This is a genomic window from Alkalihalobacterium sp. TH-98 (assembly GCF_057473385.1).
In genome coordinates this window covers 1-50938 of the sequence record NZ_JBYCKM010000042.1, presented here as the reverse complement: position 1 = coordinate 50938, position 50938 = coordinate 1, and the positions used below count along the sequence as shown (strand labels likewise).

33 protein-coding genes and 1 pseudogene are annotated in these 50938 nt (G+C 36.2%); 7 read left to right on the top strand and 27 right to left on the bottom strand.

What is annotated here, in order from left to right:
* Positions 1-739 precede the first annotated feature (739 nt).
* From AC2VNP_RS14660 to AC2VNP_RS14635, 6 genes are all read right to left on the bottom strand, one after another.
* Positions 740-1714, bottom strand: a complete 975-nt coding sequence (locus AC2VNP_RS14660; RefSeq protein WP_486918039.1) for an NAD(P)H-dependent flavin oxidoreductase — start codon at positions 1712-1714, stop codon at positions 740-742.
* A 612-nt stretch (positions 1715-2326) separates the two neighbouring features.
* The gene (locus tag AC2VNP_RS14655) at positions 2327-3106 is read right to left on the bottom strand and encodes a hypothetical protein (protein ID WP_486918038.1); all 780 of its coding nucleotides are present in this window, start codon (positions 3104-3106) and stop codon (positions 2327-2329) included.
* 65 nt (positions 3107-3171) lie between these two features.
* Positions 3172-3768 carry a hypothetical protein gene (locus AC2VNP_RS14650; protein ID WP_486918037.1) on the bottom strand — a complete coding sequence of 199 codons (597 nt, stop codon included), beginning with the start codon at positions 3766-3768 and terminating at the stop codon, positions 3172-3174.
* Positions 3769-4078: 310 nt separating this feature from the next.
* Complete coding sequence (locus tag AC2VNP_RS14645; protein WP_486918036.1) at positions 4079-5125, bottom strand: DUF4145 domain-containing protein; 1047 nt, start codon at positions 5123-5125, stop codon at positions 4079-4081.
* A 570-nt stretch (positions 5126-5695) separates the two neighbouring features.
* Positions 5696-10330, bottom strand: a complete 4635-nt coding sequence (locus AC2VNP_RS14640) for an AAA domain-containing protein (RefSeq protein WP_486918035.1) — start codon at positions 10328-10330, stop codon at positions 5696-5698.
* A gap of 368 nt (positions 10331-10698) precedes the next feature.
* On the bottom strand, positions 10699-11196 hold the full coding sequence (locus AC2VNP_RS14635) for a cupredoxin domain-containing protein (protein ID WP_418201045.1): 498 nt from the start codon (positions 11194-11196) through the stop codon (positions 10699-10701).
* A gap of 319 nt (positions 11197-11515) precedes the next feature.
* On the opposite strand from AC2VNP_RS14635, the pseudogene AC2VNP_RS14630 reads away from it, so the two are divergent.
* From AC2VNP_RS14630 to AC2VNP_RS14615, 4 genes and pseudogenes are all read left to right on the top strand, one after another.
* Positions 11516-11620 (top strand): annotated as a pseudogene (locus AC2VNP_RS14630) (XRE family transcriptional regulator); the annotation flags it as partial.
* Between the two features lie 303 nt (positions 11621-11923).
* Complete coding sequence (locus AC2VNP_RS14625; protein ID WP_418201091.1) at positions 11924-12136, top strand: helix-turn-helix domain-containing protein; 213 nt, start codon at positions 11924-11926, stop codon at positions 12134-12136.
* Between the two features lie 162 nt (positions 12137-12298).
* Positions 12299-12781: a competence protein ComK gene (locus AC2VNP_RS14620; RefSeq protein ID WP_486918034.1), complete on the top strand. Its 483-nt coding sequence runs from the start codon at positions 12299-12301 to the stop codon at positions 12779-12781.
* A 346-nt stretch (positions 12782-13127) separates the two neighbouring features.
* On the top strand, positions 13128-13982 hold the full coding sequence (locus AC2VNP_RS14615; RefSeq protein WP_486918033.1) for a hypothetical protein: 855 nt from the start codon (positions 13128-13130) through the stop codon (positions 13980-13982).
* 1158 nt (positions 13983-15140) lie between these two features.
* Here AC2VNP_RS14615 and AC2VNP_RS14610 read toward each other — a convergent pair.
* The 3 genes from AC2VNP_RS14610 to AC2VNP_RS14600 form a co-directional block, all read right to left on the bottom strand.
* On the bottom strand, positions 15141-16439 hold the full coding sequence (locus tag AC2VNP_RS14610; RefSeq protein ID WP_486918032.1) for a PIN-like domain-containing protein: 1299 nt from the start codon (positions 16437-16439) through the stop codon (positions 15141-15143).
* Positions 16440-16795: 356 nt separating this feature from the next.
* A complete protein-coding gene (locus tag AC2VNP_RS14605) occupies positions 16796-18118 on the bottom strand; it encodes an LlaJI family restriction endonuclease (protein ID WP_486918031.1) in 1323 nt (440 codons plus the stop codon).
* 29 nt (positions 18119-18147) lie between these two features.
* Positions 18148-19785, bottom strand: coding sequence for an AAA family ATPase (locus AC2VNP_RS14600; RefSeq protein ID WP_486918030.1), 1638 nt, complete (start codon positions 19783-19785; stop codon positions 18148-18150).
* Between the two features lie 181 nt (positions 19786-19966).
* Between AC2VNP_RS14600 and AC2VNP_RS14595 the strand changes: the two genes are divergently transcribed.
* The gene (locus AC2VNP_RS14595; protein ID WP_418201054.1) at positions 19967-21136 is read left to right on the top strand and encodes a DNA cytosine methyltransferase; all 1170 of its coding nucleotides are present in this window, start codon (positions 19967-19969) and stop codon (positions 21134-21136) included.
* Between the two features lie 49 nt (positions 21137-21185).
* Here the strand turns inward: AC2VNP_RS14595 and AC2VNP_RS14590 are convergent, their stop codons facing one another.
* The 14 genes from AC2VNP_RS14590 to AC2VNP_RS14525 all read right to left on the bottom strand — a co-directional run bounded on the left by AC2VNP_RS14590 (position 21186) and on the right by AC2VNP_RS14525 (position 45343).
* Positions 21186-23936, bottom strand: a complete 2751-nt coding sequence (locus AC2VNP_RS14590; RefSeq protein ID WP_486918029.1) for a sigma-70 family RNA polymerase sigma factor — start codon at positions 23934-23936, stop codon at positions 21186-21188.
* Positions 23937-23954: 18 nt separating this feature from the next.
* The gene (drmB, locus tag AC2VNP_RS14585; protein WP_486918028.1) at positions 23955-25652 is read right to left on the bottom strand and encodes a DrmB family protein; all 1698 of its coding nucleotides are present in this window, start codon (positions 25650-25652) and stop codon (positions 23955-23957) included.
* On the bottom strand, positions 25649-29173 hold the full coding sequence (gene drmA, locus AC2VNP_RS14580; protein ID WP_486918027.1) for a DISARM system helicase DrmA: 3525 nt from the start codon (positions 29171-29173) through the stop codon (positions 25649-25651). The genes drmB and drmA overlap by 4 nt, the downstream gene beginning before the upstream one ends.
* 456 nt (positions 29174-29629) lie before the next feature.
* Complete coding sequence (locus AC2VNP_RS14575; protein ID WP_486918026.1) at positions 29630-30904, bottom strand: McrC family protein; 1275 nt, start codon at positions 30902-30904, stop codon at positions 29630-29632.
* A 1-nt stretch (position 30905) separates the two neighbouring features.
* The gene (locus AC2VNP_RS14570; RefSeq protein WP_486918025.1) at positions 30906-33188 is read right to left on the bottom strand and encodes an AAA family ATPase; all 2283 of its coding nucleotides are present in this window, start codon (positions 33186-33188) and stop codon (positions 30906-30908) included.
* A 150-nt stretch (positions 33189-33338) separates the two neighbouring features.
* The gene (locus AC2VNP_RS14565; protein WP_486918024.1) at positions 33339-35705 is read right to left on the bottom strand and encodes an HNH endonuclease; all 2367 of its coding nucleotides are present in this window, start codon (positions 35703-35705) and stop codon (positions 33339-33341) included.
* 285 nt (positions 35706-35990) lie between these two features.
* Entirely contained in the window at positions 35991-36755 is a 765-nt protein-coding gene (locus AC2VNP_RS14560) for a DUF6339 family protein (protein WP_486918023.1), read from the bottom strand.
* Between the two features lie 2 nt (positions 36756-36757).
* Positions 36758-37603 carry a hypothetical protein gene (locus tag AC2VNP_RS14555; RefSeq protein ID WP_486918022.1) on the bottom strand — a complete coding sequence of 282 codons (846 nt, stop codon included), beginning with the start codon at positions 37601-37603 and terminating at the stop codon, positions 36758-36760.
* A complete protein-coding gene (locus tag AC2VNP_RS14550) occupies positions 37593-39536 on the bottom strand; it encodes a hypothetical protein (RefSeq protein WP_486918021.1) in 1944 nt (647 codons plus the stop codon). Before AC2VNP_RS14550 ends, AC2VNP_RS14555 begins: the two co-directional genes overlap by 11 nt.
* 175 nt (positions 39537-39711) lie before the next feature.
* Positions 39712-41376, bottom strand: coding sequence for a DUF262 domain-containing protein (locus AC2VNP_RS14545; protein WP_418201064.1), 1665 nt, complete (start codon positions 41374-41376; stop codon positions 39712-39714).
* Positions 41377-41502: 126 nt separating this feature from the next.
* Positions 41503-43929, bottom strand: a complete 2427-nt coding sequence (locus tag AC2VNP_RS14540) for a DEAD/DEAH box helicase family protein (protein WP_486918042.1) — start codon at positions 43927-43929, stop codon at positions 41503-41505.
* Positions 43922-44248 (bottom strand): nucleoside triphosphate pyrophosphohydrolase, encoded by a 327-nt coding sequence (locus tag AC2VNP_RS14535; protein WP_486918020.1) that lies wholly within the window; start codon positions 44246-44248, stop codon positions 43922-43924. The genes AC2VNP_RS14540 and AC2VNP_RS14535 overlap by 8 nt, the downstream gene beginning before the upstream one ends.
* Positions 44249-44747: 499 nt before the next feature.
* Positions 44748-44900 (bottom strand): TetR-like C-terminal domain-containing protein, encoded by a 153-nt coding sequence (locus AC2VNP_RS14530; protein ID WP_486918019.1) that lies wholly within the window; start codon positions 44898-44900, stop codon positions 44748-44750.
* A 38-nt stretch (positions 44901-44938) separates the two neighbouring features.
* Positions 44939-45343 carry a TetR/AcrR family transcriptional regulator gene (locus AC2VNP_RS14525; protein ID WP_486918018.1) on the bottom strand — a complete coding sequence of 135 codons (405 nt, stop codon included), beginning with the start codon at positions 45341-45343 and terminating at the stop codon, positions 44939-44941.
* Between the two features lie 45 nt (positions 45344-45388).
* Between AC2VNP_RS14525 and AC2VNP_RS14520 the strand changes: the two genes are divergently transcribed.
* The gene (locus tag AC2VNP_RS14520; RefSeq protein ID WP_486918017.1) at positions 45389-45736 is read left to right on the top strand and encodes an SDR family NAD(P)-dependent oxidoreductase; all 348 of its coding nucleotides are present in this window, start codon (positions 45389-45391) and stop codon (positions 45734-45736) included.
* 266 nt (positions 45737-46002) lie between these two features.
* Positions 46003-46353 carry a DUF2200 domain-containing protein gene (locus AC2VNP_RS14515; RefSeq protein WP_486918041.1) on the top strand — a complete coding sequence of 117 codons (351 nt, stop codon included), beginning with the start codon at positions 46003-46005 and terminating at the stop codon, positions 46351-46353.
* 66 nt (positions 46354-46419) lie between these two features.
* Here the strand turns inward: AC2VNP_RS14515 and AC2VNP_RS14510 are convergent, their stop codons facing one another.
* The 4 genes from AC2VNP_RS14510 to AC2VNP_RS14495 all read right to left on the bottom strand — a co-directional run bounded on the left by AC2VNP_RS14510 (position 46420) and on the right by AC2VNP_RS14495 (position 50294).
* Entirely contained in the window at positions 46420-46587 is a 168-nt protein-coding gene (locus AC2VNP_RS14510; protein ID WP_486918016.1) for a hypothetical protein, read from the bottom strand.
* Between the two features lie 360 nt (positions 46588-46947).
* Positions 46948-47586, bottom strand: coding sequence for a TVP38/TMEM64 family protein (locus AC2VNP_RS14505; protein ID WP_486918015.1), 639 nt, complete (start codon positions 47584-47586; stop codon positions 46948-46950).
* Positions 47587-47720: 134 nt separating this feature from the next.
* Positions 47721-48626 carry a F510_1955 family glycosylhydrolase gene (locus AC2VNP_RS14500; protein ID WP_486918040.1) on the bottom strand — a complete coding sequence of 302 codons (906 nt, stop codon included), beginning with the start codon at positions 48624-48626 and terminating at the stop codon, positions 47721-47723.
* 111 nt (positions 48627-48737) lie between these two features.
* A complete protein-coding gene (locus AC2VNP_RS14495) occupies positions 48738-50294 on the bottom strand; it encodes a multicopper oxidase family protein (protein WP_486918014.1) in 1557 nt (518 codons plus the stop codon).
* Positions 50295-50938 lie beyond the last annotated feature (644 nt).

Sequence of the window (50938 nt, the reverse complement as noted above, 5' to 3'; positions counted from 1 at the left end):
TCTATGCTTTTAAAAAGTGAAGAAGGGTCTACTGTTTCCATATTACGAAAAACTAAAATCCGTTATTTAGGTGTCCACTTTCTTGACATAGGTCCAGAGAGGCCTCTATTTGTGATAAAATTGAGAAATTCATGATCATAACGGACTGAGAGGCTCTTATCTAGCAAAATTGCGTTGGTTTTCACGTGATTCATAGGAAATAAGGGCTTTTGAGTCCGCAAACACCTCAAGAATGGCATTTTCATCGAAATAAGGGCCTCAGAGTCCGCAAAAAGCGCAGTTCACATTGCCACAAAAAAACTTGAAAGGCTAGATTATAAGCCAATCAAAGTTATCTTTTAAATTATTATTATTTTGTTTTCACTCCTTCTCTCATTTGCTCTACTAAATGATTTAGCCGCTGTAAATACTGATTTCTGGTTTCTGTTTATAATGATGGATCTAAAAAATTTACAAAAAGAGGAAACGGAAAGTTCTAATTTCACAGTTTCCTCTTATTTTATGAAAAGTACCTCGAATATATCTAAGTTAATGTAAGGCGTGCAAAAGCAATGCATATATCGCTTCATCAGCTTCGTTCAGATTTGGGTTAGGTCCTGTAGAAGGGGAATGATTACTCCATACTTAGGATGGAACCTCCCTTTTGGTTGTCTATTCTACTATATCCACTAAAACAATTATGCCTTTCTAATAATACAAATACACTTTACAAGTTTTGAAGTGTCACTGTAACCGTAAATCACCCTACAGGCGCTGGACTATTACTCTCATGAAACTCTTCCATAAGATGCCCAATAATCTCTTTCACTGGCAGGATGCTTTTAATCTCATGCACCCTTGCTCCAGAAAAGACTAATCCGTCCTCAACATCACCGTTCATCGATCGATATAGAGAATCTAGCGTACAAAAATGATAGGAGCAATTCTTCAAACAATCGTGACATTTATCTATTTTTATTCGATTTCCCTGACTGATTTGACTTGAGAATCGGTTTTTGATCGCTCTTCCTTGTAAACCAACCGTCGTTTTTACCAAATGCGTATCACCTTCTTTGGCATCGACATATTTTTGTTTAAAAGCGATTGGTGCATCGCATTCTTCACTGGCAACAAATCGGGTACCTAGTTGAACACCTGATGCCCCTAGACTTTTGGCCTTCGCTAGATCCTTCCCTGTTAAAATTCCTCCTGCTGCGATGACAGGAATCTTTACGACCGCAGTCACTTCAGGAAGGATCTCAAATAATGGACGGTCAGTTCCAAGGTGTCCCCCCGCTTCACTTCCTTCTACAACAACTGCTGCCGCACCTAATCGTTCAGACAATCTCGCCAATTTCGCTGATGAAACGATCGAGATGACAGGGACCCCATACTCTCTTCCCCAGGCATACATATCACGAGAGATACCCGCACCTGAAACAATAAAATCCACTTTCTCCTCCATCGCGGCCTTCATCTTCTCAGCAAAATCATTCATCGCAAATAACACATTGACCCCAATATAGCCCGTGTGATTTGTTAATTCCCTTGCTTTTCGGATGTGGTATCTTAATTCTTCCACAGAAATCCCGGTCCCAGAGATCGTCCCGATACCACCCGCATTTGCAACAGCTGCTGCAAGCTTACTCAACGAAATGCCTACACCCATTCCCCCCTGCAAGATTGGTACCTTTGGTTTCATATCGCCAATTTGTAATGTGAATGCTCTCAACATAACTACCCCATTTCTAAAATGTAATAAAACTATGTAACAGAACTTCAGATTTTCCATAATATACTAACCACTGACACTATGCTTCATATGATATACCGACCACCCATTTTGAAAAAGACATAGATGTCATTGATCTTTTATGACAGTTGTAATTTTTACTATTATCACTGTTGAAAAGTTTGTGAGGTAGAAGGTACAGGGAGAGTTCTTCGTTTCCTTTGTTTGGCGTAAAAAAATAGCAAGAGGTCCGTCCCCTTGCTTCCTGATGATAAAAAGCGCCAACTTCTATTAAATAGAAACTAGCACTTCGTTTATTCGGTATACGTTTAGCGTGACGCTTTTGGTGGTTGGCATACATGACATTTACGTTGGGTATTATTATTTTTAGTGAATGTTTTTTCAAAGTGCTAACACTCACACATCAATTATGAGCAAAAGTCGTAATTATCCTAAGCTTCTTATTATAACCATGAGCTAGCACACAATTAAACAGACCCTTAATTACTTATTGGTCTAGAAAAAAGCGGGGCTGTCCCCCACGCTGCGTAGGGCATTCAGTTACACGCTATAATTCCAAAATGGCTTTATGAAAAGTCCTGCTGATTATGATCATTAAATTAACCTTAACAATTTTTCTATTCTATTAATAGAATCCAAGAAATCATTAAAATCATCATATACATATTCTTGAGAATGAGCTGTATTGTTTCTTAACTCCTCAATTGAGCTAAAGAAACGATCCACCTCTTTTTTTGATTGAAATTCCAGTTGATTTAACAGTTGTGGTGTTTTTCGGATAATTGTTCCTTTATCAGATAGCTGAATACATTCAATTAGGCCAAGCCCCTCATTTTTTTGCTTTCTTTTTTCGTATACTTCTAATGCTTTTTCGATTCTTCCGTCACTTAAACACTGTGTCCAACCATCATTTGGGTAACTTTTTTTAATTAAGTCTAATAAATTCATTTCTAATAGAGAAATTAGGCCAAATACTAACATACGAATCGGTTGTTTTTGTAAATCAGCTAATGTTAGTAGTTTCTTTACTTGATTTTTTTCAAGTACAAACACTGGATTTTTATCTTTAAATATTTGCAACAGTTCGATAAGTGACGTTGATTCTGAAATAAGATCTTCCATCTCGAAAGGATGAACATAATTTGAAATCATACCATCTTTCAGTTCAGACCTGACAATATAGCCAATAATCTTCCCGTTATTTTCAACTCCATAATAGTCAAAGTCTGCTTCCTCCATGTTCTGTTTAACTTCTAGTGCATCACCGTCCAAAGGACAAGCAAACAATTCTTCTGCAATTAATGGCACAGATAGATTGTCTGAATATATTTCCCTTAGTGTTTCGAGACTTTTCTTAAAGTGTACAATTGCCATAATAAACGTCCCCTAACCATGAATGATCTTGAAATAAATATAGTAAAGCATAAGAAGCGTCGCCTCTATCCAAAGTACATAAACCAATAACCGACTTCATCTTGTTTACAATTTGCTTCCCTTACTTGCTCTTTGCCATCTGGACTGAAATGATAACACCTTACTCTCTCAACATCTATATCACTATCATAGAAACGATAAATCATTAGAACGTTGGATTGTTGAGCTTTGTTCTTCGTAACAACTAAGGAATTAAGAGTTTCAATCCTATTTTCTGATTTTATATTCTGTATTCCAATTACATTATGCGGAATGTAATCTGGCTCTGTTTCAGCAAACAGCTTTTCTATCGTCTCCTCATCTTTATCCCATTGATTTTCCCTTTCTAAATGCAGTGCCAGATAAATATAATTTTCTTTATCTATTCGCTCGTCCCACTTCCACCATGAAAGGTCCATCGGTCTTGACCTACCTAAAGCTTTATCAAACTTAGAGTCTTCAATAAAAGCATCAAAACCGAGCATTTCTCCTAAATTAGCAAAATAATCAATTTCTCTTTTTGTAAACATTGAACGATTATGAGCAACTGATAAGTTCATTCTCCGATAATTTCGTACGTACCCTTCGAAGAATTGCATTAAATCAAGGTATTGTTTTTTCAAGTGAACACCAGCTTTCGAAACTAATAAGAAACTTAGATTTTTAACTTAAAAACTACACTATGAATAAATGGTTGACACTTGAATTCATAATCTTAAAGATGCTAGGATGTGCTAGCAAGCAGATATCAAACTGCTACTCTGCAAGATTATCAATATCTTTTCTTACCGCTGCGGTAATACTTCACTCTAGTGGGGCTCAGAATAGAAACTCTCGAGACTGAGCCTTAACTATTTTTCGGCAATGTTCGGGTTGTCACAGTGACATATACAAAAAGAAACGTCCCCTTGCTTCCTTTACCATAGTATTCCACTAGATCTTATTAGCTCGAAGATTTCTAGATTTCAAGACTTCTACTACTCGTAGTAGCAACTCTTCTAGTTCTCTTTTTGTTTGGAACGTATACATATATCCATAATTAGACTTAAGTTTTCCGTCTTCTTCCATCTTAGGGAAGCGTCTTAACGCCGTGCTTTTTCTTTGCTTGCTTGGCACTTCCATCAGCATTTTCTTTTGCTCGACTATTGAAGGATGAATAGCAATGGATGGGGATGCATTATCTAGAAGATAGACGAAAAAATCTTTATACTCTTCATGTTCAAATTCAGCAGCTTTTTTTGTAAGATTGGTTCTCTTAAAATTCACTTTTTTAAATGTTGATCCGAATTGTTCTAAAGGGACACTGCGTTCAGATGATTTAACCGGTTTAAGGGCAATAGGAACTCTAGATCTCTCCTGTTCATTAACCAAATCTTCTTGCTGTTTTTTTTCCTGTTTTAGTTGTTCTAGATGTGCTTCTATTTCCGTCAACCGCTTTGTTGTTTCTTGTATATATTCATCCATCCATTGTTTCATATCATGATGGTCTTGATTAGGCTTAGAAGGTAACTCATAAGTTGGGGCACTAAACGTATAACTAACATAAACTTCTGCATACCATACACTAATATCGAATAGTGCCTGATGCACTTGCTTTGCTACTTCTTGACACATCTCTAAAACTTGATGAGACGCAATATTTCCGTTTTTTCTTATGTACTCCAATTTTTTATAAATATCGTCTTGAATAATATCGTGTTTATACAATCTATTTATTTTTTCCACCTGTTTCAATGGATACACTTCATTCATGTTTTCTTGCTCAAAGATCATGGACACTAACATTTCTCCAAACAAGCGTGACTGGGTAATAGCTGCTTGTGGTTGATCCCATAAGAGTGCTTCTACACGTAATGCTAACTCTTCTAAAGTACTAGAAAACTCCCCAATAAAATTAAATATACTAGACTTCATTCCCGCTCCACTTCCTTTTAATAAAATACTATCTATTAGTTTATCATTTAACGACGACAATCCCATATAATTTGGAAATTATATTTTTAAATAAAATAAAGTTCACCTTCAAAAAGTGTATCTACAATATATATTGAACACCTACATGATACACAAGAACGGCTCTTGTGCTTCGGTCGTTTAGCAAAATAAAAGAAGCGAGTGAAGGTGTTCCCTTTGCTAGAATTGGCATAATATTGATCGCCGCTGGCTAAGCGGACTGAGAGGCCTCTATTTGTGAAAAATCGAAAATTTTACGATCGTAACGGACTGAGAAGCCCTTATCTAGCAAAATTGCGTTCGTTTTCACGTGTTTCATAGGAAATAAGGGCTTTTGAGTCCGCAAACACCTCTAGAATAGCGATTTTCATCGAAATAAGGGCCTCAGAGTCCCCTTACGTTACAGACCTAAGAAGAATAACAAAAAATGGTTACACGAAAAATTGCGAAAAGCGGGGCCTGTCCCCCGCTGCTCATAAATACTTTACTCTAGTGGGGGCAGACCTCGTATCCTACGAAACCCCATATACTATCTTTCTTAAAGAAACGTCCAAAAGAAAAACGATTCCACCTTAAACAGATGGAATCGTTTTTTAACTAAAACAAAGTTTGACTTTTTGATGCTAGATACCATGACGGTTTATGGCTCGTTGTTTTACTACCGGTTTCGGTATACTTAAACTCCAGCCCTTCATTCTTTAACTCATTAAATAAGTCGGTCAATTCTAGACCACCTTTGACCCAAAGTTTCCCACCCTTTTCACGCATATCAAGGATGTCTAGCCCTTTTTCCATTAGATAGTTGTTGATCCACGGTAGTTCTTCTTTTGTTTTTTCTACTTTAAGCTTCGGTATGACATACTCAACCTTATTGGATGTTGTTTCAGTAGAATTAAGTACTGGTGCCTGGTTAGAGGTGATCCCCATTTCATCTAACTTCTGCCACAGACTTTCCATCGCTTTTTCACGGTTAAAATAGAATTCTCTACCTCGTACTCGCCAAAACTTCCAACCTGAGCGTTCAAGAGATTCTTGTCGTTGCATATCTTCCTCAAACTTTTCAGGGCCATGCCACCTCTCACCGTCACACTCTACAGCGAGACGATCACGAATTCCTTCGATGACAAAATCGATTCGATATCTTCCTACCACTACTTGAGGAGTTACTTTGTAGCCTCGAGCTAGGATCATTCGCAATACGTCTTTTTCAAATGGCGAATCGCATTTATCTTCAAGGTCTTCAAACTGTTCACTCGTACGATTTGGATTTTTACAGTAACTTAATAGTCTGTATCTCAAATCATCTGGATTTAAATCTTCCAAATCTAGCGAGTGATACAATCTCATTTGATTTTTTGCGCGGCTAGCTGCGACATTAAATCGTTGTTTATCACTTGTTTTTGTCAGTGCCATGAAACGTCGTCCAGGAGCAACGATCATCGATAAAAAGATAATGTCGCGTTCATCTCCTTGAAGAGTATATGAGTTACCACAAATCATTTTACGATCGACATACTCTTTTTCACCAAGGGCTTCTCGTATTCTAGACTCCAGCAGTTTCGCTTGTTTTTGGCCTTGAAGGGCAATAACCCCAAATGTTTGCCCTTTATACTTAGGATCTTTAACCATCTCTTTCATGTCTGCAACTATAGCGTCTATTTCTGGAACGTTAATATCCTTATCTTTTTCATCATTGTAGCCATCATTCACTTTAATGGCTGTAACTGGTGGATCGATCTTTTCTTCTTCTAACGGAAGGCGAAGCGGGATCATTTCACCACCATAACTCAGATCATTTGAGAATTGAATGATCTCAGGGACACACCGGAAATGTTCTCTCAACATGAGCTTTCCTTCTTTAGGGAAAGTTTGTTCAGCAATTTCATAAAGTGAAATATTGCCGTCAAATAGATTTCCGTTTGGAATCCCATTAAGATACCTTCTGACCAATTCATGGACATCATCTAACTTTGTCCCGATATCTGTAGGACTGATTTGTTCATCATCCCCTACAACAATTACTTTTTTACCGCGCATCAAAACGTTAATCGAAAATAGATCACATTGACTGCTTTCATCAAAGATGATGATATCAAATTTGTCATTGGTGACAGGGAAGTTTTCTAACACTTGGTTAACAGGCATGATCCAAACAGGAATAGCCGATTGGGCTGTTTTCATCTCATTGCGCGCATCTTTTAGATGTTGATGAGCGTATTTCCCTGTTCCTTTTCCAAATCGTTTAATATATGTTTTCCAAGCTGAAAGTGAACGTTTCTCACTTTCTGTTATTCGTTCAATTTGGTTTTTCCAAGTCGATTGACTTACTATGTCTTGAATCAGTCTCTTCTGTTCTTTATGTTCTTCTTCGATTTGATTTTTAATTAGGCCGACATTCATGTCTTTCGTTTCATCCAACCAAGTATGAAGTTTCTTCAATTCAAAAGCTTCTTCGTAATCATCAGGAAAAGGAATGGTTTGCCCTACTGACATTTCAATCGATTGTCCTGTTAAAGGTAATGGACTTGCTAGGACATGTAAAATCTCATAGAACCGTTTGACATCCATTTGCAGTATTTCTAAATGGCCAAGTTTTTCTAATCGTTCTTTCCAAAAGACATCATCCTTTGTCTTATACGCCGTAATAAAATCCTTCCATATCGGATGAGCATCTTCTTGATTTTCTGCCTTTGTAAGCTGTGCTACTTCTTCATTTAACTGCTTTAGCCACTTCTCATATTCTACATATTGTAAAACGACTTCTAACTCACCAACTAACTGCTTATACGTTTCAACTGAGAATACATCAAGTTGAGACATTGTATATGGTTTGATTTCCTCTTTAAAGGATTCTATAGCATCTACTACTTTTAGTAAGACATCTAACTGTTGAATTTTTTGATCTAGGGCGTGCGGGAATCTTTCATCTTCAAGGTTAATCGTCTCCATTTGAACGTCCGTCATATTTCCATTAAAAACTCTTGCTGCCTCATCTCGTTTTTGTTGGTAACTTAAAAACTGTTCCAGCCGTTCAATGTCCTCAACCGTACGGATCGACTCACCATTAAGAATACTCGTTTCAAATAAATATTTGGTACGCTTTCCTTTGAACATAAAAAAGAGTGCATTTGGTTTCTTCCCTGACTGTAATCGCTCTTTTGCAATTGTAAAATCTTCTGCCAGTTCTTGTCGTCCTTTATTAGGAAGATTTATTCTATGGGTAACGAGTGAATGATAGAGCTCAAACAACTCTTCATTTATCGCCTTTAACTCAGAAAGTAATGTTCTCCAGCGTTCCTCTCTTTTACCACCGGCCATGCAATCATCTAAAATTAATTTGTACTCGCTATTGGAGAGAATACCAGCATTTTGATAGACTCCTTGAACATGGGTTAGTAAGCTTTTAATGACTTCTTCTTCAAGAGGAACGTTGTATTTCTGTTGAATTTGTTTTGTTTGTTCAACCGATTTCTCAAGCTCTTTTCCTGTTCTAATTAAATCTGTGAAAGAAGTAGCGTTGCGAATATCCTTTTCCATTTTTGGTAGATTTTCTTTAACTAAGGCTAAGTCCTCTTTTTGCAGTTTTCCTTTTAAGTCCCATAACTCTTTAAATTCAGGACATGAAATGGGGAAACTCAAATTCATTTCTACCTCATCGTGTAACCACGCATAACTAATCGGCGATTCAGCCAAGCGCTTTGCTACATCATATTTGAAAAGTTTCTCACCTTTATATTCTAGAGGTGTTCCTTCTTTCTCGGCGTAGGTCTGCAAGTCATTTTTCAAACGAGCTTCATTTCGCTTACTTTGGTCAAGCAGGTCTTTATTTCTAGTCATTTCAGCCTCTAGCTTATGAACATCTAGTTCTCCTAACTTTTCACTTAAAGAGCGTATCGATTGCTCAATTTCTTGAAGTGATTCTCGACCCCCACCTAAAACAGGCACACATAAGTCCCTAATATCTTTTGGAATTTTTGATTTTAGGACTTTTAATGGACTCTCTTTCTGGCTCGTAATTAAGATCTTTTTACCTTGAGCAAGAAAATGCGACACTAAATTAGCGATCGTATGGGTTTTCCCCGTTCCTGGTGGTCCCTGGACCGATACCCCATAATTGTGCTCAATTCGATTGACAATTTCCTTTTGCTGCTCATTAGACTCCAGCGGAAAATACAGATCATTTGCTGAGAATTCTAGCCTGTCATTCTTTACTTCAGAAGGTTCCTCCTCCTCTGCTTCCGACTGTTCACCGACAATGGCTTGGAGCGCTGGAGTCACCTCAAGGTCACCCTCTACAATTCCATTAATGATTTTTTCTAAATCATCCCGTAAAACTCGAACACTTTTTCTTCTTAATGAGAAGAAGCTTTCATCGTAAATTGCGGGATGTTCATTTACTTCTATTTTAGAGTGATCCTCAATAAATTTTCCGTTCGGGTCAAACAAGTGTATGTACTGAGTAAAAAAAGTATCAAGTTTATCCAAAATCGAGGTGGTTTGAATACTTTCATTTAACTCATTTATTTTTTCTATGTTATTGATCCGGACACCAGAGAACATTTCACGTTCAACATTGGTAGCGACTTGTACTTGTTTAATAGAAATAATTCCTTTTTCTGCATCCAGCTCTAACTCCAATTTTGTTGTTAGTAAAGGGTATCGGATCGTTCCCACCTTTTCATCTGGATGCTGCCAACAAAAGAGCCCCCTAGCGAAGATAAATTCTAACGTTTCGCCTTCTTTTTCTAATTGCTGAATGAGATCAAAGTACTGAACATAGAGATCATTCACTTTTTTCTTTTCCCGTAATCGTTCGGCCCAACTATTCCATTCATTTTCCCAACTTTCAAAAGCCGTGACCCTTTTTGGGTCTTCGGAAAAATCGATCGTGATTTCATTCTCATCGTCATCCAGTACCGTTTTCTCATTTAACCGAGTTACACTTCTCCGTTCATTACGAACATCAAAGTCGATCCAGCCGCTAAATATCGGATCCGGCTGTGGAGGCGTTTCGTCATCTCGCGTAATTTCAGGACGATGAATTTCAAGAAACGTATCCTCATCCTGGCATTGATCAAATAAATAACAACCAGGCAGACTTTTAAATTCAGCCGTTAGCCAATTCTTTTCAAACTCTCTATAGTCCCTTGTTACTTTTCCTACTAAACTATTTAACGCCAGTAAGTATTCAAAGAAGTTCTTTGCTTTCTGTTCCGTTCCTTTTTGTGTCACATTCAAGCACCTCACAGTTACATCTATTACTCCATTTTACAACTTTATCCTTATGTTGGGAACTTTATGCTTTTTAAGGGTAAGAGTAGTATAAAATGTATCCAAACATTAATTAGTTTTAATTCAGTTATCGTGGAGTGTACTTAATGTAACTGGCAGTATTGTGGCAAAGAAAAACACTCATTATTTACTGCGAAGTAGACCGATACTGCGCAACTAATAAAAGTGAGATTTGGAAGAGTTTTTAGTTGGATATTTATGTTAAAATATAATTGAAATTTGTAAAATGTTAGTTGAATATCAAAACTTAGAGAAAAAATCCACATACTATTTAGAATAAATAATACGTGGATTTTTTATGTCCAATTTTACGGTTTTGGTAGTACTAGAAGTTGCGTCTGCATTGATGGAAGATGATCATGACATATAATATCAAAAATACCAGGTTTATCTGCTTCAAATTCAACTATTGTAAGCTCTCCTCGATTTACAACAAAATCAATATCATAGCCTGTAAGAGTAGAATGATGATGGTTTCCGTTTACACCAAAGATATGAAGTTCCACCTGCTCTCCTTCATAAGCAACAACTAACCCTGGTTCCCAGCGATATGTAGCAGCTTCCCAACGTCCATCTTCATCAGGCTCCTTTAAAATATAGCCTCCACCTTCTGGGAGCGGTGTGTCAGGGAAGGGAATGCTATTTGTTCCCCCTTTTGGCTCAATAGCAGTCATATGAATAATTCTTGTTTCTTTCTTTCCTTCCATTTTCGTAGTAGGTTCACTGCCACACCCAATTAAAGCTACAGATAATAATCCAAGAATAAATAAGAAACATAGCCTTTTCAAACGAATTACATTAAACATGAATAGTTCATCCTTTCCTCCACCTAATTATTTTTCCTTAATGCAACTTTATTGTACAAAGGAAAATATTAATAGTCAACTTATTTTTTCGAAGAACAGAAAGCAGATAGATTTTTTGAGTAACATTTAGATACAAACGGGAAGCTTGAACGAAAGAGTCGGAGCTGTGATAACGGCGGCTTCTTTTCCTTATTGCGCTATTGTTTGATATGAAAAAAATTGGTAGACAGATTGCTCAACATAGAAAGTCAAAGAAAGTTACACAGATGGGGTTAGCAGATCAGTTAGGCGTTAGTTATCAGGCTATTGGGAGCGAGGTGAAACGATGCCGGATATTTCAAAACTACCTGATCTAGCTAGAATATTTGAGGTAAGCATTGATGAGATTCTTAATAATTCGGGGGCTTGTCCCCCACTAGAGTAAAGTATTACGTAGCGGGGGACAGGCCCCGCTTCTAGCTTGTAATACATCATTCACATATTTTCGTAAAATTTACAATTTCTTAACCAAACATGAACGATCGTTCATTCCATTCCAAACAGCATCGTTGCATAATAATAAAAGAAAATAAATTCGATACTTTTGATCTAATTTTGAATTTTTTACATTTTCTTCCTCTACATGCACTATCGTTCATTCCGCTCCATTTAAACAAATTCAATAATTTGTTTAAAAAGGAGCTTTCACTTGAATAAAAATCCTATTCTGTATAACACGTTTGGAAAAGTGATTAAATTAATAAGAGAAACAAACAGGATGACACAACAGAAATTAGCTGAAGAGGCCGGCCTTTCGATACGATACATCATTGATATTGAAGGCGGTAAAAGAAACGTAACTATAGATGTACTCTATAATCTAGCAAGAGCACTCAATACTTCACCTAGTGCTATTCTCAATGAAGTAGATATAAGAATAAGAGAAGATTTGAAAAAATGAACCATGTGGAGTAGCGAGGATCTCCTACTCCCTCTCTTTTGTATAATTCATTTTTCTATAAAAGAATACTTTTTCTATAATTCAACATGCCGTTCATCGCAAACTGATTTTTACAAGTCAATATCCCCTTAAACAAAACCCCGAAAAAGGAGCCATCCAAAAATGACTAACATTATCCTCAATCATTACAAAATTAACAAAAACACCTCTGCCCTCCTCCCTGCCTATCACACCGACTATCACACCACCGTCTGGGAAAACAACGGACAACGCTTTCATGTCAAAAAGACACCGCTTCAACTGATGAAAGCCGCTTGTTTAGAAGGCGGTGCCGATTTTGATGGAAGGCGAGCTGCGGTTACGCATAAAACAGGTATTACTTCAAAAGCTCCCATTCCAGTAGTCCCACAGGAGCAAGTGTACGCCTTCCCGACGCACTCACCGAAACTTCACGAATGCCACTGGCTCTTCTATCATCACATTCAAGCCATCCGTCGTCATCCCGAAATCCCAACTCATACATATATCATCTTCAAGGACGAGAGAGAACTGCTCCTGCAAGTGTCCTACCACACGATGGAACGGCAGCTGCAACGCACATCCTACTGCATCACCCGCTTCACTCCGTACCCGATCCACAACTAGAGTAACCGACTAGCCCCAGTACGACCCATCTCATCCTTAACACCTATCACCTATCTATCAAACTAATTACTAACTACTATCTACTAACTACTATCCCCAAAACAATAAGGAGGCCTCCCCGTGAAATCCAGCCACAACGACACAATTACTATCAGCCAGTCTTTTCATTCGATCCAGCCCATGAATAAAAAAATCAAGTTAATTAGAACGCAAACCTTTCCGAAAAAGAAAACCAACCAAACCTCAGAACCAAACTTTACAAAAAATTTACAAACTGACTCACCATTTTCCCCTCCTTCTCTGTATATACGTATTGACGGAACGATACGACGAGGGGGATTTTAAAATGAAGTCAGGTCGAATTGAGCAATACAGATCATATAGTCAGTTTTCAACACTAGAGGAATTTAACGAATCTAACAAAATGGCACTGGACATCCACGGACACCATTTGACGAAAGGTGAACGAATTGCCTTTGATGTTCTCACTCGTTTTAGTGTAAAAGTACTGGGAGTTTGTAACGCACGTATTTGTAAATTGGTACAAGCGTGTCAAGATATTAAGGGTGGTATTTCTCGCTCTACGTTTGAACGAATGCTTAGAAAAGCCAAAACTTTGGGCATCATCTCGATCCTCCATACCGTACGCGAAACGGGCGGCTATTCACACAACGTCTATATTTTTAACCGCTTTGACACGCCCAACCACGAACAATTGACGTCGCGTAAAAACGACAAAAAACCACAAACACCAACGGCTGATGAGCACAAAATTCAGCCGGAAACTCATTTAGTTGAAACAAAAACATTAAAAGATAAAGATCTTCGTCAGGAACAGGTCAAAACGATCGATCAAATCAACATAAGCGATTTGGACTATTCGTTCGTTCCTGATCATATTCCTGCACCATTTGTCAAAGCGATCAAACCATTCTTTAATCGAGCTAAGGACATTTGCGGTCTATGGGATCGAGCCCAAATCGCCTACAGATCGGCTAATTTCCCAACGACCACGTCAATCGATTCGATGCTGCCAACCATTGTCCATGCCTTCAAACAAACCGTTTATCGGTATAAGCAAAAGCGGATTCAAACAGGTTTTGTGCCTTATTTCTATGGGACGGTGGCGAATTTGCTTACGGTGGAGAAGAGGAGGGTGGTTGCTGAGGATACAAAGTGGGGGTTGTGGTTGGAGGGATAGCGTATTGGAGATGAGTACATTATCTTTCAAGCATTTCTTAAAGGTTTAGAACCGTCCTTTCTCTTCTAAAAGGGGATTTTTTCCTTTGAGATAATGCAATTATCTCTTTTCGATCACTTAGATTTATTAAAACGAGTACAAACTTACTCCTGATGGACATTAAAAATTAGGGAGATAAAAGTAAGTAAGTAAATATATGCAAATTTACAACAAAACTAGTTTATCGGTGAAGTAAAAGGTGGAAAGAACTACCTCCATCGATGCTTGATATAATCTCGTCTTTTGGTTTAATTGAAAAATTTAGAGTGCCTTTCGATAATAAGGCACTCTGAGTTACTATTCTATATTGGTGGTCGGCATAGAGACAGCCTTTAAAATCCTTATTTAATAAGGGTTTATCGAAGCTATGTGTAAAATTTGTGTAGTGAATTTTTTTGTGATTAAGCGGTCAATTTTACCTACTTCTTGTGTCTGTACTCCACCTGACTGGAATAAGTAATATTGACACCTTAAAAGATGAACGGTGTTCGCCTACACAAATTGTTTTGATGTTAAAGTTTTCTCTACTATTGGAGATAAACTTAAATCATGCCCCCCATTACGTTCTAATTTGTAATATCTTTAACATCTATTTACAAAATGGCGATAGTAGTGGGTCTTTAATTAATTTAATGTAACATCTTTACCTACTTTTTACGGCTTTTTATCGGATTGCGTTAAATTTATGTTAAATTTAACATTGTGGTAACTTCCAATATCTATCCTTGAATTGAAGTGTTAATTCACAACCCTATTCAATACATTTCAGTTCGAACTTGATTAATTTCGCGTAAAACAGCTTATAATGATTTATAAAAAATAACTTATATTAAGGTTCAACTGTTTATTTAACAATAATTTTAAATACACAATAAATTCATTTCGGCATCAAATCGGCACGAAAGTTAATGTTATAAACCACGCGTTGCGAGTTGACGTACTACTTACGTTCTTAGAAACATATATTAGACATGAAAAAACTGGTGATTTATATGTAAAAAACCTTATTAAATAGGGCTTTAAGAAAAAGCATCGTTTTAGTCTGTTGTTTAAAGTGCATGCGATAATGTACCAAATTGGTACATAACAGTCCCGCCAATATACATGTAGTTACCTTTATCAGTAACCCATATCAGCACTTAAATCCAAAGCGAAACTTCTTAAGTTTTCTAGAATTTCTGTAGTTTCAGTATCAGTTAATATTAAATTGTATTTATTTAGTTTTTCTATTACCCAACTCCTCTGTACTGGTGGCAAACCACTTAGTATACCTCCTAGTTGCCCCGAAATAAACTCCTTTTGCTCTCTAGTCCTTTTTACATTGGAGCTTATACAGGACTTTGCATATTCATTTGCTCTTTTTTGCATTGCTTTTGCTTTGTATAAATCCGGTTCTTCCTCGGACTTACTAACCATATCATCAAATGTCATATACTCTTCATCAGTTAGATACTCGATATTTAATTTATCAACATCTAGTTGTTTCTTTTTGCTTAGCTGAGATTCACCTACATCTTTTACTTCCTTAATAGCTTTCTCATTAACCTTATTATTTAAAAAGGTTTCAGCATATTCCATAAACTTATATGTTTTATACATATAAAACTGTTGTCCATTAGTGTCGTTCTTAAATTCGTTAATCAACTCTATTCGAGGACCAATTGTTATTCTCTTTTTTACTATGTTCCACCAATCTTCCTTTTCATCATCCGTAATAAATATTATTGGCTTTTTATCAGAAGATGATTTATCTATCATTTCTCGCCAAATCACAAGATCACCATATTCATCATGAAATACTAAATTATTAAAGAATTTTCTCTTTCCTTTCTTATCTTTTAGGTCTTCATATCCCGGTGGAATTTTACTTTTGTACCTATTATCTCCATCCTTGTATAACTCGTTTAATCTATCCTGTGTAAAGGGTGAACCTACTTTACCATTAAAGGTCTTTGTAATCTCACTCAAAATTACATCTTCCGTTTGGTAATCCGGGTGTTCTTTCTTCGCTTCATTAATTCCCTCAATAATGTCATCAATGTTTTTTTCAAATTCTTCTATCATTTTACTTATGTTAATTTTAGGGTGTCTTTTTTTATACTCCTTTAATTCCTCATTTAACTCCTTAGAAAGATTACTTTTTTTGTCTTCTAATTTATTCTTAATCGAATTATAGGAATCTACCTGGTCTTGAATTACTGTCAAACGATTAAAGTGATATTCAAGACCTACTTGATATGGGATCCATACTCTACTTTCTAACTTATTTATAATTTTTAAGAGTACATCACGGGTTTCATCAGTATAACGATATAAATTTAATAATACATTTGCATCAAAAACAAAAATACAATCTTCCCATAACTTCTTAAAGTCATTATCCTCTAAACTATAAAATTCCTTAAACATCCCTTTCATCCCATCACCCTATTCCTTCCATTTTTGAGCTATATAAATAACCTATCTCAATTCCACTTCTATTGCTAATAAGGAATTGATCAGCATTTTAACAATTATTTTCCTATCAAATTTAAAACATGTATAAGCATACTCACTCACTTGGTCCTCAATCCAATTAACAAAAACTCTTTCTATATCTTTAGTGCTCTCTAGAACTAGTATTCTGTCATATAACCGGCTTCCAAACTCCGGGAGTTTCTTTGAACGGGGTCTCGGAGAAGGTACACGGTCGGATCACTTTCTTCGTCCCCTAGCTTCCTGTTTAGTGAATTAAAAAGACCAGCATTCCGACACTACTGGTCGTGAAACAAAATTTAACTTAACGTAACATTTTCTTCTCTATAATCAAGATCATCAATAAGTGTCTTAACAAAATTATATTCTACTTTACGAATATAACATTTCATTGCCAATAATGTATTAATTTTATACGCCTTTATACTATCAAACTCATCGTTATTCTCAATATTTACTTTCCCTGTATATTTTATAGCCACTTCATCACTTGTCGGAAATAAAAAGGCATTTTCTACCTTTTTAATACACTTCGTTTGTTTCTTTATTATGGGGTCGTTTGGCTTGAAATTTTCTGATTTAATATGATTAAAAATTGTTGAAGCATAAAACAATTGTTTTACAACATCGTGCCATCCAGGTAAATTCATATCAGTATTATAATACTTAGCATCCAAGACATACATTTTCTGTTTATTTAAAAACATTATATCTGGCCGTTGCGGTTTCACAGCAGCATTACTTTTAATTTCCCATTTAAGTCTTGGAATTGTCTGTCTTAACTTCTTATACTGATTTTTAAATATTTGACTACAAATAGCTTCCCAAACTAAATAAAAATATGGTGTAGCCAGTACTTCAAGTTTTGCTTCATTGTTTATAAGCTCAATCCCTGATAAAAAGTCTTTAATCAATTGAATAACAATTAGCTCTCTCTCTACAAAAGTACTATTTAACTCCATTTGTAGAAAGTTCAGAGCATATCTAATATCACAAGGCATCTCAATTTTTGCTAATTCTAAGGGTATTCCAAGTAACCAACCATACTTCTCAACACTTTTATAGACACAATACTCGTGTAGTTTAATTAGTAAATTCTGCCGATCCCTAACCGTCTTTCTTGAAACAGTCTCTGTATAAATAACAGACTTTCCAGTAAAGAGTGGATTTTTCTTGTTAATTGTTGCTGACCAATTTGTATTTCCATTATATTTTTCAGAAATTATTCTCATTTCCTTCATGAGTAAACCGTTATTTATATAATCATTGATTAGACTGTAAGCTGTAATAATACTCTCAGTATTACCTCCATTATTTCCACCTAATAAGTTTACTTCCTCTAGAGATAAATGGGCACTATTTTTGTACTTGATTAACACCGATAACAGTATTTGAATGTTTTCTTTTAGATCTTCCTCCACCTTGGGAATTTTATAACTTTTAGGAAAAATAATAATAAATGTATTGTTATAAATTAATAGTCCCGTTACTTTAAACTTAATCTTATTTCCTACTAAACTACATATCTCTCTATTTAACATCTGATTGACAAATTCACTTGGAAAAATATTTTTATACTCTTTAAATTCAACGAAGGTATTCAATACTGGTTTTAGTTCCATTAACTCATCCCACCATGGTTACCGATTTTTCATTCTTCACCTATATCTTCCTGTATTAATTCTACTTCTTCCTCTAGTGCTTCCACTTCTTGTTCTAATAATTCTTCTAAATCACTCATAATATCTAATACATCTAAATTATTATAATAAGCTGAAACTAGTTCTGAGTAAGTTCTAATACCTTCACTAAATAATTCTGTTCTCTTATACCTTGCAACATCGTCCCAAAGATATATCAACAGCTTTGAAGCAAAACTACTAGTATCTCCAATCTCTTCTGGGCTAATAAAGTATGGTCCTATAAGACGGTCTTCATTTACATCTAAGTTTTTAAGCTTGTTGTTTATAGCAGTTAATAATATTCTCCATTTATAATCCACACCAGCATATCTCACTAAACTATTTTCATGGGAAAAGCCACTTTCCTTTATTGCCATGTATTTAAACTTCCAACGCCTTTTAAAAGCTGAATCAAGTACGTACACACCTTGATCAGCACTATTCATTGTTGCAACAATATTCATATTTCGGGGGATAAATAACCCTTCTTCAAAAATAGACCTAACGTTTTGAATAGAACTTAAATAATTTTTTAGATCCTCATTTGGGCTTATCTTATATTGACTTCTTCCATCGCTTTTCCGATCTAACAATTGAAATATATCTCCAAAAACACTTGGTGCATTCGCCCTATTAACTTCTTCAATAAGTAAAGTGTACTTACTTTCTGGATTTAGAACTGCTTTTATTAATACATTTATAAATGGACCAGCAACATATTGATAGTCAATGACCGGCTCTCCTCGTTGAAATTCATCTCCATTTATTCTATAAAGTTGCATAGGTTCAGCAACTCCCATGTTTAAGGAGATCGGTTTGTACAATGGGACTGGTTTATAACTGCCTACAAAGTCAAAATAAGAATACTCTGAATGGAACACTACTCGTGTTGTATTAGAAAAATTATCTTCCAAGTATCTACTTTTTCCAGTTCCAGGTGCTCCATACACAATTAGATTTTCACCAGCAGTATTTGTGTTATGACGAAACTCTTGTTCTTGTAAACTTAACGCACTTTCTAATAATTGATCATTAGATGCCATATAAAACACAATGTTAGCGACATAGGATTGACTCACATTTACAAGACCTAGGAGGTGAAGTATAGGTGATACATGAAAGTCTGTTCTATCGACTGTTTTGCTACCGTACCACCACTCATAATCTGTAATAAATCTACATAGATATTCTGCACTTTGTTTTTCTTCTTCGAAAAAATTATAAATTACCTCTTTAATTTCAGGGAATTGTTGATCAATATCTTTACCTTTAAGGGACTTAATTTTATCCCAGAATCCTGTTATTGAATAATTATCTATCTGTGAAATATGCTCTAATTTTTCCTTATATTTAATAAGCTCCATAGTATAATCAACTACAAATGTTGAAATGTAAAACCATTGATTAGGACAAAAGATTTTATTTCCAGAACTAATACTAATCTCTGCCGAATGATCTAAATACCGTATTTCTGCATTTCTACTTTCTAAAACACTAGCAAATAATTCTTTAAAATCTCTAGTAAGCTTAAAATCCTCATTTATAAATTGAGTTCGATAATTCTCTTTTGAGCTATTCGCTAATTCATTTAAGTCTCTAAGAATCATAATAACCTCCAGAACATATATAGTTATATTTACATATATAGTAGACAGATTAAACTACTAATATACTATTCCTTCCATTATATCTATATATTAGCATGATTGACAGACGAATAGATGTTTGGTATTGTTGTGTCAATAAGAGGACAATCAAACCTCAAAAATACACATATGGGGTGCTAGAATGAAAATATCTTTACAAATAAAATCAAAGCGAGAAAGATTAAATATGACTCAAAAGGAATTTGCTGATGCACTAGGCATGGGTAAAAACGGTGATCGTACAATACGTAGGTGGGAAAATGAAGAGACTGAACCTTCACCAATTGAACTTCAAGCCATTCTTAATTTCCCTGAAGAACCACCCTTCCCAGCTCCTGAAAACCCTAAATTTAAAATGATAGATCTATTCGCTGGAATTGGTGGAATAAGACTAGCATTTCAAAATCAAGGAGGTAAATCTGTTTTCGCATCTGAATGGGATAAATTTGCATGTAAAACATACCGAGCCAACTTTGGAGAAGTTCCTGAAGGAGATATTACCTTAATCGATGTAAACTCTATCCCGGAACACGATATTCTTTTAGCAGGATTTCCGTGTCAACCATTTTCCCAAGCTGGGTTAAGAAAAGGCTTTGAGGATACACGGGGCACATTATTTTTCCATATTGCAAAAATATTAGAAACTAAGCGACCGAAAGCTTTTTTACTAGAAAACGTAAAACAGTTACGCGGTCATAATAAAGGACAAACATTAGAAAAAATTAAACAAGTACTAGATGAATTAGGTTATACTCTTCATATCAAAGTGCTAAGAGCAGCAGACTTCGGTGTTCCCCAAAATCGAGAACGTATTTTCATTGTGGGATTTCATAACTCCATTAATGGGCCAGAAATTCCATTCCAATTTCCAAAACCTACTAATATACAAACGCGAGTAGGTTCAATTCTAGAAGAAAAAGTTAACGAAAAATACACTATATCAGATAGACTTTATCAAGGTCACCTTAGAAGAAAAGAAGAACACAAAAAGAAAGGTAATGGGTTTGGATTTTCACTTTTTAATGCTGATAGTCCGTATACGAATACCATTAGTGCTAGATACTATAAAGATGGCAGTGAGATCCTTATAGAACAAAAAGGAAATAACCCTAGGAAATTGACTCCTAAAGAATGCGCTAGATTACAAGGTTTTCCAAAAGAATTCATCATCCCTGTATCTGATACACAAGCATATAGACAATTTGGTAACTCTGTAACCGTTCCAGTTGTAGAGTTGATAGCAAAAAACATGGTATCGGTAATAGAACCATACCTTCAAAGTGAAAGAAATAAATTAGAAGTATTGAATTAAACAAGGGAAGGAATAAACCTTGGATCTAGGTTTATCCTTCTCTTTTATTTTAATCCTCTAAATAGGTAGCTAGATCATTTTTTATTGCTGATTTAAGTAAAATTGCTAGTGCGTTTTTTATAATTTGTCTTACTCTTTCCCGAGTAAGGTTATATTTTCTCCCTATTTCCTCAAGTGTATGTTCAATATCGTCCATAAAACCGTATTTCATCATCACCATTTCACGTTCACGATTATCCAACTGATTTAATAACTTCTCTAATTCTAATCGAAGGTCCTTTTGATCATAGCTAAACTCTAATAAACTTCCCCATAACAAATCTGAGTCTTCTTCAAAATCCAAATAAGATCGTTGATATTTCAGTTTTATATTATTATCATAATAATATTTGAATGTTTTTTCATCTATTAATTCAGCAGCATACCAAGGAATTAACAGTTGATTATCAATTTGTTCCCATTTGTTCTTCTGCTTTCTTAAGTACATTGAAAATTGTTCAAATGTCACGTAGTCTTGTCGTCTTAAAAAAGCATTAAGTTCAATACCATTACCTAACCCAGCATCCAGACATTCTTCTTTTGTAGGAAAACGTCCTTTTAGTAACAAAGTATCATTAACCAGTTTCTCCCAACCTCTAATTTTTTCAACCATATGCGCAGGCTGCCTAATAAGATTTTGCTGGTCATCAATATATCTAAGAACTTTACTAAGAACCCACCTTTTAGAATAATGTGCAAATGAATGAGAGCCATCAAATTTTTTTATCGCTTTTAGCAATCCAAAAAAACCCTCTTGAACTAAATCCATTCTATCAATGGAATATGTTGCTCTTGATTTAGCGACATTACAAAGCATTTCAGAATAAGCATTTGTAATATTTTCAATTAATTCTTCTTTATTTTTACTCTCTTCTGCTACATTTTGAAACCGTACATTTTTCTGTTCTTTTGACCATTTGTAAAAAATTGACCAAAGGCTAGGTAATTCATAATCTTCAGTATCATATTCATCAAAGTTCATTTCAATTAATTTTGATTGATCTTTTGTTGTTTCATTAGAGTTATCAGGATTTTCAGTAAAAAATTTTTTTGCATCTATAGGAACAGCTTCTTCTTCTCTTTCATTCCACTCTTCTTCGATAACTTCTACTTGTTTATCTTCCTCATCAACATAAAATCTAGATAGCTTTAGAATGTTTAATTTCCAATAACCCTTTTTATCAACGACTGGTTGGAAACATTCATTTTTACTTAAGAGGTTGTAGACAGTATTTTTGGTGGTTGTTCGTACTTTAGATACTTTGTCGACTAACATTGTCCAGTGCATTCCAGAAGGGTATGTAGATAATATTTCACAAATGAGGGTAAAAATTGACTTATTAACTTTCCTACTTTCTTCTACTAATCTCCCAATATCTAAATATCTGGCTTGCTCAGATGCATAACGTTCGTCAATTCCTACTCCATCAACTTTTACTTGGTTTTCTTTTAGCTCAATTCTTAATCTATGTCCTGGCTCAATCAAGTAATCTGAGAAAAAGTCATAAATACCATTTCCATAAAAATAAAAGCGATTATCTTTTTTTCCCCACCAACAGTCATAGGTAAAACCATCAATAATGATTTCAATTTTCCCTTTATTTGTTTCTTTAGCTTTAAAAAAATAACTGATTTCAAACGGTATTTGTAAATAGCCTTTAATTCTCTCAAAATAGGAAATGATAGAATATCCTATTAGATTATTACTCTTATCGGTTGAATTAATCGAAGTCTCTGTTTCTTTTGATGTATCAATATCTCCTACTAATATTGAAGTCCCTTGTATATAATTTTCCTGTTCACTTTGTGCCATAAGTAAATCAAGATTATTAATGGTAGGAACAGAGTTCTTTACCGAATAAGTTGGGTAAATTGTGCTTTCAATATCAAGTGCTGGTGCGGCTTGATCAAATATCCACCGTCCTTTTGCAATACAGATAAACTCATTATGTAAAGCCAAAAACTCCTCGACTGCTGCATAATAAATCTTAAATGCTGGATTATTGGCCTTAATATTAAAAATTCCAGGAATAATACCCCTCGTTCTAACTTCATCATTTGAATTTCTAATTTGTTGAAAAATTATTACACTTGATCTAGCTACTTCTTCCTTTACTTCAACTGGAATAATAATTTCAAAATTTTCCTCATTTTCTTCTTCCAGTTCGATCTGAATATGGTTCTTTTTGACAATAAATCGGGTATCAATATGTGGAGCAAAGATAGTATTATACTCATCCAGCTGATACTCTAACCGTACAACGGAGACAATCTCATTCTGATTTGCTGTCGATAGTCTTATCTTTTGCATATATTCAAAAACAAGGTCGTTTATTAATTCCCATTCCAAAAGCAGCCAGTAACTTCCTACATCAGTAAATCTAATATCACTATGTAGACCTTGAACAAGCTCATTAGCTTTGATATTATACGAGAATTTTTTAATAAAATCTTCTACTAAAAATGGTTGCTTTAATTGATGAGCAATTTGATATATTTCATCTAAACGTTGATCAATATTGTATTTAACTCCCCACAAGCCATTTTCATCTTCCTCAAAAAAAGACCTAGGTGCATTTAGTGCCATACCTACTAATTGATCAATAGGAAGAGAGTTAGAATGTCCACTTGTCCAATTATTATTAACAAAAACCAGTATTTCATGGAAGGGTAGTTTCCCTTTTGGGCTTTGGAAAAGGGCACGTTTTATTAAACTAACATTACTGTAAACAGGGCCTGATTTTTGACGGACATTCATCATTCTCACTCCTACTACTTTTTACAAATCAAAAAATCCTATTTCATTTTCTTCTGACTGGAATAAAGATAGACGATCTAACAATCGGTTAGACCACTCACATGATGTTTCAGCAACCAACTGACAAGCATGGCAAGCAGCAAGGTTTAAACTATTCTCTACTAAATTTTCACTTTCACTACATAATGGATCTGACGAACAAATTTTTGCTCGATTAATAGTTTGATGTAATAATTTATTAAACTGATCTTTTCTTCCCTGTTGGATAATTCCACCAAGTGAACCGTCAGAATCTGCAGACGCAGTATACAGTAGAATGCCACACATATCTGGACTTGCGTAAATTTTTTCTCGTATTGAATTGGATGAATATCCACTTGAAAGTGATAATTCTTGAATTAATGCATGGGACAAAGAATGTAAAAGAATAAATCGGGTTGAAAATTTATCATCCTCCTCCCAGCCTTTTTCTAGCCTCCAGTCTTGGTACCTTTTCAACAATGATTTATATCTACCATGTTCATTAACTTTTTCCTCCCATTCCTTTAATGAGTTTTCATTTAAATGAATAAAAATTCCTTCGCCTAACACTTCTACGGCTGGAAGCCAATCTTTATCAGTATTCGAGAGTTTTGAATAACCCACCTCCGATGGATCGTATGGATCAGGATAATCAATTCGCGTAAAACCTCTTAAAACCCTAACTTCTCGTAACCGGTGAGCAAGTACAATCCGTTCTACAAATTTTGAAATAGCAGAATGAACTTCTTCTTCCTCAATATGAAAATGCTTTGTTACTTTCTTGGTGTCCTGAAATGCTTTCCATTCTTCATAATGTATGTCTGTGCCTTTTTGTGACATTCGGTATTGGTCGATAATAGCTTGAAAGATTTTTTTAAGTTCTTGTTCGTTTGCCTCGGGGAATAATACATCTAAAATCAATTCAACGTTTTCTAATCCTCGCCGGTTAATGTTACTAAGAATTCTATTCCACTGACTACTTACCAACTGCTGTATATCATCAGTCCAAGGAGGAATAGATAAAGCACTAATGGTTGATGAAAAATAAACATTGGATGCCCCGCGTTGTAACCCCCTTGCTTTACGATCACATCCTCCAGATGTCCCTAACCAAGGACTATGTCCTTTACACTCAACATTAATTTTTGAAAAAGTACCTTTTTTTAATGCACCACCTAAATGATTATGGGCGCCACAACTACACCGTACAACGATGTCGTCTAATGAGGAGCTTTGTCCTCTGGTAATTAGACGGAGGCTTGGATTGGAGCACACGTCTTCCCCCTTATGACACCATTCAATCCAAGGAAAATCTTGTATATGTCCATTAGTACAAGATGATATAAAACGGGCAGGGTAAGTAACTACACCTTTTCCTTTACATGAACATACATATTGTCCTTTTTTATCTTTTTGAAAATCGGCCTTCAATGCTTTACATTCACTACATACTCTATATTTCGGAAATGAAATTGCAGGAATTCCTCCTCTATTTCCAAATGAACGTGGTTGACGAAATGATGAAACATTAAGTCGAGTTTGTAACCTCGGTTCTTGAACAATATAATAATCTTCAGGTCGATTGCTCCATTTATCTAGCCCCATAATCATGACTGAATCACTTCTAAAATCAACAATTGATCCTGGTCCAAATGTTGTAATTAATTGACTAGCTCTTACTCCTCCTGGAGACTTCATGAAAGTAATTCCTCCTCTTCATCTAAGTAATAAATATTCACTTCTGCTTCCACATCACGGAGGGAGTCCGGAACTAATATTGCACGATTAATTTCTTGGTTAATACCTTTAATCAAAACAGGTACATCACTTTTTGAATATTGATACTGAGAATACTCTAATTTTTCAGGATGTTCATCTACTCTGCCCATCCAGTATTTTATAATATTCTCAATCTCTTCTTCTATATTTCCATGATCAATTTTCTCAATATCACGACAACGTTGAACAATTACTGATTTTATTTCATCTAAATACTCATTATCTCCACTAAAAAATTCAGCATAACTATTCTTAAAAAGTGTTTCATCTAATTGCCGTAGCATACCAATTACAATAGCTGGCAAAGCCTTATCTCTAGAACGATATGAGAATGGCGTAACACTTGTCGCTTCAACATATGTGTAAATTTTTGAGTGATACGATGTAAACTGTTCAAAGTGTGAAATATCTCTTGGTCGTGACCAATTATACATAGTAAAAACTAAACCAGGATATTTACGTCCAACCCGACTCGTTGCCTGAATATATTCAGATGTCCCTTTTGGCTGTCCAGTCACGACCATTAAACCAAGACGATCAATATCAACCCCTACTGAAATCATATTTGTAGATAATAAGACATCCACCGATCGTTTATTGGTATTAGGCTGCTCTAGTTTTGTTAATATATTAGGTATTTCTGTTGCTTGAATTCTACTCGTTAATTCCTCTGTATTTAAATATTTTCGATATAACTTTTCCTCTTTATTTTTCGCTAGATATCGAATACGATCTGGGATATCATCTTCTACTAGTCGAAGCGTTCCACCTAATTCTCGTAAACTATTAAAATATCCTACTAGTGTCCAGTACGGATCAACCTCTTCCTCCTGATTTCGATATGTACTCTGTAATAATGCCGAATAAAGTCTAACAGTAGAAGATTTCCCTGAGGTCCCAGGTAAATACAGGCCAACATATTTCCTCCCCGGTTTAACGGCCGTGGAAATTTCCTTTGAGAAAAACGAATCACCTGCATCAATTCCATAAGGAGGGAATTGGCAAACTTCACGATTAAAAACACCTTGTACTTGTTGACTAGCACCGCGAATTGTCGCCGTTGAAGCAACAACTTTAGGTCTAATATTATTTTCTTCCCATTCATGCATTGACAGATAATCAATAGCTGTCTCGTAAAGACCTACCATTGAACCTAATGGACCAGAAATTAAATGAAGCTCATCTTGAATAATAAGTTCTGGAGGAAGTAATTGATCTATTGGTTTAGTCTCAGATTTTCCATATAAATCAGATGGACTATGTGACATGGCATGGTCTTCTCCAGCTCTTATAAATCCATGTCTTTGACAGTAACGATCTACCTTACCAAAAAGAGTAGCAATATTACCGTTCCAAGGAAGTCTAGCAAACTTATCAACAGTACCTATTAAAATGGAAGGGCACCGATAATAAATCGCTTCATCGACGGTATAGGTTGGGATACGATGAGCTGAGAAATAGCAACTACTATTACTACATAAAATTCTAAACACTTCGTTTTCAATTGAATAATTATCAGGTTTTAAAGCTTCACCACACCGAGGACAATGATGTAGTTGGATTGGATTCGCCTCATAAATTGATTTTCCAGATTGTAAGTCCTTTAGTGTCTCTTTTGCTTCACTCAGTGAGTTAGGTGTAGTTCCTCCACCAACCCATAAACCAATACTAAATTCTTCTGTTCCCCATTTCACTGGATTTTTACTTCTTAAGTATTCTGCTGCACAAATTAGTGATGCTGCTCTTTGAAATTGTTGTATAGTTAATAGCCGTAACGTATATCTCATTAATATAGTTGTTCCCGCATAACCTTCTATTCCTTTTTCTTTACCTCGTAATCTCCTTAAAGCTAAGACAAACGCAGCTAGTCCAAGATAAGCTTCTGTTTTACCTCCACCTGTCGGGAACCATAGTAAATCAGCCCAGTCACGTTCTTCACAAGTAGGATCAACAATGCTTTTTAGGTTTAACAATACAAATGCTAGTTGGAAAGGTCTCCATCTTCCTTCTAATTTTTCATTAATTTCTGGATCTTCAGTTCGTACACCAGTTTTACGGAAATCTTGTGCCCATAGAGAATAAGACCGTTGATAAAGCATAATCTCATTTGCAAATTTAAATGCCTCAAAGGCATCTGAATTAGTTGTTAGAATTTCAAGCCCTTCTCTCATTCTTTTTGCTGCTATTTTACAAGTTTCGATATGTATTTCTCGTTGAGCTTCGTATTCTTTTTCAATTTTTATTTCCTTAAGTCCATCAATCCAACTATCATATTTTTCAATCAGTGGAAGAAGTGAATGTTTCATTTGATGAGGATCATCAACATAAGCCAATACCTTCATTTCAAGACCTGTTAACTCTTTTATTTCCAAATGCTGAACAGCAGGTATTTCATAACTAGGTAGGAATGTTGTTGAGATTTTTTTTGCTTTTTGGAAAGTGAAGTTCTCCCATTCAACTGCACACCCATGGCCTACAGCAAATTCAGGTCGATCACGATATAATAATTTTAATGATTTAATATCATTATCATCAAGTTCTGAGTTAATCGGGGTATCTCTTCGTACAAATGGATAATTTTTCTCATTACCTTCTATTGATAGGACTGGTTGAAATACAATTTCTTCTACTGGGGTATTTGTTTTTGCTTCATATCTATTAACTAAAAAAATACTAAAAGATCGCCCTTGAGAAGTGTCTCTTATAATCCATTTTAATTGAATTTGATACTCGTCAATAAAGGTACCGTCTTGTTTGTTCTCAGTATGAATAATTAGCTGTTTCTGAACATTCGTTCGTTTGTATCCCTTTTTCTTTTCTATTTTTTCTTCATTGTAGATACCAAACGAAATATTAACTTTTACCGATTTACAGATTTCTGAAAGATGGCAGGTCAATCCAAGTGAGGATGGGTAAAAACGATTGACCTGTGTTGCTTCCTCTGCAACTTGCTCATCTTCATGACTTGTACTATCATCCTCTCTATCCATTTCATGTCCGTCCAAAATTTGAATTTCATTATTACTCGGGTATAACATCGCGCCAAGATAATACACATTTGGTCTTTCAAATAGTATTTCTTGCTCTTCACTTGGTCCAATTATATCCTTACGAACCTCTTCAATAAGGTTGTCACGTAAATCAGCTTTTCTACCGATGTGATAATTTGATAACTCTTCAATCCCAAGATGTTGTATTCCATTTTTGAGAATTTTCGATACTTTGAGAGCTTTTTTCTCCTCTTCTATGATACTGGTTAACCTCCATATATTCTCTTCGCTCTTTTGGAAGGAATTTTTATATCTATACAGTGTTCTCTCAACTTGATTTTCTACTATCGAAGGAGCTGATTTTCTTAATTCATTTGTAATTTCTTTTATAGTTAAACCTAACGGATTATTTATTAATATTACTTTAACTTTCTCACCTATTGGAGACATAACATTTACTCCTTTTAAATATATTTACTACACATATAAATACACCTAGTTAACTGTAAATTAATTTAACCTCCGAATTGCTAAAAGATTAAGTAAATAGTTCGACATCTTTTCCATTTTTCCTCCAATTCCAAACTTTTTTTTACAATCGTTTTGAAAAAGTCAGTTGAGAATTATAGAAGAAATAAAAAATTACCTATTAACCTGTAAGTATCATGGTACATTAATTAATTAGAATTTATAGTTAGTTCTATCTAATCCTTTACAAGTAATATTAGAAACAAAACACTTAAAGAGATTTTATTAAAATCAACTTATACATTTGTAAAACAAGTCATCTTCAATACAGTTAAACCATGTGTTATTTTAAACACAATCGACATCAAACATAATGCCCTCCACTTACCCCGGTTAAGTCTTCAGTAACTTACGAAAGATAAGCGAGGGCTGCATTAATTAGTCCACAAACAACACCGCCCCCATATACTCCTGCAACAATCCCCGGTTTTGATCTTGCTTCTTTAGTAAGTTGGCGAGCTTGTTCAAGTTGATCGGCTTTAAGACGACCGTTGCCATTTTGTCATTGGTCATGGGGTTGTTGATGTTGATTTTTTGTGTGGTTGCTAAGTCGTTTTGCGATGGGTAGATAATCGTCGATGACTTTTGATCTCCACTGCTTAACGCATAAATGGCCAGCTGGTATAACATATCGCGTGGGAGTGCATTCTCCCACAAGTCTTTGTATTTGGCATCCGCTAGTTTCACGACTTTGTTTTTCTTTAACAGCGCATAGTCCGGTCTTGGTGTCGGTGACTTTCTTCGTTTTGGATTATAGCCTGGTGCGTAATGGAACGTTTCGTGCAGTTTAAACTGTTCGCGTAACGAATAATAAGGCACAAAATCACGAATGAGCTTTTCGACAAAGGCTTCAAAAAAGACGTTCATATCAAAGAGAAATCCACTCAAGTGGATCGGATTATCGGCCCCTTCAATTTCTAAGCCTTGCGTTTGATAAAGCAACGTGATGATTTCCACAATCGGACGATAATGCTCAGACAAACGGTTAATACGGGTCTGTGCTTGCTGCAGTTGTTGTCTATTGAGGAGGATCGGTGAGATATATTCCTCTAATTGCGAACACAGGCGCTGCAGGCTCTTCTTTAACTGATCGTCTTGGACCATTTGAATACTAAGCTTTAATCCGGCTAACAGCACATGATTGAGAAGATGATCTTCATTGCGTTCAAAATAAATGCTCGGCAGCGTCGTTTTTTGAAGATGTTTTTCTCTCACCAATTGGTTAAAATCTAACCGCCCTTTCGGAGAGGATAAGTCGTCTTTCTTACGGACATATCCTCTGACCAGTTCCCTTCTCACTAATTGATCGGCGTAGCCATACAACTGAAAGATTAAAATATCGAAAAAAGGAAAAGTGTCGAGCTGGAAATCTGCTTGATTGACGATTTTTAAATCTTTGACAGAATAAGCATAGTTCAGTAATGTCATCAGCTCGACTCCTTTGATTTTCGGAGTGATCGTCAGCTGCAGGTCGCCGATGACGATGGTCCCGATAAAGGAGTTGGTCTGAATACTAAGTCCGTTTTTTAATTCGATAATCTCCAGCATCTTCTTTTCATTCAGCCATTGAACAGTTGCTTGTGCAGCCTCATCATTCGGTAATTCCTTCTCGGAAATAAATATCGAGTCCCACTCTTTCATTACTAATTTCATCTTAATCGACCAACTTACTTTCTACATTCTCCTCTTGTTCCTCTTCATCCAGACCTTCATCATCCGTTTCCGGTAATAAATGATTTTCCGTACTTAACTCTGGAGTCGGTTCCAATAAGGCATTGACGAGTGAAACGGTGCTGTCATCGTTGAAAATGTCTGCTTTAATCGTCTTCTGTTTGACATCGACGATTGCAGATCCTAATATTTTAGCCATCGTGGCGTAGTCCCCGTAGCAGTATTCTTCAATTAACGGGATGATGTCTTCTTCGATAATTCGTTTGAACTTTTCATAGTTGCGAATCGGCTTTTCTTTTTCTAAAAAGTACGCATGACCAATTTGTAAGTTTCTCGCATCTTGTCCCAAGTTTTCAACGATTCGTGCATTCAATGCTTTTAACCATTCGCCTAATGGCAAACTTTCAATAAGCACATCTTCTAACAGCGAATAGTCCGTCAATAATTCAATAAAACCAAAACGGCGGCGCAGTGCGACATCGAGTAAGGCAATAGACCGGTCAGCTGTGTTCATCGTCCCGATAATGTACACATTTTTCGGCACTTGAAACGGTTCATTCGATAACGGTAAAATGACTTCTTTTCCGCGCTTGTTGCTTTCGATGATCGTAATTAATTCACCAAAAATACGTGAAATGTCCCCTCGGTTGATTTCATCAATAATAAGGTAAAAGCTATGATCGGGATTATTGATAGCGTCTTGACAAATCGTTTTAAAAATACCGTCCTTCAACTGAAACACCGTTTGATCGTTAATGACTGTTGGCTTAATTCCTTCCATAAAATCCTCATAACCGTAAGAAGGATGGAACGTACACATTCTCACCGTACCTCTAGCCGTGCGGTTTCCTTTAATCACTGCTTTTTGTTCCTCTGTTAGTGTTGCAAAGTTCTTACTGTAAATTTCTCGTGCGGACAGCTCGGAGCATGTATGCTCAGCATGGTGAGTTTTCCCTGTTCCTGGTGGCCCGTATAGAATGACCTGACGTTTTCGGCTTAAAATTTTCTCGATTTTCGCAGCCATCCCTGTCAGTGGTTCGAGCTTCGTCGGAACAGGAATTGGCTCATGCTGTTCTTCAGCTAAGATCTTTTCAATCGCTAATAAGTTATCAATATCTCGTAATTGATGCGTCGTCGTTTGTAGGCCTTCGCTCGGATTCGGTAGCTTCGTATTCGGTGTTTTTAACCAATCGACTTTTACCGTATGCGGGAAGTCCTTACCTTCAACATATTGATAGCCACCGATAACTTTACCAATTCCTAATACCGTTTGTCCTTCGGCTGCGACGATCACTGTACCGCGATGCAGGCGAGTAAAGAACGTCACGATCTGCAGCGTCCATTTACCAATGACTTGAGGGGTCTGATCATAATTCTCTTCAAGAATCGCGCGAATGTGTTTTTTCATCTCAGTTATTTTCATATCCTCAAATCGGCTTAAATCCCCTAATGCCGGCCAGCCAATCGCAATGTGGCCTTCGGTATACATTTCGTTCCAATAGCTGGTTGTACCAGAAGTCGTACCAACACGAATATAATGATGCGGTCCACCGTATAGTTCATTGAGACAATGGGTGAAATGATTGATCGGACACTCAATTTGTCGTGCAATCGCCATCAGTTGACCTGCCCAAGAATAAAGACCGCCTTGTTCATTCGGCTTGACATGTAATTTGATTAACACATTTTTTTGCCAATTATCATTGTGAAAATCATCAATTCGCTCCGGAAAAATCATATGATAATATTTATGAACCCAGCCAAGTTTGCCCATATTAAACTCTAATTGGGATTCAAGCTCCAGCTGTAATTTGATGTACGCATCCTCGTCAACCGGACCTTCCTTTGAAATAAGTTGGCCGATCATCTCAGCACCTTGTACGAGGTTGTCACGAATCTTCATCGCCATGTCGATCGCTTGCTCTTGGTCAAGTTCAACTGGATCTTGGTTGTACCCCGTCACCCACACACCGTCACTGTTTCTCTTAAACATAATATATTTAAAGGCACTGCCACCTGAAATACTGCCATATATCGTCGTTCGAAATTCATCATCGTTTTTAAACTCTAACCAATAAACTAAACTATCGCGGTTGCCAAGATTAGATACTGTCTCTAATAATTCTTCTCCTTCTAGATCCTTTAGTTTTTCTGGACCAAATTTTTCTTGAAAGAGACGATAGTCTTCTTGAAGCTCCTCTTGCGTGGGTACTTTCTTTTCTAGGAGCAACTTCTTGCGCTTATCCATGATCTTTTGCAATAACATATGTAACTCTCCCCTTTGGCTGTAGTTTTTTGTTGTTATGGCGGTTCGTAAACCTATAGAATTCCATGTACTAGTATAGTGTTATAGTATAGAGGAAAAAATTGACGTACCGTTTCCTTTTTTGGGCTGGGTGGTTTGTTGATCGATGTTTTAGTCGTAAAAAATGACTTCTAATCGCTTCATAATGCCTAACACTTCTTCTATTAATTCATTTTCATTTCGGTTCGATAAAGCGAGGAATAAGTGGTCTAAACTTTGTTCCACTTCGCGCTTTAGTATCGTTTTATCTTCAGAAACAGGCTTTTTAATTTTTTTGTTTTGGTTCATCCGATAATTCGCTAAACACTTCGTAAACGCATGGCGGATATCCGCTGTTTCGATTGCAGGGTGACAGGAGCTGCACAATGTAACGAGGTTATGCTTATGATTCACTCCACCATATTTTCTCGGTATTTTATGGTGAACATGCAAACCCTTATCCGAATCGCAGACAACACAAGCCCAACCGTCACGATCTTTCACTTCTTTTTTTAGTGTCTCAGTGAACGGCTGACTCCACACATTACTAAATAAAATTTGTCCGCCCTTCTGTTCAATCCGCTCAAGCACTTCTTGATGGGGTAGAATGATCATTTCCACAATCGTTAAAACCGCTGAAGCAATCTCATCCTCATCAGCATTTTCCATTAGTTGCTCTTCTTCATCTTTTTCTTCAGGTTGATCAAAGACTATCTCTGATAAATCACAAACGTACTCTCGAAGAATAGCGAGATCTCTTCCACGGGACTTTTGCATTAGCACTTTCACTTTTTCATAAAATTCATGAACCGAGTCATTTTGCCAGCTTGGCAATTGCGTTTTAACAGAAGGTGGAATGTGTTTTCTCCAGCTCGTATCCTCTTTTATCTCGTCTTCCCAATCATCGTTGTCTTTTAACGCACCATATCTATATTTCTCAATGACTTCGAGAGGATTAATAAAGTCATTCGTCGTTTGGTCATAGCCATTTTCATACAGGTCTTCTAACGTTTGAATAATAAACTGTCGGTCTTCTTTGGAGTTCGAGTATCGTAATTCTTCATCCGTAATTTCGGTAAAATCTATGCCAAGATCCGGAAGTTCTCTCATGTTTAAAATGTTCGCTAATTCAAAAATTCTTTTAATCTCATTCGTCGTTATTTCTTGAGTTTCTAGAAAACTCAGCATGCTTTTTAAATCTTCAATGTGATAGTCAGTCAAATCATCTATCGTAACAGTCGCAAAATCAAGTTCACTGAATTCTGGAATGTGGTTAATCCCAGATTCCTCAACTATCATCAGAATGTCTTGTTTGATGCCGCGAGCTTCCTCATCCTTTTCGTCTTCCAAAAGGTCATCTTCTTCCTCTATATGCGTGGCGTTACCATACTTTTCATTCATTGCGATATGCGTCTCGATCGCATCTAAAAGGAGAATGAGCTCTGTTTTCGATTGCTTTTCTAGTTGGAATTCATTTAAGTTCGTTACCTGTTTGTTTCCTTTAATGGTCGTGAGGTTATTTTCTTCGATTAAATCCATGATTTTACGAATCAGTTCTATGTTTTCTGATTGCTGTTGTTTATCTTCTACCACTCGTTCGATATGTTCTTTTTCTTCTTTCGCACTAGAGGAATTAAATGCGTGCAACGCGTCCAAAGGATCTTCTTCAAAACCACTTTCGTAAAGTTCCTCTAATGTCTTTAAAAGCAACTGACGATCCTTGTTGGAAATCGTGTAACGGAAGTCATAGTCGGTCATTTCTGTAAAATGGATGTCTAGGCTCGGTAATTTAGTGATATTCATCATCCTCACTAAATGATGAATCATCTTGATTTCAGCGCTCACGATTTCTTGTCCTTCGAGGACGTCGAGCATGGATTCCAGCTCATCGAGTTCATAATGGGCTAAATCATCGACTGTCAGCTTTGCGAAATTGAGTTCACTAAACTCACGAATCCGATCGATTTCAAGGTCTTCAGCCAACATCAAAATCTCATATTTGATCTTGTCTATTTTTTCGTTATTCGGTTTCGACTCTGATTGTTGACCTGTCTTTAGCTGCTGGTTCAGGTGATTTTGGATAGCCGTATGTAATAAAGTAAGCTCGTCCTTGGATTGTTTGCCTAGACGATTATGAGTTAAGGTACCGAGATCTAGACTTACTCCTTCGATACGAGTCAAATTGTTTTCTTCGACTAAATCCATAATTTTATTCGTCAGCTCGGTCATTTCCGCTTGCCTTTTAATTTGTTCCAATACCGGATCGCGAGTGCTTTTCTTCCCCTTTCCGCTTCGGCTTGCCTTTTTCGCCAATAAGTAATTGACAATCATATCCCGGTCTTTTTTCGTATATGTATGCTTTAAATCATTCATGGTTATTTCAAAAAAATTGATCGATAAATGCGGAATTGACTCCACATCTAACTCATCGACTAACTCTAGGATTAACTCTACTTGTTCATTCACATCATAAACTTTGTTGTATTTTGAATTTGTCATGTTAAATCTCCTTTAGGAATGAGTCCAGTTAATCAATTATCTCACAATTTTTTCTATTTAAGGGACAGAACTAGACAAAATATTATAATTTTCAACTATTTTCAATTCGCTCAACCAACTGGGTAAAAAGAAAACGAACCATGTTCGGTTCGTTAAATTGTTGGATGAGGTGCCATAAATAGTAAGACACATCTGTGCGCAGATACAATATTGCGCTTCCTCGTTTAGTGAAACTAAAAAAACAATGAGCTGCTAACCCATTGTCATTTTTAGTGCTATCCATTATTAAACTGAAAGAATATCTGCTCCAACTCCAAAATGTTTATAAAGATGCTTGTCTACCATTTGCTCTACCTCATCAGCTGTAAGCATGTCTAGGATCATCGCTCCGCCCACTACGTTTAAATATTTGTTGGCTTGGACGAAGTGGTCTCTTTTAATTGGTATTCCTTTTTCTTTAAGTTTGACTAGAGATTTTAAAATACCTTTTGTAATATTTCGATTAGACGTAAAGTTACTAGAGAAGAAGACTACGCATCTTGCAGAAAAGTCGCTATTGCAAAAGAACTCGGTTAGCCAGTAAGGATTGTCCTTGTTTTCCTCATCATACGTCATATAACCAACCCACCATAAACGAGCTAGGATATGAACAAACAAAGAGCGTTTGTTACCATTTTTAAAGAATAAGGCTGTATTTATACGCTTGTCATTATGTTCTAGGAGTTCTTTTTTTAATCGATAGTAGGTGAACTCTCTTAACTGTAAATGAGCTAATCCAGACCAGAGCCTTTCTTGTGTCGCTTGTGAAACGGTAAGATCTTTTAACGCATTATATAGAATTTTTACGTTTTCTTGATCACTCAATAAATAGTTTTCATCCATATTTAAAGTAGGTATATCAAAAGAGATATTCGACTCTAGTATTCTACCATTCTCTTTAAAGTAGTCATTAAACCATTCATTGTTTTTGGTATAGTAATGCTCCTTGTAGGCATCATAGTTAGAACGTAAGTCCATGAGTGTCTCATCGGAAATGAATTGTAGCTTCAAAACTAATCCTCCGTCCTATTAAGCTTTTCGATTTCTTCAAAGCTAGCTCTTAAAGGTTTTCGTAATACTAATTGGGCCGCTTGAAGTGGAGAGAGACTATCCGTTCCTACGTCTTCAAGCCTATAATGATTCTCCGCAAAAATTTTGTCTAGAACTTGGTACCAAGTATATTCATCTAATTCGCCCCTGCTATCTCTTAGTTTAGAAAAAACATAAACAAGAGCTGGCACAATAACGGTTGATAGTATCGTGTTTTTTATTCGTGAATTTGCAGTTGTAGCGTATTGGTTATATTCGTATTCAGGTAAAAGAATCGTAATGTTATTAGAATGAATATCAACATCCATATACTCTTTCTTTAATGACTTTGTCACCGTTATGATGGATGGTAAATTTAGAAACTCCGTATGGTCCTCAAATAAATTCATTTCAATAGCTTCACCTATCGCAATAAAATTACCTTTTTCAAATTGAACGGGCAGCTCCTTAAACCATTTATTTAATAATTCATTGGTATAGTTTTCTACCGTTTCTTTTGCAATAATAAATGTGTGAATAAAAATTTTCCCACGCAACTCAGCAGCAGGGATGACAACATCTATTTTATTCTCGTTTGTTTCATATGCTTTACGAAAACTCGTCTGCGGGCATTCAATATGCACTAGATATACAGCTGACTTCTCCTCTATCAATCTACTTATTCCTATATTGTCTAGGTAAAAGTCCACAGAAATTCGAACTTCTCCAAAGGCTTCATTCACGTGGATAGCAGCTGTAAAACTGGAGCTAGTGTAATCATCATTATTCACATACAACACTGGATATGGATACGATGAACTAATTTTCATATAACTCTACCTCCAGTACACAATAATCTAAATAATCAATTTCTACGTTAATCATAAAACTTTTGTTTGCTTTAACAGATTGGACGTAGACCGTATTCGAACTAACCTTTTCTACAGTAACATCTTTGTCATCAGTGGATGCATTCTTAATAGGAAGATCGTAGTCACTTTGTTCGCCCATTACTTTAAAGACTAATTTCCCATTCTCTAACGATTTTTTTGGTGAGATAAAAAACTTATATTTACCCTGGCTCTTGTCAATGGGAGCATATTTCTGTTGGATTTGAACGGGGTGTTTACTTGGTTTTCGTTCTTTCTTTTTATCTTTATCCCCATTCGTTTGGGGATTCACTTCATTTTGTCCCCCTGGTTCGGTTGTGCTACCACCGGCATCTCCCCCGTCACTATCATTTGCGGCACCGCCCCCACCTTCATCACCAGTTGGAGTAATTCCATAATTCCCCTCTAACTCTTTATCTAAATCTTCATGACGATCTTGTCCTTTAGTTCTCGCTCGTTTTTTTGGATCTTCTTTTACTTCTTTTGTAATAATCGATTTAATTGTTGAATTTAACGATTCTCGTTTTTTCGTGCCACTATCAGCCAGCAAGTTTTTATTTGGTAAAAAATCATTTAACCCAACCGCATCCATCGAATCGGTGATTTTTTCTTGAAAGTAATCTTTCACTGTATTTCTAATAAAGCTCTTCAAGTCTCCGTAGATCTTTTTCGCTAATTTCGGGTCCTTTTCATACCTCTCCGCAGACCATTCATTATGAGCAGGGTTTTCCATTTGTTTAAAAACATTATTCATTTGAGCACCTGTAATCATAAGTAAACCTGTAAAAGATATGCTTCCACTTATATTCTTTTGTTCAAAGATCATCATTCCAGTTTTCCGAGTCATTAAGACACGTCTATTTAAATCCTCGCCATTTAGCAAGTATAATTCCGCTTCTCCTTCTTCAAATTGAAGCCCATTCTTATATTTTCGTGCCGGGTATTTTATTTTTATCGTCTTATCCGAGATTAATAGATTAAAATAATTTTTTAGTACTCGGTTCTCCTCACTATCATCTAACTCAGCAATAAGTTCTCCTATGTTTTCATGATTAATTTCAAAATCATTAATCTTAACGACTAACTTTTTGTTGTATACCGTTATGAAGAAGTTGACTAGAACTGATTTTGTAACCGCTGCTTCCCAATTACCCTTTGGTTGGAAACCTGCAATATAAATATCTGTACCCGTCTCCTCACGAGTAAAGTTCTGGTCAAGTGAGATGTCTCCGGGAATAGCTAACGATCTTTCATCAAAAGTAAAGTAACCATTGCCTAACGTAATTTGATCGTTATTCTTTTTGAACGACATAATATTTGCAACACCAATATAAGACTTATACCCGGAAATATCTAAAGAAGCATAAAACAGCGTTCTTAGGTTTGAATTTAAAAAGGGCGCAGATTTACCAATACCGAAGCTACCGCCCGAGCTTTCGTCTTTATTAGAAGACCCTGCTTCCTTAACTAAGGTACTCCAAGGAGAACCAATTTCCCCTTCTTTTGCTCCTTCTAACCCCTTTGTGTTAAAATCACTAATTCGTAAAAATTGTATTTGCTGTTGGTTAAATAACTTAAGCGCATTTTCAATAAAATCTTCGCTTTTTTTATTTCTCCCAAGCCATGTTTCCTTACACTGATGAAATACATCTACTAACTCTTCTTTATTTGGAAAACTCGTGCTATCAGCAGAAAAGCTTTTAAATTCAACCAAAACTGGTTTACTTTTATCTTTAACCGCATCTAATGAATTTTGGCAGATTTCTCTTGTTAGTGAGTCTAACGCATTTCCTCTAAACGTTTCTAATCCGGCATTATTTATAGAGTTGATTAAGCCACCAGTCGTAGCTGGAAAGTTCCAGTATCTATTCATTTCTATCCCTCAAATTCTTTTTCAGACTTACCTATACACATTACTAATTCTATTTCTCTATATTACTATTCTACAAAAAATCCCATCAATTTCATATCGTTTCATAGAATTTGTCAGTTCCAATTTTGAAAGAAAAAAATACACCTCTCATGAAGAAGTGTATCTATCCTATATCTTAAATAAAATTTTTCCAAACTTGCTTAGCTATTGTAAATAGTTCTTTTTGACGTTCTTCAATTCGAGTCGAGTTCCATTCTTTGTAAGAGGCCAATTTTTTAGTCATCTCAATCTTGGATTTTTCATATACTTTTTTCTTATCATTAAACAATTTATTTTTAATTGACTTGTTGTACTCATCTGCTAGAAGAGTCAGATTCCCAATTCGATTAATGTATTTGTTGTGAATGTCTTCATGTACTCTCCATTGCCCTATATTTTTAGGCATAATGTGTTCCAAATGAATTTTCATATTATTAGGGTTAACAACTAACTCTCTTTGTTGGAAATCATTTATTTTTCGTAAAATAAACTTAGCTACAGGAGCACTTTTAATTGAACATACTTGAAAATGACTTTCGAATTCTTCATCGTTTAACATTTCTTTCTTGAATTCTTCTGCGATCTCATCAAAAGTCATCGGGGTAGAAGAAATCTTCTTTGCCACCTTAGCGAACAGTACTTCATAACGATTGGCTACTTTCCCCGCAATGACACAGTTTCGAACGATAAAACTTTCAATCGCTTCAACCACTTTTTTTATTTCTGCTTCTTCATAGGATCCATTGACTAGCGCAATCACGATAGGATAGTACGTACTTGCGTTGAGAAGCTTTAAGTTTACTAGATGTTGTTCGATTTCTTTATCTCTAAAAAAGGTTTCATTTGAGGGATCAACAAGCACTTTATAAACATTTAAGCTTTTGACTAACTCCCTTGCAAAGTTTAAACATTCACCTGATGTGGTTACCATACCTTTTAGATTTTTGTAAAGTTCTTTTTCCCGTGTGAAATCGTATTTTGAATTCCATATCGTTCTAAAATACTTCGTTAGGTCAATCCCGTCAGCACTTTCTTGCATTTTCAACCATTCATTTTTTACTTCTTCAATTAGATTGTCTGATGTTTTGAATAAATGATTCTTTAGTAGATCTGAGGTTTCAAGCTCTTTACCTCTCGCGTTAAGAGTTTCAAATATGATAAATGCTTCATTCATATCATCCGTCTCTACACACATCAAACTAAATTTATTTTTAAAACCATTATAATATTCGACTAATTTATTGTATTTATCCTCGTCTTCTAGATCCTTTAACTCCTCCAATAATTGGTCATACAGATAATCATAAGCCTCTTTAATTCGAATATGTGACGGTTCCGTAATCTCACCAGACACCGGAATTCCACGTTGAATAAAGTCTCTAAAGAAGATATTATCGATCTTACCTAAATGGAACTGAAGCTCGTTCTCTTCCTCGCTCCAACGACCAATAATTTTTAGACGAATATCCTCGACCTTATTTCTCGCCCCATCTCGATTCGTTGCTGTATAAATGTCATCAAACAGCTGCCTAATTACAGACAAAAATATAATCGACGTGGAACTACGTTGTTGACCATCAATAATATATTTCTTCTTATCCTCTTGATCATCGTGGATAACGACTTGTCCAAAGAAATGATTATCACGACTGTTCTCAACTAAGTCGTACAAATCTAACCAAAAATCCTTAATCTGTTCATCTCTTTCCCATGAATATTCTCGTTGATAATCTGGAATGTAAAACTTATCACTTATTAAAAACTGTTGAACTGTGTAAAAATTAAACTTCTTAATCGTCAAATTTATCTCCTACTTTTCAATAAATTGATGATTTAATTATACATGATTTTATTTTCAGAAGGTATTCTACAAGCATTATCCAACTCTATTAATTCATAATTTCGATTAGATTAAAGGTATTCTAGGTTACTTCTCTTTCCGCTCAAAATAAGCATGCAGTCGATACTCACAAATCTCTTTCGTCCATTCATACAGTACTTCGTTGTCCTCCTCGGCCACATCAAATTCCATTTTAAATACTCCGTCTTCAAAAGAAAGCAATCCTTTTGAACTTGTACTCCATTTCATCATTGGCATATTAGCAATCAGTTTCGCCACTTTTGTTTCGTCGTAGTCCCACAGAGCTTTGCCTTGTTTATCGGATAAATCTATGCGTTTGCGGTATTCTTTTTCGGTTAAGTAGCAGTGAAAATATGGTGCTACTTCTTCAGATGTTACAGGGTTTGTCCAATAATCTTTACCTCGACTTAACATGTAGGATAAGACGACCATTTTATAGCTTTTGTTCATCCCAGTACGTTCAACTTCTTGGAGCCATGTTTCATAGGTTTTGAAAACCTCTTCTTCAAAATCAGTAAGTTCGTTTGCCCAATAGAGGAAGCCAGTAAAAGAGTTGAAGTCTTGTTTATAGTTTTTGCTGTCGGCATTCCCGTATAAGTGTAACTCTAAGTAGGTTGGACGCTTTCCTAATTCTTGTTTTAAGGCAAAATAAGCTTCTCTCAATTGTTCTTTTCGAGGCTGCCTCTTTTTGCGGAGTTCATCTAATAGTTGTATAACTTCCATTTCAAAATCAATAAAGCAGGTTTCAGGAACCTGTGGAACGCTAGATGGTGCCTTTGCTCGTTCTTCTCCCTGTCTTGTATCTAGTAAACGCAGCTTATTATCTGCGTTTCGATAATTTCCAATCAAATCGATAATCGTACAGTACTCTTTCCCTTTAAATAAACGAAGGCCTCGACCGACTTGCTGCGTAAATACCGTTAACGACTCTGTTGGACGTACGAATAAAAGGGTATCTAACGAAGGAATATCCGTACCTTCATTGAAAAGGTTTACAGTAAAAATGACCTCAAGATCACCGGTTTCAATCATTTGAATGGCTTTTGTACGTCCAAATTCACTTCCATTCGAATGGAGACTTGTGGCTTTTACTCCGTTTTCTTTAAAATAATTGGCTAGAAATGAAGCTTGTCTAATTGAAGAACAAAAGGCGAGCGTTCGCGTTTGTTTATGCGTTTTCCAAGCTTCCAATATCTTTTCTGCCATCTCTTCTCTTAATTGCGCGGCTAATAATTCTTCATCGTCATATCTGGTGCCCAGCCAGGTAATTTGTGAATAATCCGTTTCATCATACACTCCGACATAATTAAAAGGAGCTAACCACTGGCGTTGTATGGCTTCAATAAAGTCAATTTGATAGGCGACATTTCCATCACAAATCCCATAAACATCTTTTCCATCCATTCGATCAGGTGTTGCGGTAATCCCAAGTAAAAATTCAGGCTTAAAATAGTCAAGAACCCGTTGGTACGTTTTTGCCGCTGCATGGTGGAATTCATCGATAACAATGAGATCAAAGCTGTTAGGGTCGAACTTCTCTAAATGACGTTCGTTCGCTAATGTAAAAATGGACGCAAATACACAATCAGCTTCGCCTTCTTTTTCGGTTCCGCTATAAATACCAAACGTACGCTCAGGCATAATATGTTCAAACGATTTTTGAGCTTGTTTTAAGATTTCTTCACGATGAGCGACAAAGAGAATTCGCTCGTAATCTCTCGCAAAAAAGCCAGCTAAATATGTCTTACCCAGGCCAGTAGCCATCACAACCATCGCTTTGTCATAACCTTCTTCGACAACGGTTTGTAAAGACTCGAGTGCCTCAATTTGTGAATGTCTTGGTGAGATGGTGCCGTATGGCGCCGGTTCTTCAACAATGATCGCCGGTTCCTCATCATCAGCTGTTTGATTTAACATTAATTCTACTTCTTCCGTTTTCGTCCACGTACGAACTAAATTCGGATGTTCACGGTGATAATCTTCATACAACTTTTCGTATTCTTCTATCGTTTCTTTGTTCACAGGAACAGTTTGTTCATTAAGAAACAGCTTCATGAACTCCTCTAGCGCTTGTTGAAATGTATCAGGAGAAGCACCGGACTCCATCGCTACATTCCATTCGACCCCATGTGTAAGAGCGGATCGGGACATGTTCGAAGAACCAATGATTAACGTCCCTTCATTCTCCTCATACTGAAACAAGTACGCCTTCGGATGAAACGCTCGACCATTGCTCTTCCACAAGCGGATTTCAATGTTCGGATCTATTTCGTTTATTTTTCTTAACGCTTCTGGCTGCGTCACAAATAAATAGTCACCTGTACAAACCTTCACTTCCGCTCCGCGATCTAATGCTTTTTTAAGTGGTTCCTCCAGAAGTTGTACACCTGACTTCATAACAAATGAGGTTAAAATGTATATAGAAGAGGAGCGATCAATCGCCTCCACCAACTCCGAGATTAGCCGGTCCGTTACTAACTTAATGTTACTCATCATCCACATCAATCAGGAAAATCTTCTCCTGAAAACCTCCACGTTCTTCCGCTTTTTGCTTGCGGATCGCCTCGACTTCATCAAAGTTTGCTCCATGCACGTTAGCAAGGCTATGCATAATCTCTAATACATCAGCAAGCTCCTCCAACGCTTGACCATCTGTTTGTGCCTCTTGGTATTCTGCCATTTCTTCGGTCAGCTTAATTTTTAGTTCTTTTATGTACTCAACCTCATCCAATGGTCTAGTGCGGTATCCCTTTCCTGTTGCTTGGATGATTGCTGGGATTTTATCACGAACAAGTTTATTGTAAATTGGCATAAGACAACATTCCTTTTTATGTATTATTTACCAGTTTACCATAGCGCTATTATAGCGTGAAGGGAGTAGTTAAAAAGAACCATCTCCTTAATTAGGGATGGTTCTTGTCATATTTTTTATTATTAATTTAACTGCTAGTTTCTTAGAATAACTAATACCCGTTGGACTTATTAATTTTTGTAAACATTTTATACTAATCCCACCCTCCCCTAGATATTCGCCGTCCCTTTTACCAAATTGCTACCATAAGATATAGAAGTTGAACTAAGAAAGAGAGTGAACCGTATTGCATTTTCTACAAACAAGCATTCAACTTCCTCTGTTCCGGGATGACGGTTTATAACGTTTAATAAAGAGCCTGCCTTTCACCAACATCAGGAACTGGTGAGGACGAGGCTCTAAAATTTCTTCTTCCCCGTCGTTTACACTTTCCTTTTTTTGACCGGTGATCGTCACTTAGTATTAACGAATTGGGATCCTGATCTTTTTTTCTAACTACCTACCCCTTCTCCTGTTTTTTCACTGTCACTTGTTGATTGTATCGGACGATTTGTAGAAGTTGCCTTGCCATAAAGTCCGGGCTGTAGGCGTAGTCTGTGTTCACCCACTCGATGATCATTCCGACGATCGCATAAGCATGATAGCTCGCCAACAAATAAGGTTCAATGTTAGGGGTCACGTTCCTATTGATTAAGTCTTCCATCGATAAGTCTTTCGAACCGTACTTAATTTATTTTGAAAACCGAACAAGGTATCTGATTTTACAATGAGAGAATAAAATGCAGCGTGTTTTCCGACATGTTCGAAAATTTTTACGGCATTTGAGGTTAAATCCTTCACGTCTATCTTTTCTATTTTTTTATATGGGTCCCGGTAGGATGCAATTAAATCATTCGTTACGTCATTAATGATTTCTTCGAGTAAATCTTCTTTGTAGACGTAATGTTTGTAAAATGTCCCACGATTAACGTTTGCCTCTTTTACAATTTCAGTGATCGCTAAATTTTTGAAATCTTTCTGTTTCATTAAATGAAGAAGAGCTTGTTGCATCGCCGCTTTCGATTTCACAACTCTCCGATCGAGATGATGATTCATGGTCCTCCTAGCTGTTACGAAAATGAACAAATGAGCTGCCCATTGTTGAATAATGTACATTTCCATACGTATTTGCTGATTGAAGGGTTTGTTCCGGTACCTGGCCAGTCCGTGTACGGCGCATCCAAAGCTGCAGTTAAAATTTTAACAGAAGGTCTGCACTCCGAACTGCAAGGTACGAACGTGAAAGTGACCGTTGTATTCCCAGGAGGCGTCAATACGAATATTACGACGAATTCTAATGCCGAGCGCTCCCACACTACTAATGATAGTGACCAATCCTACAAGTTATTAACACCAAAAGAAGCTTCTGAAATTATTATAGACGGTATGCATCGATTCCGTGTGCTAGCTGGAAAAGACTCCAAAATGCTAGATGTGATGTACCCTTAAACCCTAGAAAAGCAGCAGACATCATCGCGAAAAAATTAAAGTAATGAAAAATAAGAGCGCCGCCGCAGACACGGACGTTGCTCTTTGCTTATATTATAACTGTTTAAAGTCTCAAAGGAATATGATGGTTTGTCCCCAGCTTTGTAACATATGATCCAATCAAATGACTAGCCCCTTAACCAAGATTACAATAAACAGTTCCTTTGTTTGAGCCACGACTATTTTTCATACTATAATAAAGAAAAACTGTTACGGGAGGATGTATGTTGGCTAAACATAAGATCTATACCATGAGTTTTGCAAGTGTCTATCCACACTATATTACGAAGGCGGAGAAAAAAGGCCGGACGAAAACAGAAGTCAATGAAATCATCCGTTGGTTGACAGGGTATAACCAGGAAGAGTTAGAAGCCCAACTAGAAAAAAAGACAGACTTTGAGACCTTCTTTGCAGAAGCTCCCCAACTAAATCCTTCGAGGGCTTTGATCAAAGGTGTCGTCTGCGGTGTCCGAGTGGAAGACATCGAGGAACCGACTATGCAGGAAATCCGCTATTTGGACAAGATGATCGATGAGCTGGCTAAGGGAAAAGCACTAGAGAAGATTTTTCGGAAATAATAATTAAGATGTAGAAACATGAGAGGTCATAAAGTGTCTACTCACAATACTCCCCCCATACAAAAATTATTTCTTAAATGATAAACCAGCTTCTTCTAATAAAGTTCTCATCGTTGGTACTATGTAGTTTTGTTTTATCGTATGAAGTGGCACGAGGTGATGGACATGAATAAAGTCTTTTCCAACATCTCCATACACTTTTTCAAAATCAAACTGACAAATTTGACACTCCACTCCGTAATGTTCTGCAAACGAGGCCTTCTATGACTTCCACTTTGTAGCGAACTTTTCGCGTCTTCCCTGAAACATACATGAATAGTAGATCACTATTTTCATACTTCAATAGCAGGTATATCATACAATTGATAGTATACTTGCTTGTATTCCCAGCTAATTAGAAGATTTTTTACTCGTTTTGTTTGTACGTGTAGATGTCCTTCAAAGAGAAATACACCACGACACCTTCCTATTCGACATATTCCCACAAGTTCCCTACCAAAGATCCCTGAACGAGAAACAAAACATAACGCCATTACTGCCCTGGCAGAAACAGATTAAAAAATAATTATAAAGCATTATTTAAATTTTTCTATTTTAATGGCTTCTGACAACCGACCGCTTCTTCAGATTTAAAACAACAAACCCTAAAATGAGTCCTGAAAGGACAAGGTATATCGCAAATTGATGTTCCAGTGAAATAACCCCTATTGAAAACAAGGATAAAATGAATACAAAAATAGTGTTACCTATAAATGTGCCTAAAATGTAGTCTTTTCCTTTTATATTACTAATACCACCAACTATATTCACAAGACTAGCTGGCATAAAAGGTAATAAGCGGCACATTAAAATAAATTTAAAACCATTCTTCTCCATTTTTTGTTTTACTTTCAAATGATTATATTTTTGCCCCCAAAACTGAAATCCATATCTTGCCAGATAGAAGATAAGAATTGAACCCAAGAAATTACCAGCTAAACTCCAAAGATAACCATATAAAAATCCAAATAACCATACATTAAACATCGTTAATAAAAGAAACGGAATTAATGAAATCACATTTTGCATTAACATAAATCCCATCGTTATCATTAAAATACTCTTCCATTCATTTCCCATCATTTCTCTTAATGTATCCCATTCACCCGCTTTGAAGTAACTTACCCATTCTTTTTGATTCATAAGGAAAATACTGATAAAAATAACGAATACTAGTAAAAGGAATAATTTCATATTTGTCCTCCTTGGTACCCAATGAAGTTTAACTATAACTGGGTATTGTGTTTTTTCTGTGAGGATTCCAATAGGAAATTTATACTTACAAATTAATCGAGCTCCCCTACATCGATTATGAAAAACATAAGTTGTTATTCAGGTTGACCTGCTCCAGCGAGTTTGATCCAACTCTTCCCCCCATCTATTGTTTGATATAGATCTTCTCTAAAAGATCCAACTGTAATCGTACTATTTTTTAATGGATGAACAGCAATATAAGTAATCGCATCATTTTCTAATTGTAAATTTAATGGCATCCAAGTTTGTCCAAAATCATCACTTTTATATAGACCAGTATTTTCACCAATAAGATAAGCAAATAGCTCACCAGTAGGTATTGAAGTTCCACTCGTCATGGATTGCCTTTGATTTGTCACTGTCCAAGATTGACCACCATCGGTTGAGAGATACGTTCCATCGTCTACACCTGCTAAAATCATTTCTGGCTGGAGAGGATTTGAAACTAACGAATTAATTTTCGAATAATCTTCTGGTAGACCGCTAGCGGTAATAGTTGTCCAGCTGTAACCTCCATCATTAGAAAGATATAAAAAATCTTCATATACATTAATTCCATAAATGATATTACTTTCTCTAGCATTTACCTCCAGTACGTGAAAATCAATGTCACCATGTAAGGAAATGGGCTCCCATGATTCCCCTTTATCATTGCTAATTACAATTCCGAGTGGGTTTTCCAGTTTAGAGTTTATGTTTGGATGACCACTCGAAATCATCGTATTCTCATCCTTAAAAGTAAAACCCATTAAATCATGTCGCTGAGTAATGCCACCAACCCAACTCCATTCATTATCCTCATTAATTTTTACTAATCCCATATGTGTACTCATAAATAACTGAGATGGATCTTCGAGATCATATGCTAATCCATGAATATGAGTAAATGATTCCACAGGTTCATCACTAACTTGAGAGCATGCTACTAATAAAAAGAAAAATAGTATGAACCAGTAAAGTCTAGTTTTTTTCAATATCATCAAAATTAGTCCTCCAATACTAATAATCTTATGTCTCTAGAAATGTAGAAGTAGGAAGAGGGAGACTCAAACCTAGGAGTCTCCCTCTTGTCTTTACTAGATTACAATCCTTTATTCAGGTTGATTTGGTACATTTGGGTCCAATTCAAAAGTTGGTTCAAAGCCTTTATAAACCACTTCGGCAACCATTCCACCATTCGCATGATGGAATTCGTGACAGTGGAACATCCAAATCCCTGGGTTTTTCGCCTCAAAGACAATTTCATACGTCTCATTTGGGCGTACATTTAACGTATCTTTTTTGATCGGAGAGCCCTTGATTGGTTCACCACCTTTAGATAATACATAGAAAAATTCTCCATGAAGATGCATTGGATGATCAACTTCCGTATCGTTTGTAATCGTAAATTTGACGACATCTCCTTCTTCTACTTCATATACCTCATGGTTCGGGAATTGTTTACCATTAATAGTAAAGGTTTCTCCACTATCCTCTGTCCCTAAAAGCATGTCATATTCTTTCGTAATCTCTCCAATTGGTATTTCTTTAGGGGAACCGTAGTTTGTAAAGTCAAAGTAATTGGAGAATGTACTTGTCTCTAGTTCGGCTTCCTCAAACCCTGAATAAACGATCGGGACTAACGCTTGTAAGTTCTGTGGATTTTCTTCTGCGAATACTTCAATCCCCCAAGCACCTGGTTGATCCATTTTAATTTCGATCTCATATCGTTCGGCAGGAGCAATTCGAAATGCGGTGTCTGTAATCCATTCTGGTTCATTCACTTCTTGTCCATCATAATGAGTTACCTTAAACGAATGACCAGGAATGGAAACCACTTGAGTGAATAAACCTGCATTTAAGAAACGTAATTTGGTGGTATCTCCCTCTTGGACTTCAATAGGAGCAATGGCTGGAGTTGCCTTCCCATTAATCACCATCGTGTCGTACATCATATTCATCATTTCTGCATGAGACATACCTTCGTGATCCATACCTCCATGCATGTCATGACCTCCATGACCTCCATGACCTCCATGTCCTCCGTGATGCATATTCCCGTGGTCCATCTCACTATGATCCATACCCATTTCTTCCATCATCGATGACCATTCATCAATTACAATCAATTCATCTACATCATATTCTGGTTGGTTCTTTGGTTCTACAATAAATACTCCGTATAATCCCATATCAACTTGAACCGCACCATTTTGGTGAGAGTGGTACCAATATGTGCCTGGCACGTCAGCTGTATATTCATAGACAAACTCTTCACCAGGCATAATTGCATTTTGCGTTACACCTGGGACCCCATCCATTTCATTAGGTACTGGAAATCCGTGAAGGTGAATAGCTGTAGGTACTGATAACGAATTCTTTACATTTAAGACGACTTCATCGCCTTCCTTAACCCGTATCTCTTGACCTGGTAAGCTACCATTATATGTCCATGCATCAAACATCAATTCATCATTTAACATCCAATGCGCTTCTGTGACTTCAATATTAAAAACCTTTTTCCCGTCTTGTTCTTCTACTGCCACTTCCTCGACAGAATCATTACGCTCTGCTTCGCCGTGGTCCATATTTGTATGATCAACAGCAATATTACTGCAGGCTGCTAGTACAACCATTAATACGGTTATAAATAAAAATTTAAGCTTCATATTTTCACCTCAATGTTTTTCTTTATTGCACACTCATTATAAAAAATAAATTTCGAGAAAATATGCATAAACATGATTTAATTCCGAACATCATTAAAAATCCCCTCAAGCAGCAAGCTTAAGGGGATTAAATTTTCTTATTGACTGGCGTTCAGTATCTTCTTCATTCGTCATAGCCACGCACCACCTGTCAGCTATACACTTTCTCCACTTACACGTGTTAAGGATAAGGACCTTCACCCATTAGCTGAGCACTGCCAAGCGTACATCATGTATTATAATGTTCGTCTATTGTTTCGCGGACTGAGAGGCTCTTATTTTTACTTAAATCATAGTTTTGATGACTTATGAGGACTGAGAGGCTCTTATTTACATAAAACCACGTGATATTAACGAAATTTTCATACAATAGGGGCCTGTGAGTCCGCTAAATCGATCAAAAGGGCATTTGGAATACAAATAAGGGCTTCTGAGTCCTCTTAATATTAAAGGAGTTCTTACTCAGCCCTTTGAAAAGAAATTTTAAAACAATGATAAACAAATGAATCTAAAAAAGCACAACCCATTTGGATTGTGCTTGGTGCCTAGCGACGTCCTACTCTCACAGGGGGAAGCCCCCAACTACCATCGGCGCTGAAGAGCTT

Coding starts and splice junctions, on each gene's coding strand:
- AC2VNP_RS14660 (WP_486918039.1), bottom strand. CDS start 1,714: ATGTTGAGAGCATTCACATTACAAATTGGCGATATGAAACCAAAGGTA.
- AC2VNP_RS14655 (WP_486918038.1), bottom strand. CDS start 3,106: ATGGCAATTGTACACTTTAAGAAAAGTCTCGAAACACTAAGGGAAATA.
- AC2VNP_RS14645 (WP_486918036.1), bottom strand. CDS start 5,125: ATGGGATTGTCGTCGTTAAATGATAAACTAATAGATAGTATTTTATTA.
- AC2VNP_RS14635 (WP_418201045.1), bottom strand. CDS start 11,196: ATGTTTAATGTAATTCGTTTGAAAAGGCTATGTTTCTTATTTATTCTT.
- AC2VNP_RS14620 (WP_486918034.1), top strand. CDS start 12,299: ATGACTAACATTATCCTCAATCATTACAAAATTAACAAAAACACCTCT.
- AC2VNP_RS14615 (WP_486918033.1), top strand. CDS start 13,128: ATGAAGTCAGGTCGAATTGAGCAATACAGATCATATAGTCAGTTTTCA.
- AC2VNP_RS14610 (WP_486918032.1), bottom strand. CDS start 16,439: ATGAAAGGGATGTTTAAGGAATTTTATAGTTTAGAGGATAATGACTTT.
- AC2VNP_RS14605 (WP_486918031.1), bottom strand. CDS start 18,118: ATGGAACTAAAACCAGTATTGAATACCTTCGTTGAATTTAAAGAGTAT.
- AC2VNP_RS14600 (WP_486918030.1), bottom strand. CDS start 19,785: ATGATTCTTAGAGACTTAAATGAATTAGCGAATAGCTCAAAAGAGAAT.
- AC2VNP_RS14595 (WP_418201054.1), top strand. CDS start 19,967: ATGAAAATATCTTTACAAATAAAATCAAAGCGAGAAAGATTAAATATG.
- AC2VNP_RS14590 (WP_486918029.1), bottom strand. CDS start 23,936: ATGATGAATGTCCGTCAAAAATCAGGCCCTGTTTACAGTAATGTTAGT.
- drmB (WP_486918028.1), bottom strand. CDS start 25,652: ATGAAGTCTCCAGGAGGAGTAAGAGCTAGTCAATTAATTACAACATTT.
- drmA (WP_486918027.1), bottom strand. CDS start 29,173: ATGTCTCCAATAGGTGAGAAAGTTAAAGTAATATTAATAAATAATCCG.
- AC2VNP_RS14575 (WP_486918026.1), bottom strand. CDS start 30,904: ATGAAATTAGTAATGAAAGAGTGGGACTCGATATTTATTTCCGAGAAG.
- AC2VNP_RS14570 (WP_486918025.1), bottom strand. CDS start 33,188: ATGTTATTGCAAAAGATCATGGATAAGCGCAAGAAGTTGCTCCTAGAA.
- AC2VNP_RS14565 (WP_486918024.1), bottom strand. CDS start 35,705: ATGACAAATTCAAAATACAACAAAGTTTATGATGTGAATGAACAAGTA.
- AC2VNP_RS14555 (WP_486918022.1), bottom strand. CDS start 37,603: ATGAAAATTAGTTCATCGTATCCATATCCAGTGTTGTATGTGAATAAT.
- AC2VNP_RS14550 (WP_486918021.1), bottom strand. CDS start 39,536: ATGAATAGATACTGGAACTTTCCAGCTACGACTGGTGGCTTAATCAAC.
- AC2VNP_RS14540 (WP_486918042.1), bottom strand. CDS start 43,929: ATGAGTAACATTAAGTTAGTAACGGACCGGCTAATCTCGGAGTTGGTG.
- AC2VNP_RS14535 (WP_486918020.1), bottom strand. CDS start 44,248: ATGCCAATTTACAATAAACTTGTTCGTGATAAAATCCCAGCAATCATC.
- AC2VNP_RS14525 (WP_486918018.1), bottom strand. CDS start 45,343: ATGAATCATCATCTCGATCGGAGAGTTGTGAAATCGAAAGCGGCGATG.
- AC2VNP_RS14505 (WP_486918015.1), bottom strand. CDS start 47,586: ATGAAATTATTCCTTTTACTAGTATTCGTTATTTTTATCAGTATTTTC.
- AC2VNP_RS14500 (WP_486918040.1), bottom strand. CDS start 48,626: ATGATATTGAAAAAAACTAGACTTTACTGGTTCATACTATTTTTCTTT.
- AC2VNP_RS14495 (WP_486918014.1), bottom strand. CDS start 50,294: ATGAAGCTTAAATTTTTATTTATAACCGTATTAATGGTTGTACTAGCA.